Raw genomic sequence first — 57,671 nt, 5'->3', positions numbered from 1 at the left:
GTTCGCAGCGTGGGACGGCCCGCTCGTGCTGCAGCACCGAAGCCTTGAAGGCCAGTGGCGCGGCGGTGTCGACCTCGAACACCCCGGTGCCCTCGGGCCAGCCCATTCGGAAGGCCCGACTGTCCATGCCGGCGCCGAGCAGCACGACCTGCCGGACCCCGGACGCGGAGGCCTTCTGCAACAGGTCGTCGAGGAACTTCGTCCTGATGACGATGGAGAACGCCACGCCCAGTCGGCGTCGTCGTGCGGCCTCGTCACCAGGCGGCGGCGAGGAGGGCCACAGGCCGTCGGCGGTGGCGAAGGCCTGTGCGAGTGGGTCGCGGAACAGCGCGTTCTTCCGCTCGCTCTCCAGCGCCCGTACCCTGGCCACCCCTACAGCCGTGGCCCATACTCCCGACGGCTGCACCCGCTCCTGCTCATCAGTCACCGCGCCAGCCTAGGTGATCGCTGCGAATAGGTCCCAATGAGTGGAGCCAGGCTCATGCGCCGCCGGCCGACCATCCGCGAACGGACTGCCAACGACCACCACGACGGTGGATTGAGTGCCGGTAGTTCGTTTCCAGGGCGTGGGCGTGGGCGGGGGAGGTGGGTGACTGTGGGAGACCTTCCTGGGTGTGGTGCCTGAGCCTCGCGTTGCCTGGACTGTGATCATTTTTGCACCGACCCGTCCTGCCTGCCCGACCTGCGGACCTACGTGGACACCCTGCTGCGGAACCGGGAACGCCTGGCCGCAGCGAGCGAATTGGACGAAGAGGGCCCCACCGAGGCCACCCCGTCCGACATGCGCGAACAACACCACCGACCGGTTGATGGCCTTCGCCACACGGGTCGGGACCGTCGACGTCGATCGCGGTCATGCTCGGACCCGTCGCGGTGCGGCAGCCGGAGTAGCAGCGCAGGCCGATCCGAGAATCCCCGGGGGAGATCGTCGACGTCAACACACTCGGGCGCGAACGCGAACGCGGACGTGAACAACGCCCACGTCTAGATCCAGCCCCTCTTGGCCGCCTCGGCCCCCACCTGGAAGCGCGTGTCGAGACCGAGCCCGGACGCGATCGTCGCGATGCGGCGGGTCACCGTGCGTGCGCTCGTCCCCAACTGCCGTGCGATCGCGTGGTCCTTGTAACCCGCCTGCATCATCTTCAGCAGCAGGAGGTCCTGCGCGCTCGGCCCGTCGGGCGTCGCCGGAGCTGCCGCACCGAGGGACTGGCCGCGCTGCCAGTAGGAGTCGAACAACTCGAGGAGCGCGTCGAGCAGGCCCGATCGGTGGACGACGGCGATCCTGTCGTAGCGGCCGGGTACCAGCGCGACCAGCGCGACGCGTCGGTCCATGATGCGCAGTCTGAACGGCAGGGTCGGCAGGATGCGGGCCTGCTCGCCGATCTGGGCGAGGTGGGTGATCAGCTCGAAGCGCTCCGGCTGCGCCAGTGCCTCCGGGGTGTAGACCGACCGAATGTCGACGCCGCGGCCCAGTAGGTCCATCGTCAACTCCTCCTCCAACTCGGTGCTGTAGGACCCGAGATAGGGGGGTCGATCCAGCACCCAGAAGTGGGTGCGCACCGACTGCATCAGTTCGGCGACGCGCACGGTGATCTCCGCCTCACCGGTGATCACCTCCACCAGTCCGGTGGGATCCTCCTGCAGCCGACGTGCGCGGTATTCGTCCGCCAGGTCATCGACGGTGCCCCACACCGAGGTGAACGCCGCCTCGGTTTCGGCGCGGCGTCTGGCAAGGAGTGCCCTCAGCGCGGTGTGCGGGCTGACCGGCCGGTACTGGCCGTGGCCTTCCCTTCTCAGCATGCCCAGCTCCACCAACCGGGAGACCGTGCGCCTGACCCGGCTGGGCGTGGTGCCCAGGCTCTCGGCGATCTCGGCAGCCGTCCGGTCCGACTTGGTGAGATAGATGCGGTAGACCCGTTCGTCGAACTCGCTGATCCCCAGGGTGCTCAGCACCGGACGCCCTCCCAGCGATCACCGCCCGGCGAGCAGTCGGGGCGGTCGTGACGCGAATCGCCAACTGGCGATGTACGACACAAGTTTGATCTAGACATTCCTCGTTCACAAGCTTTCACTCTGAACATTCACGCCACCTGTGGACGGGTTCCGAGCATCCTCGATGCCGACGACCGGGCAGGCGGCGCCACTTGGACGGCAGAGGACGAGCGTGTTCTGCCGGACTGCAGAGCCGGGAGAGACCTTGTGAAAGCACACCACCGCAGACGCTGGAGTGTGCCGGTTGCCGCCGGTGCTCTGGTACTCGCGCTGGCCGCCCCCTACGACGCGATGGCCTCGGCGCCCTCAGCAGCCCGCTCCGGCGCCGCCGACTCCCCGACCGCCGCATCCGCGTCCGACCGAGTGCCCGCCGGCGACCACTCCGTCACACTGATCACCGGTGACGTGGTCACCACCCGACAGACCACCGGCACCGACGGCAGGACCGGAGGCACCGTCAGCGTCCGCGGTGCCGACGGGCGCCCGGTACAGACCCACATCCTGACGTCGGGCGACGACCTCTACGTGTTCCCCGAGTCCGTGCTGCCCTTCGTGGTCAAGGGCACCCTGGACCGGCAGCTGTTCAACATCACGGCCATGATCGCCGACGGGTACGACGACGCGCACCGCGACCGGCTGCCCCTCATCGTCTCCTACACGCACTCCGCCGACTCGCGCCGCAAGGCCGCCGCACTGCCCGACGGGGCGACCCGGGTCCGTACCCTCGACGGCATCAACGGCGCCGCCCTCACCGCGGACCGTTCGCACGCCGCGGACTTCTGGAAGTCAGTGGCCGAGCCGGCCACGACCGACGGAGCCCGCAAGCAGGCCGCCGCACCGGCCTTCGCCGGCGGGATCGAGCACATCTGGCTGGACGGCCTCGTCCACGCCGACCTCGCCGACAGCACCACGCAGATCGGCGCCCCCCAGGTCTGGGCGGACGGCAACACCGGACAGGGCGTGGACGTGGCCGTCCTCGACACCGGCGTCGACGCGGGACACCCCGACCTCGCGAGCCGCGTCGCGGACCGGCAGAGCTTCGTACCGGACGAGAACACGGACGACCACGTCGGTCACGGCACGCATGTCGCGTCCATCATCGCCGGTACCGGCGCGGCCTCCGACGGCAAGGAGAAGGGCGTCGCCCCCGGCGCCCGCCTCGACATCGGAAAGGTGCTGGACAACACCGGGTCCGGACAGACCTCCTGGGTCCTGGCCGGCATGGAATGGGCTGCGGTCGACCAGCACGCCAAGGTCATCAACATGAGCCTCGGCGACGGTCAGGCTTCCGACGGGACCGACCCTCTCAGTCAGGCCGTCGACAGGCTCAGCGCCGAGACGGGCGCGCTGTTCGTCGTCGCCGCCGGCAACGCGGGCGCTCCCGACACCATCAGCGCACCGGGCGCGGCGAGCGGCGCCTTGACCGTGGGCGCCGTCGACTCCCACGACTCCGTCGCCGAATTCTCCAGCCAGGGCCCCCGCGTGGACGGCGCCCTGAAGCCGGAGATCACCGCGCCCGGCGTCGGCATCCTCGCGGCCAACTCCCAGTTCGACGGCAACGGCGAGGGCGCCTACCAGACGATGAGCGGCACCTCCATGGCCACACCCCACGTGGCGGGCGCCGCCGCGCTGATGGCCGCCGCTCACCCGGACCTCACCGGAAGCCAGCTGAAGGATCTGCTGGCCAGCAGTTCCCGGCAGACCCCGCAGTACGACGCCTTCCAGGCGGGCAGCGGCCGTCTCGACGTCGCCGCTGCCTCGCATGCCGGAGTCTTCGCCACGGCGACCGCGTACGCCGCGCAGGTTTCGCAGAAGCCCACCGACGGCGTACGGCGCCCGGTGACCTACACCAACACCACGGACACACCTGTCACCCTGGCGCTGACCGTCGAGGCGGCGCACGCCCCGGCCGGCGTGTTCCGGCTCTCCGCCCCCAAGGTGGTCGTGCCCGCACACGGTACCGCCGGGGTCACCGTGACGATCGACGGCTCGGGCGTCACCACCGACGGACGGTACACCGGCCAAGTCGTCGCGAAGACCGCGGCCGGGAAGGTCGCGGCCCATACCGCCGTCTCGCTCGGGGACGTCGAGCACAAGCTGACCATGGCGTTCAAGGACGCCCAGGGGCGGCCCATGTCCGGCGTGGTCGAACTGCTCAGGTCCGGTGACGACTCCCCGATGTTCGTCGAGATCGACGCCTCCGGCACGGCGCAGATGTACCTGCCCAACGACGTGTACTCGGTGCTGTCCTTCAAGACGGTGCAGGGCGTCCACGGTCCCCACTCCTGGGGCATGGCGCTGCTGGGCGACCCCGACGTCCGCCTGGACCGCGACACCACCGTCACGCTCGACGCGTCCAAGATCCACCGTATCGACATGACGGCCCCTCAGCCGACCGAGACGACCTACCAGCGACTGGACTACACCCGCCTGATGGGCGGCCAGATCTGGCGGGACTACATGGAGACCCAGACCAACTACGACAGCCTCTGGGCCCAGCCGACCACCCACAAGGTCACCCACGGCGACTTCTACCTGGCGGCCCGCTGGCGCAAGGAGCAGCCCGCGCTGTCCGTCGCCACCAAGACCACCGACTTCACCGACGTGCTGCGCCAGGACGGCGTCACCCCCCTGCGCAAGGGCAGTGTGAAACTCCCCCTGGTCTTCGCCGGTCAGGGCGCGAGCACCGACTACGCGCACCTCGACGTGCGCGGCAAGGCCGTTGTGGTACGCCGCAACGACGACGTGTCCGACATGGACCAGGCGGCTGCCGCGATCGCCGCCGGCGCCAAGCTCATGCTGGTCGTCAACAACGTGGACGGGCGCGGATTCCGCCGCTACAACGCGCCGTTCGGTTCGACGCCCGTCCGGCTCGACGTGGGCCTGCTCAGCACCGACGAGGGCGAGAAGCTCGTCCGGCAGGCCCAGGCCCGGGGCGCTTCGGTCACGGTCGGCTCCGCGCCCGTGAGTCCGTACGTCTACGACCTCGACCAGACCTGGCACAACGAGATCCCCGGCCGCATGGTGGTGCAGGGCAGTGCCAAGAACCTGGCCCGGGTCGACGAGACCTTCGACAGCCCGGCCCCGGGAAACACCGGCGGCGAGTTCCGGTACGACTGGCCCGCCTACAACGACTGGGCCATCGGAGGGATGATGCCGGAGCCGGTGCGGGGGAAGCGCACCGACTGGGTCTCCACCGGGGGCTTCAACAGCTGGAGCCAGAGTGCGTACGCGGACGGCTTGGTCTTCGAAGCCGGAGCCAAGACCTCATACCGGGCGGGCAGTACACAGTCCGAGGAGTGGTTCAAGCCGATCGAACGGCCCTACTTGAACGACGTCTACAGCATGCCCACGCGCAAGGGTGACCACCTGTACATCGATGCCCCGGCCTGGGGCAGCCGCGACCACGTCGGCATGAACCAGTTGGACGGCCAAGCGGAGCAGCGGCAGACCCTCTACCAGGGCACCACCGAGCTGGGCACAGGAACCTTCACCAACGTCTCGGGCGACGCACCCGGCGCCGGCAAGCTGCCGTACCGGCTGGTCGTCACCAGCAAGCGGGACGCGTCCTTCACTCCCTACTCCTCCAGCACGCGCACCGAGTGGGACTTCACCTCGAAGGCGACGGCGGACGGCTCCGACGCGGTGCTGCCGCTGGTGCAGATCGACTACGAGGTCGGCACCGACTCGGCCGGGCGGGCCGGGCGGCACGACACCCTGTCCGCCACCGCCGCTCAGCTGCCGGGGGTCGTCGGTGCGGGCAGGGTCGGCGTGGTCACCCTGGACATGTCCTACGACGGCGGCACGACGTGGCACCGGGCCACGCGTGATCACGACGGGCGGTACCGCCTGGACGCGCCGAAGAAGGCGACCTATGTGTCGCTCAGGGCGAGCGCCGAGGACTCGGCGGGCAACGCGGTGCACCAGACGGTGATCCGGGCGTTCGGCCTGCGCTGACGCACAGCCGCGGACCGCGCGCGCCTGAAGAACGGTCCGTCCGGGGTCACATGCCCCGGACGGACCGCTGCCGCGCTCCACGGACCGAGGAGTTCGCGGGACCAAACAGCGTCGTGATCCCGGCCTCAACGGCCGCACCGGCGTGGCCAGGGCGATCGCCCACCATCAACGCCTCGGCAGGGTGCACACCGAGCCGTTCAAGGGCAGTGCGAATGACCTCCGGGTCGGGTTTGCACGCACCGCGCTCGGAGGGCAGCGCAAGGTCGTCACCGACAGCGTCTGGGCGGCCCGAGGATGCGATTTCCCTGTCCCGGGAGGGGATGCGGCTGCTGGGGCAGGCGCAGGACGCGATCAGTGACTCGGACGGTCATCTGGGTCACATTGAACTGCGCTCGCCGAAGCGCATCTCGACGCGTGTGCGGCAGCGCGTCCCGAATCCGACGAGACAGCACGGTGGCTCGTCGGCCACCTGCTGAGTGACCTGGGCGACCTCAGGGTCCTACGGCCTGTTTTCCTGGCACAGCGACCACCCGGACGACGTGGTCGGTCGCCTCGCAGCGCCAACGATCCGTCTGGCCCTCGCCGCGTGCATCCGGTGCTGGGCGTCCGGCCACCGGCCGGCCGTCGAGGACAGGCGCACCGAGACGTCCCCGCTGTTCAGCACGGAGTCCGGAGGGCCTGGTCACCGGCGGCATCAGGAACGGTTGTCGCACCCTGAACCTCCTCGCCCTCGCCTGTACCGGCGTGGAGGTGCCCGACCACCGCGTTCACCACGGCGATCAGCGGAACGGCGACCACGGCGCCGCCGATCCCCGCGACCAGGCCACCGGTGGCAACGCCCAGGACCACGGCCAGCGGGTGGACCCGCACGGCCTGCCCGAGGATGAACGGCTGCAGGACGTGTCCCTCGATCTGCTGTACCAGGAGCACCACCAACAGGACCATGAACGCGGTGAACACGCCCTGTGTGACCAGGGCGACCACGACCGCGATCGCGCCGGAGGCCACCGCACCGACGAGCGGCACGAACGAGCTGAGGAAGATCACCACACCGATGGGAACGGCGAGCGGAACGCCGAGGAAGTAGATGCCCAGCCCGATGAAGAGAGCGTCGATGAACGCGACGAGCATCGTCCCGCGCGCGTACGCGGTGAGCGTCCGCCAGGCCCGCGGGCCGGCCGCGGCCACCCCCGGCCGGGCCGCGGTCGGAACCAGCTTGAGAGCCCATTCCCAGATGCGCCTGCCGTCGTACAGCAGGAACAGCGTGGAGAACATCGTCAGCAGCATGCCGGTGAGGACCTCGACCAGCACGGTGACCCCCTGGATGCCGGCCGAGGTGATCTGACTCGTACTGGTGCCGATCGCATCGCTCAGGTTCTTGGCGACATCGTTGATCTGCTGCTCGGTCACGTGGAACGGGCTTTGGAGCAGCCACTGTTTGAGCTGTTCGACTCCGTCCTGGAGACGGCCGGACAGGGTGTCGACGTTGGCGAGCACCTGCCATACGACGAACCAGGCGACCAGCCCCAGCACGAGGAACCCGCAGAGCGCGGTGAGCGCGGTGGCCAGCCCCCGGGACAGTCCGCCGCGGTGCAGCCGGGCGACGGTCGGTTCGAGCAGTGCGGTGATCAGCAACGCGACGACGAAGGCGAGGACCACCAGTCGTACGGAGCCGATCACCCGCATCAGCACCCACACCGCGGCGGCCAGGACCAGGAACCGCCAGCCGGCCTCGGCCGCCACCCGTACACCCCAGGGCACCGCGACGGCAGGGTCCGGGGTGCGCGGGCCTGCCCGGTGGACCTCCGTGGGCCGCGCCGGGTCCTGCCTCACCTCGCGATCCGTGGCGGCAGGACCCACCTGGGCCCGCTCACGGCGTTCACCGAACCTGGCCGCACCGTTCTTCACGCGATCACGCCAACCGTGGAACCGGGGCATCCGGAACCTCCCTCCGCATCCCCGGCCTAGTGCCCCCGTTACGATCGATCAGCCGTCCCGCGGGACTTCCGTCCGGGCGACGCCAGTCCGGAGACCGTGCTCGCGCGTCGCGGCCGGTCGCGGACGACGGCGCCCTCGACGAGTCCGGCTCGGACGCCCTTTCAGCCGGCGTGATTCTGCGGCCTTCCGAGGTGACGCCTGCCGCGCTTGTCGAACGGTTGGTCCCGGAAGGTCTGTCGGAGTCGCCCGGTCATTCTTCGTGAGTGGTCTCCTGGACGAAGATCGCGTGGAAGCGACGAGATTCGTCCACCTCACGACTGGTGCCGGTGAGGGTGACGGTTGTCGTCAAGCGAGTGGCAGTGCTCGATGACCCCAGACGGAGATCCAATTCGCCTGGTTCAACGATGCGGCAGCCGTCACGACCGGTGAATGAGGCAACGTCGGCCGGAACGGTGACGTGGAGGCGGCGGGCCTCGCCCGGAGCCAGCAGGACCCGGCTGTAGCCGACGAGGCGCTGTACCGGTTGAACGACGGAGGCCACCGGGTCGTGGAGATAGAGCTGGACGACTTCGGTACCGGACCGCTCGCCGGTGTTGCGGATGGTGAAGGCGAGGGTGAACTCACTCTCTGTCGAAGCCTGTTGCGTCTCCACCGTGAGGTCGCTCCAGGCGAAGGTGGTGTAGCTCAGGCCGTGGCCGAAGCTGAACGCCGGTGTCGGATCGATATTGGAGACGTCGCTGGCCTGAGCCAGGCGGGCACCGAGGTAGGTGGTCGGCTGGGCGCCGGGACGCCTGGGCACGCTGACGGGCAGGCGTCCGGAGGGATGGGTGCGACCGCTGAGTATCCCGGCGATCGCGTGGGTGCCTTCGGCTCCGGGGAAGAAGGACTGCACGATCGCCGCGGATTCGTCCACGGCCCGGCCGAGAGCGTATGGCCGACCCGCGAGCAGGACGGTGACAACAGGTCGGCCGGAGCCGAGCAGCGCGTCGAGAAGGTTCTGCTGGGCGCCGGGGAGCGTGAGTGACTCCGCGTCGCAGCCCTCACCGCTGGTGCCACGGCCGAAGAGGCCTGCGCGGTCGCCGAGGACAGCGATGACGATGTCCGCGGTCCGGGCCGCCTCCACCGCTTCGTCGATTCCGGAGAGGTCTCCGTCGTCGATGCCCGTGCCGCGGTGGACGGTGATGGCCGCGTGAGGAAACTCGGCCGCGAGGGTGTCGTGAAGGGTGGGCAGGTCGATGCCGACGGGTGTGTCCGGGTGTTGGACGCCGACGTGCATGGGGAAGGAGTAGCAGCCGAGCACAGCCGTGGCCTCGGCCGCGTTGGGACCGATCAGCGCAATACGGCGGGGTTCGACGAGGGGCAGTACGCCGTCGTTGCTGAGGAGGACGACCGCCTTCTCGGCGATCTCGCGGGCCAGTTGGCGGTTGGCAGGGGGGTCCAGGTCGACCTTGCCGCGCAGCGCCTCCGGGTCGTCGAGGTCGATGCCGCGCAGAGCGGCCGGCATCGGATCCCAATCAGGGTCCAGCATTCCGAGTTGGGCCTTTTGGAGGAGAACTCGGCGCAGGGCGACGTCGATCAGTGCTTCGGGGATTCTGCCGTCCTTGACTGCCTGGACGAGAGGTTCACCGAAGGTCTTGACGTTGGGCAGTTCCACGTCGACGCCGGCCGTCAGGGCGGTGCGCGCGGCTTCGGCCCAGTCGGCCGCGACGCCGTGCAGCGTCTTGAGGAAGGCGATGCCGAAGTAGTCCGCCACGACGGTGCCCTCGAAACCCCATGTGTCACGGAGCAGTTCTGTCAGCAGCCGTCTGTCCGCGGCGGCGGGCACTCCGTCGGTGTCGTTGTAGGCGTGCATCACCGAGCGGGCGCCGCCTTCGCGTATGGCCATTTCGAACGGGGGCAGCAGGACGTCGGCCCGTTCGCGCATTCCGACCCCGGCGGGGGCGAGGTTGCGTCCCGCGCGGGAGGCGGAATAGCCGACGAAGTGCTTGAGGGTGGCGATGACTCCTGCCGATTGCAGACCCTGCACGTATGCCGTGCCGATGCTTCCGACCAGATAAGGGTCCTCACCGATCGTCTCCTCGACACGGCCCCAGCGGGCGTCGCGCACCACGTCGAGGACCGGCGCGAGTCCCTGGTGGATACCGACCGACCGCATGTCTCGGCCGATGGCCGCGGCCATGCGGCGCACTGTGTCAGGGTCGAACGTGGCGCCCCAGGACAGGGGGACCGGGTAGGCGGTGGCTCCCCAGGCGGCGAAGCCGGCGAGACACTCCTCGTGCGCCAGAGCCGGGATACCGAAACGGTTGGCCGAGGCGATGCGAGCCTGGGTGCGGTGCAGGGAAAGAGCCCCGAGCGCGGGGTCGACGGGTACGGTGCCGAAGGGCCTGGTCAGCTGGCCAAGTCCGGTGGGCATCAACGCATCGAGGTCGACCGCCTCCTCCATGTCGTGCTGATGAGGGGCCACTTCACCTCCCTGGTCGGAGGCGCCGACCCACACGCCATGAAGTTGGGCGGTCTTCTCCTCCAGGGTCATCGCCTCCATCAGAGCGGCGACTCTGACTGTGAGGGGTCGGCTCGGATCGTTCCAGAGAGGGGTTGAGGGGGTGGTCTCTACGGCCACGTGGCGATCACTTTCCTCCGACGCCCATCAGACCCTGGACCAGGGCGCGACGGGCGAACAGGTACACGAGCAGAACGGGGATCATGGACAGCATGACGGCGCCCAGCAGGCCGGGAATGTCGATGCCGTGTTCGGTCTGGAAGTTGTACAGACCCAGCGTGATCACCTTGGTGGAGTCGGACTGGGTCAGTACGAGCGGGAACAGAAAGCCGTTCCATGCCTGGAGCGCGGAGAAGACGGTGATCGTGGACAAGCCCCCGCGCGAGAGTGGTACGACCAATTGGAAGAACATGCGGCGTGGAGTGGCGCCGTCCACGGCCATGGCCTCGAACAGTTCGGGGGAGATGTCACGCATGGCACCACTGAGAATCAGCGCCGACATCGGCAGGCAGAACGCGGCTGTCGGAAGAATGACGCCGAGCAGGTTGTCATAGAGTCCTGCTTCGCTGATCAGGTAGAACATCGGCACGATCACCGCCTGCGCCGGAATCGCGAGGCCGAGCAGAAACAGGCGGAAGACCAGTGAGGTCACCTTGCTGCGACTGCGCACGATGGCGAAGGAGAGCGGCGGGACCAGTACCAGGACCAGAGCGACCACGGCTACCGTGACGGCGATCGTATTGAGGAAGTACTGACCGAAGTTGGCGTCGAAGGCGCCGAAGTAGTTGTCGAGGGTGAAGGCGTCCGGCACCGACACCGGACCGTTCTCGGCGTAGTCACTGCGGGTCCGCAAGGTCGCAGCGAGCATCACGTACAGAGGCAGGCCCACCACGAACAGCCAGACGGTGGAGCCGACGCCGGCCAGGTAGTTGGGACGGCGCCTCATGCCACACCCTCCATGGAGCTGCGCATCTTGTCGTAGCCGGACACGCGGACGACGATGAGCGAGATGACCGTGGAGGCGACAACCAGGGTGAGCGCGATAGCGGAGCCGGTACCGAAATCGAAGCCCTTGAATGCCTTTTCGTACATGTAGTAGGCGCTGATGGTGGTGTCGGTTCCCGGCCCTCCCTGCGTGAGGATGAGGACCGTTTCGAAGGTGGTCAGCCCACCTACGGTCATCAGGATCATCGAGGTGATCATCGAGTTGCGCAGTTGAGGCAGCGTGATGTGGAAGAACTGTCGGTAGCGGCCCGCTCCGTCGATCTCCGCGGCCTGGTAGAGCACCTGAGGGATGGCCCGGGCTGCACCTTGGTAGATGAGGGTGTGGAAGGGAGTGAACTGCCAGGTGCTCACGAACGCCAGCACGCCGATGGCCGTGGCCTGCTTGCCGAACAGGTTGCCGTCACCGAACAGCCAGTGGGCGTCGGCGGGGATGCCGAAGTTGGGGTCGAGCAGAGCCCGCCACAGTACGGAGACCGCGGTGGCCGACAGCAGCAGCGGAACGAAGTAGACGGCCGACAGCACGGCGCGATTGCGCTGGTGGCCGGCGGCCCATGCACCCAGGACGATGCTGAGGGGCGTCTGTATGAGGATGCCGAGCGCTGTGAGGAGCAGCGTTGTCCAGATGCTCTTGAGCATCACGGGGTCGTCCACGAGACGTGACCAGTTGTCCATGCCCACGAACTGGGGGGAGCCGAGCCCGTTCCAGCTCATGAAGGACAGCACCGCGACCATGACCAGCGGAACGATGGCGAACAGAGTGAAGAAGAGGGCGGCGGGCAGGGCCCAGCCGAAGCTGGGCCTTCCCACGTCGGCGGCGTGCGAGCCGGCCGGCCACCGCGAGGCCTCCTTGCGGAACCTGGCGGTGGGCGGAGTGCTCGTGATCTGTGTGGTCATGAGCCGTTCATTCGGTCGGGAGAGCCTGCATGGCCTCGATGAATCCGTCCGCGTCGATCTGGCCGTTGAAGAACTGCTGCACGGCCTGCTGGATGGGCGTGCCCGCCGCGGGCGGGTACGCCTGGTCCCAGGACAGTTGGAACGTGGGGGCCTTCGCGACCAGGTCGTACTGGAAGCGTGAGTAGTCGGGGTCGGCCGAGGAGTCGAGGAACTTCGGGGTGTTCGTGGTGGTCGGCAGGTTGCCGATGGCCAGCTGCGCCTTCACGAACTCGTCCGAGTACATGAGCTTCAGGAACTCGGCGACGGCTTCCGGGTGCTTGGTCTTCTTCAGCACCGAGTAGAAGTTGTTGGTGTTTCCGACGACGTCCGCAGCGTCGCCCTTGCCCTCAGGAATGGTCGGGAACGTCGTGTAGCCGAGGTCCTTCTCGGCGAACGCCTTGGCATCCGACTGCTGTTGGGCGTAGTACCAGGAGCCCATCAACTCGAACCCCGCCTTGCCCGACGCCAGCAGCGCCGGCGAGGCGCCATTGGTGTACTTCACGGAGTCGTAGTTCTTCCCGAAGGCGCCCGCGTCGACGAGTTCCTTGATCATGCTCAGGGCCTTCTTGCTGTCGGCGCTCTCCCACGCCTGCTTGTCACCCTCATGGGCCTTCTGGAACAGGCTCGGGCCGGCGATGCGGTCGTAGAGGTACTCGAACCACATGAGTGTGGGCCATCTGTCACCGCCGCCGAGGGCGATGGGGGTGACACCATTCGCCTTGAGCTTCTTGACCGCGCCGAGCAGCTCGTCCCACGTCTGCGGGGGCTTCACACCCGCTGCGTCGAGGACCTTCTTGTTGTGGAACAGCAGGACGGGCTGGGTGCCGCGCATCGGCACGCCGTACGGCGTCCCGTCGACGACCGCGCTTTTGACGACCGACGGCAGGAAGCTCTTGTCCAGCTTCGGGTCCTTCTTGATGAAGCTGTCCAGTGGCATCAGCAGGCCGGCCTTGACGAACGGCTGGATGCTGCCGCCGCCCCAGTTGAAGAAGATGTCCGGCGCCTGAGGTGTGTTGATGATCGTCTGGAGCTTCTGCTGGTAGTCGGCACCGGGGATGGTGTCGAGGACGGCCTTGACGTCAGATGTCTTGTTGAACGTGTCGACGATCTGCTTCTCGACCTTGTTGCTGGCGTCCCCGTAGACCAGGACGTGGATCTTGCCGTCGCTCGACGACGCCTTGCCGTTGCCGTTGCCGCAGGCAGAGAGGCTCAGCGCCAGGGCGAGCGTCGCACCGCAGGCCACCAGTCTGGGCAAGCGCGCACGTGTCTTCATTCTTCGCCTTCCGAAAGTTTCGAACGCATTACCGAAAGTATTGGCGCTGGGGACACTAGGTCAGGCCTGAGACACGGTCAATGGTCATGCAGGCACTCGCTCGGACCTTTGCCAGCGCTGGTGCCTATATCCTGCAGACATGAACGAAGATGACGAGGCGAACGGCAGGGTGACCCTGGCCGAGGTGGCGAGAGTGGCCGGCGTTTCGTTGCCGACAGTTTCGAAGGTGCTCAACGGCCGCGCGGACGTGTCTCGCGTGACCCGGGCCAAGGTGGAGCGACTGCTGGAAGAGCACGGTTACCGCCGACGCAGCCGGACGTCGTCACAGCCCGCCCTTCTTGAACTGGTGTTCCATGAGCTGGACAGCATCTGGGCGATGGAACTGATCAAGGGCGTGGAGCAGGTGGCACGGGAGAACCGTGCGACAGTCGTCCTCACCGTCAGCGGCACACGCCATACCCCCGGGCCGGAGTGGCTCGGCGGCGTCCTGCAGAGAAAGCCGCTGGGCGTCGTCCTGGTCTTCTCCACCCTTCCGCAGGACGTCAAACGGCAACTCAGGGCGGCGGCCATTCCCTTCGTCGTCGTCGATCCCGCCGGCGACCCCGACCCCGACGTGCCGTCGGTCGGGTCGGCGAACTGGGCCGGCGGTCTTGCTGCCACCCGGCACCTCACGGCACAGGACCACGAACGGGTCGCGATCATCACCGGCCCCGAGGACATGCTGTGCTCCCTCGCCCGCCTCGACGGCTATCGCTCGGCCATGGCCATGGCCGGCCTGGAGGTGGACCCTCGCCTCATTCGTTTCGGCGACTTCCATGTGCAGGGCGGTTTCGAGCATGCGATGAGCCTGCTGGACGGCCCGGACCGGCCGACCGCGATCTTCGCGGGAAGCGACCTCCAGGCGCTCGGCGTGCTGGAGGCGGCCCGCGTCAAGGGACTGCACGTACCGCGGGATCTGTCGGTGGTCGGCTACGACGACGTACCGCTCGCGCAGTGGTCGAGCCCGCCGCTCACCACGGTGCACCAACCGCTTCGGCACATGGCCGAGGAGGCGTCACGCATGCTCTTCCACCGGGACGAATCCGGAAAGGCCGCCCAGCGCATCGAGCTTGCCACGCATCTGGTGGTGCGACAGAGTACGGCCCCACCCGGCCAGGTGTGAGGGTCGGCCCGTACAGGTCCGCGATTTGATCGGTGCCGAGTCTGCTGATTGGCTGGTCGGCATGACTGAGCTCGGACCAGTTGGCCGGCCACCCGCCCCGATCAGGACCGAGCGGCTCGTGCTCCGTGAGTCCGAGGCCCGGGATCGTGCGGCGTTCGTGGAGTTGCTGGCGTCGCCAGAGGTGCACACCTACCTCGGTGGTCCCCGGCCGCGTGACGAGCTTGAGTGTGAGACGTCCGAGGTGCCCGAGCGGTGGCCCGGGAGTTTCGTCGTTGATCTCGACGGGGCAATGATCGGCCAGATCCTGCTCAGGAGAGCAACGCGGCACCGTCGACCGACTGCCGCGGGAAAGGTCGATCTCGGCTACCTGTTTCTTCCGCGAGCGTGGGGATCCGGGTACGCCGCCGAAGCGTGCGTGGCAGCACTTGACTGGTTCGACGGCGTCCTTCCCGGCGAGCCGGTGGTGCTCACCACCCAGACGGCGAACGCCAGCTCGATGCGCCTCGCGGCAAAGCTGGGGTTCGCCGAAGTGGAGCGGTTCCAGGCCTGGGATGCCGAGCAGTGGCTGGGCCTGCGGTCCCCGGTCACGCCTGAATGACATACAAATTCATCACCTCGCCACCCCCGAGGCGGTGGACGATGTCCTGTCCACGGATGCCCTGTTGACCTTGGACGGACGCTGATTCGCCCCCGCGGGCCCGAACGGCGACGCCATGTCGGCAGACCCGCTGGACGGGACATCTCGGGCTGTCAGGATGGCCGCATGGGGAAGAACACGGCGGTCCGGCGACTCGGCCTGGGGTATTTCATCCGGCCGGCTTCAGAGGCAGGCGGCCTGCTCCTGCAGTGCACGGCGTTGAGGTCGGCAGTGCGCCTCGGTCTCGGAGTCACCGCTGCCCATGCCGGTGTCGAAGAGGATCAGTCCCTGATCGTGTTGCACCGGATAGGCGAGCACGGGTTCAACTCGCGGTTGGCACGGCCGGGGATCCGTACGTCGTGTCAGCGGTCGTGATCCTCGAACCGGTCCCGTCCGGCCGGCGGCGGCTTCATCAGCGGCCGCGAGGAAGTCCCCTGAACCACGCCGACCCCAAAGCGGTCGAGGAACGCTCGCGGAGCACCACCGCTGCGGCACCGGGGGCAGGAACTCCCGCCCGAACAAGCCTTGTTGGGGACTCGACCCTTCGGTGACCCCACTGCGGCTAGGCTCTGCGTGTGTTCGAGGCAACGGTGTCACCCCTCGTGGAGAAAGCGCGGGCCGGTGTAGCGCGCTGGAGTGCGCAGAGCGTGTTGAAGCGGGACATGACGCTCACGTTGCTGCTCACACCAGTGGTGTTCGCACCCGTGACAGCTCGGATCGGCGCGGAGTTCGGTGATCTGCCCCAGCGTTCCTACGACGTGGCCGGAATCCTGCTGACAGTGACCCTGTGGCTGCCGCTGATGCTGCGGCGCCGGCGGCCCGGAATCTGCCTGGCACTGGTGGCGAGTGCGTTCGCCGCGCACGAACTGCTCGGATACCCACAGACGTTGGCGAGTTGGGGATTGTACTTTGCTCTCTACAGCTTCGGTTCTCACGAGATGCGTGCGGACGGCGGACGCCTCGGTCTGGCGGCGGCAGCGGCGACCGGACTCTACGTGCTGTTCGCGCTCGGGCTGTATGACAGAGGCTCCCCGCAGCGCACGGCCGACTTCGTCCTCATCTACCTGGTACTGAACGGCTGTTGGGGCATTGGCCGGGCGGTGCGGGCACGGCGGACGGTCGAGGCGGAGCACAGGCGCCTCGGAACGGAGGCGGCGAGGGCGGAAGAACGGAGTCGCATCGCACGGGAGTTGCACGACGTGGTGACTCATCACGTCACCGCGATGGTGGTGCAGGCGGACGCGGCCCAGTATCTCCTCGCCGGCGCACCGGACCGGGTGGCCGTGAGTCTCGAAGCGATCAGCGACTCCGGGCGGCACGCCCTGACGGATCTCCAGCATCTGCTCGGAGTACTCAAGGCGTCCGGCGGTATGCCCGTCGAGGGCGGAGCCACGAACGATGGCACCGCGGGGGACCGGACTCTGGGCCCCGGAAGGTTGAGTGACCTGGTGGAACAGACCCGAGCGGCGGGACAACCCGTGGAGCTGACCGAGTCGGGGGAGCGGCGCCCGATGGCCACGGCCGTGGAACTGGCCGCCTACCGTGTGGTGCAGGAGACTTTGACCAACGCGCTCAAGCACGCGCCCGGTCACTGCACGAAGGTCCAAGTCCGCTATGGGCAGGCGGAGATAGAGGTCGAGGTGACTACCGAGGGAGCGCCCGCCAGGGCCGCCTTACCCCGGTCCAGGCCGTTGGGTCGAGGCGGCGGGCATGGGTTGCTCGGGCTGCGCGAAAGGGTCGGGGTGTTCGGCGGTGAGCTGGTGTCGGGCAGCCGTCCTGACGGCGGCTTCAGAGTCCACGCCCGGATTCCCTCGAAAGAGCCCGCATGACCTTCGCGGACAGTCTGATACGCGTCTTGGTCTGCGAGGACCAGGAACTGGTGCGCACCGGCTACGTCACCATCTTCGGTGCACAGCCGGACCTGGAGGTCGTGGGGGAGGCCGCGGACGGCCGGACGGCGGTGGAGTCCGCGCGGCGGCTGCGTCCGGACGTGGTGGTGATGGACATACGGATGCCGGTCCTTGACGGCATCGAGGCGACCCGGCTGTTGGCGGGGCCTCACGCCGTCGATCCAGTGAAGGTCCTGGTGGTCACCACCTTCCATCTCGACGAGTATGTGTACGAGGCGCTGCGGGCCGGAGCCAGCGGCTTCCTGCTCAAGGACGCGCCGCCGCGCGAGCTGGTGCACGGGATCCGGACGATCGCCGCCGGCGAGTCGCTGCTGGCGCCCGCCGTCACCAGACAGCTTGTCGGCAGGTTCGCCGATCGCATACGCGACCCTCGCAGGACGGCTGCGGCCGAGGCGTTGTCGGTTCTCGCGCCCCGGGAGACAGAGGTGCTGCGGTTCGTCGCCGAGGGACTGTCGAACGCCGAGATCGCCGAGCGGATGGTCATCAGCCGCGAGACCGTCAAGACGTACGTGTCGCGCATCCTGACCAAACTCGACCTCCGCGACCGCGTTCAGGCGGTTGTCCTCGCCCACCGGGTGGGCCTGGTGACCGCCCACGACTGACTTCACGTGCCCCGCAGGCGTGACTGTCCCCCGAGCGAGCTACACGCGACTGCCCACCTGGGGGTGACGTTCGTCGCGGGCGCTCGCTCGTAGCGTTTCTGTCGTCAGTACAGCGGCAGTCGGGCCGCGGTGTCGTAGGTGAGGAAACGCAATGACGCACAGTTGGCTCAGGTCGCGCACTCCGTTCAAAAATGTGCGGCTGCCGAGGTCCACGGGCGGGCGGCTGGCTCTGATGCTGCTGCTGTTCCTGGCCGCGACGGCGTTGGCCGCCGCGGTGCGGGCCGTCGCGGGGACCAACCCGTTCCTGTCGGTGATCGCCGGCGCCGTCGTGGCGTGGGGCGCGCTGAAGCTCTACGCGGTGGCCGTACGGGCGGTGGAGGAGCGCGCTCTGCCCGAACTGGACGTGGCGAGCGCCGTCTCCGGACTGCGGACCGGCACCCTGGTCGGACTCGCCCTGTTCACCGCGACGATCGCGCTGATCGCCTTGTTCGGCGGTTACGGCACCAAGGGCGGGGTCTCGGTCAGCGGGGCTGTCGCGGTGCTCGGGACGATGGCTGGGGTCGCGGTCGTCGAAGAGCTGCTCTTTCGCGGGATCATCTTCCGTCTGGTCGAACAACTCGTCGGAACCCGAGGTGTGTTGGCCATCTCTGGTCTGCTCTTCGGCGGCCTGCACCTGGTCAACTCCGGGGCCACGGTCTGGGGCGGGTTGGCCATCGCGGTGGAGGCCGGTCTGATGCTCGGCGCCGCTTACGCCGCCACCCGTACCCTGTGGCTGCCGATCGGCCTGCACTTCGGCTGGAACTTCGCCGAGAGCGGCATCTTCGGCACCACGGTCTCCGGCAACGACGGAACTCCGGCGGGCCTCCTTCACGGCGTACTCTCCGGTCCGGCGGCCGTCACAGGGGGAACCTTCGGTCCCGAGGCGAGCATCTTCGCCATCGTCATCTGCACCATCCCCACGGTCCTGTTCTTGCGCACGGCGAAGCAACGGGGCCACCTGTACACCCGCTCGGAACTGAAGACGGCTACAGGCACGGGGGCTGCGGCCAATACGGCGCACGGAACAGAGGGCACGATCGCTGACCCGCAGTGAGTTCAGAGGTCGCCGCCCTGGGAGCCCGCCGTGGGTCAGGCGGCTGAGCTCCTGGTCGCGAGCAACTGGCGGCGGTCGGCGCGGTGACGGGTTCAGCTGAACGCGTCACCACGGGCGGCAGGAACGGTGCGCCGTCGATCAGGCGTCCGGGCGGCGGCGCCGGGCGGGCCGTTGAGGAAGTCGGTCGCCTTGTGGTCTTCGTCCGTCAATGAGTCGCCGGGGAACCGTTCGGACGCTGCGGAGGCGGAGAGGCAGCGAGGAGCACGGCGCCTACCCGGGGGACGGCGCAGCGCGTCGTAGGGGAGGAGCGGTCAGGGCCATCAGGAGTTGCTCCACCCGGTTGTGCTGGAATACGAGTCCAGCAGGTCCACCACGAAGACCAGGGTCGAACCCGCCGGGATCAGCGGCGAGGGCGACTGATTGCCGTAGCCGAGGCGCGGGGGGACGATGATCTCGCGGCGACCGCCGACCTTCATCCCTCTCACTCCCCGGTCCCAGCCTTTGATGACCTTGCCGCTGCCCAGGCTGAACTTGTACGGCTGGTCCCGGTCCCAGGAGGTATCGAACTCCTTTCCGGACTCGAAGGTCACACCGACGTAGTGGACCCTGACCACCATGCCCGGCTTCACCTCGGCCCCGTCTCCGACGACCAGGTCCCGGATGGTCAGCTCGGTAGGAGCGTCACCCTCAGGAACGTCGACCTCGGGCTTCGTCGGTCCACTCATTGCAGCCTCATTACTCTCCGTCGGAGGCGGTCGCACGGACCAGCCGAGCACATGGACATTCCATGCAGCAGAAGGTCACGCTACCGAGAAGGCCGGTCCCCGGAGCACACCAGATCCAGCGGCCACACGTGATGATCCTTCGCACAGCCGATGAACGCGACCGGCACGCACAGGTCACGCAGTCATCGCCGGCACGACTCTCGCTGCTTCCCCGGCCGGCCTGGACGTGCGGTCGCCTCTTCTCCTCAGCATCACCGGGACTACGGCTTCCGTCCTGACAACGACGATCGAGCATCGAGGCGGGAGGGCTCGCGAACCCGCAGTGACCGTGAGCGGTGTGACTCGAACGACGAGGGTCGTTCCTCCCGGGGCACTCCCCAGGGGCTCGGATACTCCCCGAATCCTCCCCACGGAGGGCCGCCGCCACTGACGGCAGCCCGGCGAGGCCCGAAGTGCTGCGGCCGGTTGTTCCGGCAGAGACGAACGCCGGTCCGTGCCAGGAACTGGTCGTCACGGGGCAGCCGATGTGCTGCGTGACGAGGGGGGCAGCACGCAAACAAGCTGCGCGAGGTCCATACCGACGTCACCTCCGTCCGCGTGGCCGACATGCTGCACAGCTTCCTCCTCCCGACCCCGGTGGGTGACCTGATGACGGCCGGATGGGAGGGCCTATCGGCTGCTGCGGACGATCCGGCCTGGTCCCTGGTCCCTGGCCCGGCGCCGGGTCGTCCGCCGCCGTACCTGGTGCGTTGCCGTGGCCGCCGTCACCGGGTTCGCCGTGGCTGCTGCCGGCGCCGACTTGATCGCGGACCACAATCAGAACGGACAGCGCGGCAACACACGGTCTGGGGCTGGGTTCAACGGTTGCCGCGCGAAATCCCGGAGTTGCTCCTGCCGGTGCGCTCGGCGTTCCGGGCGGAATGCACTCCGGCCCGGCACGCGGTGGCTTTCGCCGCAGGCTCGGGCGGGCGGTCTGCGGCGCTTCCCATGTGGCAGCAAGGGCTGCGGTTGCAGTCTTCGGCCGGGTGGAGTTGACGGGAAACCGGCGACCAGAGTACCGGAGGCGGTGAAACCGCAGCCCTGTCGGCCGTGTTGGGGGGTGCGGTCCGCCTCGGGTGTGGTCGCGGTCTTGGAACGGCCTACAGCTCGGGCACTTCGTGCCATGCGGCTCTGGGGACTTCTGCCGCCCGGCCCACCGCAGGGGCACGTGCGCCTCGCCGGGTCGATGGGGCGTAGGAGGCAGCGTGGTCGCCCCGTTGTGACGGGCGTCACCTAATTGTTATGGCGGATGACAAATAGCGCCTCCCGCGCTCTGGGCACGGGGTCCGGAGGGTCGTAAGTTGCCGCTCACAACATTCGATCCAGGCCGCCCGCCACCCGGAAATTCCCCGAGAGCGCGCTTCTCGGCTTCCTGACCGCCCGCGTACGTCCGGTCGTCCGGCCGTAACACCAGAAAGGACCCTGCCCATGCGCAAGGGACTCCTCCTCACCGCCGCCTCGGTGGCACTGGTCAGTTCGCTCGCCGCCTGCGACGACTCCTCGTCCGGCGGCACTGACTCCGGCTCCCACACCAAGCCGAAGGTCGGCGTGATCCTCCCGGACAGCAAGTCCTCCGCCCGCTGGGAGACCGCGGACCGCAAGTACCTCTCCGAGGCGTTCAAGGCGGCGGGCGTCGAGTTCGACATCCAGAACGCCCAGAACGACAAGCAGCAGTTCCAGACCATCGCGGACCAGATGATCACCAGCGGTGTGAACGTCCTGGTGATCGTGAACCTGGACAGCGGCACCGGCAAGGCTGTTCTCGACAAGGCCAAGGCGCAGGGCGTCGCCACGATCGACTACGACCGGCTCACCCTCGGCGGCTCCGCCCAGTACTACGTGAGCTTCGACAACACCGCCGTCGGCAAGCTTCAGGGCGAGGGCCTCAGCAAGTGCCTGAGCGACATGAAGGCCAAGAAGCCCATCGTCGCCACACTCAACGGCTCACCGACGGACAACAACGCCACTCTCCTCGCCGACGGCTACAACGGCGTGCTCGAACCGAAGTACAAGGCGGGCGACTACGTCAAAGGCCCGGACCAGTCCGTCCCGGACTGGGACAGCGCCGAGGCCAGCACCATCTTCGAGCAGATGCTCACCAGCGAGCCCGAGATCGGCGGCGTGCTCGCCGCCAACGACACTCTCGGCAACGCGGCCATCGCCATCCTGCGCAAGCAGCACCGCAACGGCAAGGTCCCGGTCACCGGCCAGGACGCCACCGTGCAGGCACTGCAGAACATCCTCGCGGGCGACCAGTGCATGACTGTCTACAAGGCGGTCAAGAAAGAGGCCGACGCCACGGTCAAGCTCGCCGTCTCCCTGGCCAAGGCCGAGAAGGGCGAGACGAACGCGACCGTCGAGGACCCCGAGGGCAAGCGCAAGGTCCCGTCCGTGCTGGAGACACCCGTGGCCATCTACAAGGACAACGTCAAGGACGTCGTGGACGACGGCTACGTGACCAAGGAACAACTCTGCAAGGGCAAGTACGCCGCCCTGTGCGCCAAGGTCGGCATCAAGTAGCCCTGCCCGGCTGCTCGGACCGCCACCCCTGGTCCGGCCGACCCGACCGCGGGTCCCGGGGCTCCCACCTTGCCGGGACCCGGGACCCGCGACCTCACGACCATAAGGAGCCGTCTTCCATGACAGCGACCCCGATCCTTCAACTGCGCGGGATCGACAAGAGCTTCGGCGCCGTGCAGGTACTGCACGACGTGTCCTTGGACGTCCATCCGGGGGAGGTGACCGCTCTCGTCGGAGACAACGGCGCAGGCAAGTCGACGCTGGTCAAGTGCATCGGCGGGATCCACGCGATCGACGGCGGCGAGTACTGGTTCGAAGGTGAGCAGGTCGAGGTGCACGGCCCGCGTGAGGCGGCGGCCCTTGGCGTCGAGATCGTGTACCAGGACCTCGCGCTCTGCGACAATCTCGACATCGTGCAGAACATGTTCCTCGGCCGCGAGAAGCGCCGAGGGCTCGTCCTGGACAACACGACGATGGAGGAGCTGGCCACCCGGACCCTCGAAGGGCTGTCGGTCCGCACCGTCAAGTCCATCCGCCAACAGGTCTCCAGTCTCTCCGGCGGCCAGCGGCAGACCGTCGCCATCGCCAAGGCCGTGCTGTGGAACAGCAAGGTCGTCGTCCTGGACGAGCCGACCGCCGCACTCGGTGTCGCCCAGACAGCACAGGTCCTCGAACTGGTCCGGCGGCTCGCCGACAACGGTCTCGCCGTGGTCCTGATCTCGCACAACATGAATGACGTCTTCGCGGTGTCCGACCGGATCGCCGCCCTCTACCTGGGCCGGATGGCCGCCCAGGTCAGCACGTCGGACGTGACGCACTCCCAGGTCGTCGAACTCATCACCTCGGGCCGCAGCGGAGACCTCGGCCTCGCCCACAGCAACGGAGTCACCGCATGACTGCCGCAGTCGCCCCCGAGCGGCCGGAACTGCCGCGCGGTCCCGGTAATCCGAGGAAGAACGGAGCGGTCAGAGCCGCGAGTCTGCGCTCGGTCGCCCGGAATTACGTCGATCGGGTGCGAGGGGGCGAGCTCGGCGCCATCCCCGCCGTACTCGGTCTGATCGTCCTGTGCGTGTTCTTCGCCGTCCTGCGTCCGGTCTTCCTGTCCGAGCTGAACTTCGCCAACCTGCTGACCCAGGGCGCGGGCAGCATCGCCATCGCCATGGGCCTGGTCTTCGTCCTCCTCCTCGGCGAGATCGACCTGTCCGCGGGGTATGCCAGCGGGGTCTGCGCCGCCGTCCTCGCCGTCCTGCTCACCGACCACGGATGGCCCTGGTACGGCGCGGCCGGCGCGGCGATCCTCACCGGCACGGTCATCGGCCTGGTGCTCGGCCTGCTGGTGGCGAAGGTCGGCATCCCCTCATTCGTGGTCACGCTGGCGGCCTTCCTGGGGTTCCAGGGCATCGTGCTGATGCTGCTGAAGGAAGGCACCAACGTCTCGATCCGTGACGCGACGATCCTGGCCGTCGCGAACAACAACCTCTCCCCGGTGCTGGGCTGGGTGCTGCTCGCCGTGAGTGTCGGGGTGTACGCGGCGATCCAGCTCCGGCAGAGCCGGAACCGTCGGCGGCGCGGGCTCGCCCCCGATCCACTCACCCTTCTCGCGGTCAGGATCGGCGGCCTGGCGGTGCTCGGTGCGATCGCCGTCCACCTGCTCAACCAGGAGCGCAGCCGCAACATCATCGTCGACTCGCTCAAGGGCGTGCCGATCGTGGTGCCTGTCATCGCCGTCCTGCTCATCGCCGGTACGTTCCTGCTCCAGCGCACCTCCTTCGGCCTGCACGTCTACGCGGTGGGCGGTAACGCGGAGGCGGCCCGCCGGGCCGGCATCAACGTGGCAGCCATCCGGATCTCCGCGTTCGTCATCTGCTCCTCCCTGGCCGCGGTCGGCGGCATCATCGCCGCGTCCCGGGGCAACTCGGTCGACCCCAACACCGGTGGCAGCAACGTGCTGCTGCTGGCGGTCGGCGCCGCCGTGATCGGCGGGACGAGCCTGTTCGGCGGGCGCGGCAGAGTCAGGGACGCCGTGCTCGGCGGCATGGTGGTCGCGGTCATCCAGAACGGCATGGGCCTGATGGGGTACAGCTCAGGCGTCAAGTACGCTGTCACGGGTTCGGTTCTGCTGGTGGCCGCAGGCGTGGATGCGCTGTCCCGTCGCCGGGCCGTACAACGATGACGTCTGGGGTTCCATGAGAGCCGGTCCCTCCCTGGAGGAGATTCGCCGGCACAACCTCGGCACCCTTCTCCGCCATGTGCACATCGGTGGATCCATGTCGCGGGCCGTTCTGGCGGAGCGCATGGGACTCAACCGCAGCACCATCCTGGGTCTGGTGAGCGAGCTGGGCTCGGCCGGTCTGGTCCGTGAGGAACTGCCCCGTGAGACCGGCAGGGCCGGCCGGCCGTCCCTGGTCGTACGGCCGGAGTCCGACCGCGTGTACGTCCTCGCGTTCGACGTGGGCGTCGACCGGCTGGCCGCCGCCCGCATCGGCCTGGGCGGGATCTTCCTCGACCGCAGGGAGATCTCCATGCCACCAGGCCCTCGCAACGCCGACAAGGTGGCCGAGGCCCTCGCCGGCTCCGCGCTGGACATGCTGAGCACAGCACAGCACGGCACCCACTGCGTCGGCGTGGCCGCCGCCGTCCGCGGGATGGTGCGCCGACCCGACGGCCTCGTCCGCGCCGTCCCCTACCTGGGCTGGAAGGACGAGGAGTTCGGCAAGGACCTCACGCGTCGGATGGGCCTCGGCCTTCCCGTCTCGGTGGGCAACGAGGCCAGTCTCGGTGCGCTCGCGGAGCATCTGCGCGGTGCCGGAACAGGCTGCCAGGACCTCGTATACCTCCATGGCGACATCGGTATCGGCGGCGGTGTCATCACCGGTGGCCAACTGCTGCACGGCGACGCCGGATACGGCGGCGAGATCGGACACATGGTCGTCAACCCGCGCAGTGGCAGGCCCTGCGGCTGCGGGGGGCGCGGTTGCCTCGAAGCCGAAGCGGGAGAGCGCGCCCTGTTGGAGGCCGCGCAGCGCGACCCGTCGGCCACCGGCCGGGAAGCCGTACGCGCCGTCGTCGAAGCGGCCGACCGGGGCGACATCACCGCCCGCGCCGCCCTGCACGACGTCGGCGACTGGCTCGGCATCGGCGTCGCCAACCTGATCAATGTGCTCAACCCGCGCACGGTCATCTTCGGCGGGACGCTCCGCGAGGTGTTTCTCGGCTCGGCCGCCCAAATCCGCAGCCGTATCAACCGCATTGCCCTCACGCCCTCCCGCGAGAACCTCCGGCTGCGGATGGGAGAACTCGGCGACGACGCGGTGCTCGTCGGAGCCGCCGAACTCGCCTTCTCCGAGATCCTGGTCGGCCCTCTGGAGACGCTGGCTCGTGCCGGTGCATAGCCAGGACGGCCACGCGACCGGCACACGGTCGGACCGCGGCGATCACCCGGCTCGCGTCCCTGATCCTCACCACCGCCGGCGGGGCTGGGGGCGGACTGTTGACATGGGTGTCGCGGACGCTTCCGGCTGGGTGGGGGGAATCGACGGTTCAGGGGGTGCGCGTGGGTCTGGTGTGGGGTCATGCCATCCCCCCCAGTGCTCTCGTGCCCGCCCGTCCCTGGAAATGACGGTCCCTCGACGTTCAGGCTTCCGCCCTCGTCATCGAGCGGGACACTCACCACCCGCGGCGCTGTCCCCCACCTCAGGTGCATCGCCGATCTGCCGTCATTTCGCCGGGCGGGGCAGTACGGCGAGGGCGGTGCCGGCGATGCCCGTCAGCGTCTCCTCGTCAGCTCCGGCCTTGCCCAGTGCTTCGATGCCGCGCAGTACGGCGAGCACCAGGGCGGCCAGCTGTCCGGGATCCGCGTTCGCGTCGAGGTCGCCGTTGCGCTGGCAGGCGGCGATGTCGTCCCTGAGCAGTGTGCGCAGTGCTTCGATGGCCGTGTGTGCCCGCTTGGCCACGGTCTTGTCGTTCTCGGCCAGCTCGGCGGTGCCCTTGGCCAGCAGGCATCCGCGCTGGGCGGTGTCCGCGGCGGTGGCCGCGGCCACGGCGCGGATGTGGGCGGACAGCCGTGCGTACGCGTTCTTGTCGTCGCCGCGCAGCTGCTGGGCGGTGGCGTCGACGACCGCGCTGCAGTAGTCGTCGAACACGCGGTGGAAGAGGTCCTGCTTGCCGCCGAACGCGCCGTACAGGCTGCCCTTGCCGAGGCCTGTCGCCGCGGCGATGTCGTCCATGCGCGTGGCGGCGTACCCACTCGCCCAGAACTGCTCCCGGGCGGTGTCCAGTACCTGCTGCTCATCGAACTTCCGAGGTCGTGCCATGGGGTGAGCATACGCTTTCTTGACCAGTTCGTCCACAACGGTTAACGTTATGGACGAACTGGTTAATAATCATCGAGGAGCGGCACGTCATGACGGAAGTACTCGCAGGCAAGGTGGCAGTGGTCACCGGGGCGAACAGTGGCATCGGACTGGCCACGGCACAGCGCTTCGCCGCTGAAGGCGCCCACGTGATCATCACCGGCCGACGCCAGGACGCGCTGGACGCGGCGGCGGCCGAGATCGGCTCAAACGTCACCGCTGTCCGCGGGGACATCGCGAATCCGGCCGACCTCGACCGGCTCTTCGCGGTCGTCGCCGAGCAGGGCCGCCGCATCGACGTGCTTTTCGCGAACGCGGGCGGCGGGGAATTCGCGACCCTGGAGGACGTGACGGAGCAGCACTTCGACGACACGTTCAACATCAACGTCCGGGGAACCCTCTTCACCGTACAAAAGGCGTTGCCGCTCCTCAACGACGGTGCTTCGGTGATCCTGACCGGTTCCACCGCCGCGACCACCGGTGGGGAGGCGTTCGGTGTGTACGCCGCGTCGAAGGCCGCGATCCGCTCCTTCTCCCGCACCTGGGCCAACGAGCTGCGCGGCCGTGGCATCCGCGTCAACACGCTGGTGCCCGGACCGATCAAGACCCCGGGTAACGCCGGCCTGGCGCCCGACGAGGAGGGGGCCAAGGCGCTCCACGACCTCTTCGCGCGGCAGGTGCCCCTCGGCCGGATGGGCGAGCCCGCCGAGGCGGCTGCGGCAGCACTCTTCCTCGCGTCCGACCAGAGCAGCTTCGTCACCGGGACCGAGCTCTACGTCGACGGCGGCCTGAACCAGATCTGAGTGATCCACCGTTCCGCAGCGGTGCGCCGGCAAAGTCGCAGCGGTGCCCAGTTCCGTCCGCTCCCGCGGCCGGGGCCGTAACCAGGGAATTCACGGCGCGCCGACGTTGTGCTTCTCGGGTAGCGTGGGTGAGTCGACGTGCACCATCCGGTCGTATTCCGTCGCGGGAAAAGCCGCCGAAGAGAGGCCGTCCTCCGCGGGTTCGACCGGATTTCCTGGTGACGATGGGAAGGAAACGCGCCGTGCCCTTCATCACGACGAAAGACGGAACCGAGATCTTCTACAAGGACTGGGGATCGGGTCAGCCGATCGTGTTCAGTCACGGCTGGCCGCTGACCGCCGACGCGTGGGACCCCCAGCTGAATTTCGTGGCGGACAACGGATTCCGCGGTATCGCCCACGACCGGCGCGGGGGTGGGCGCTCCGGGCAGAGCTGGGAGGGGAACAACCTCGACACGTACGCCGACGACCTGGCGTCGCTGATCGAGGCGCTGGACCTGCGGGACGTCATCCTGGTCGGTCATTCGACCGGCGGTGGTGAGGTGGCCCGCTACATCGGCCGTCACGGCACCGGACGGGTCGCGAAGGCCGTCCTGCTCTCGGCGATCCCGCCGCTGATGCTCAAGACCGAGGCGAATCCCGAGGGCCTGCCCATCGAGGTCTTCGACGAGATCCGGGCCGGTGTCGCGACGGACCGCTCCCAGTTCTACCAAGACCTCAGTGAGACCTTCTACGGTGCCAACCGGGAGGGTTCGACGGTCTCCGAGGGAACGCGTGACGCGTTCTGGCTGTGGTCGATGCAGGTGGGCATCAAGAGCGCGTACGACTGCGTCAAGGCGTTCTCCGAGACCGATCTGACCGAGGACCTCAAGCGGTTCGACATCCCGACACTGATCGTCCACGGCGACGACGACCAGATCGTGCCGATCGTGGCCGCGGGCGAGAAGTCCTCGAAGATCGTGAAGGACTCCACGTTCAAGGTCTACCCGGGCGCCCCGCACGGCCTGGCGATGGTCCCCGTGTTCGCCGACCGGTTCAACGCCGACCTGCTGGAGTTCGCCCGCGGCTGAGCCGTGCGGCGCCTCGTGTCCGGGCCGGGTGACGGAACACGCAGAGACCCGAGCGGGAATCTGCGCCCCCGCACATGGCCGAGCTTCTCTGAGACGGAACACCCGGACCGACAGCCGGCGGATCCGAAAGAAACCGCCTGGTGGCACGCAAGGCGACGGAAGCGGACACACGCTCGTGCAGGACTCGAAAAATCCCGAGGAGGGTGAATGTCTGCTCATAGCTACGAGCCGGGGCGGGTCGGCCTGCTCCTCATCGACACAATGAACGACGTCTTCTCCGAAGACGGGAAGGCCTACCCCACCTACAAGGAGGAGTTCGAGCGGATCGGAACGTTCGAGAACCTCAAGCGTCTGTTGGCAGGCGCGCGCGAGCAGGGTTTTCCCGTCTTCTTCGCACCCATGTCCTACACCGAAGCGGACTACACCTCGTGGAAGCACATCTCCGGAGTCCACCACGAGATGTTTGACAACCGCCTCTTCGTAGAGGGGAGTTGGGGGGCTGAATTCCACCCCGAACTGTCGCCCCAAGACGGCGAGATCGTCATCACTCCGCACAAGAACATCGACGTCCTGGCCAACACCGACCTGGAGGTCCAGCTTCGCCAACACAACACGGAGTACATCGCCGTCGCCGGCATGGTGGGGACGATGTGTGTGGAGTCGACCGCCCGCAGCTGCATGGAACACGGCTTCCACGTGACCACGTTCACCGATGCGACCGCAGCCGTTGGCGGCCGGGACGCCTACGACGCGATGATTCTGCGGTATCCGTTCATCTCACATGCGACGCTCACGGTCGACGAATTCCTCACCGCCACGCGTGCACCGGCGACCTGAGGGTCCTTACCGGACGGAAGCACGCGGTGAGAAACACCGATCGCGCCCACCTGACCGGCTGACCTCGTTCATCGCCAGGACCGCCGAGGCGGCCTCACGCCTGCATGTCATGTCGATCGACGCGGAGGACGAACATGGGCTCCGACGAAGGAGTGCTGATCGTGGGGGCAGGCCCCGCGGGGCTGATGCTCGCGGGCGATCTGGCCGAGGCAGGGATCGCCTGCACCGTGGTGGAGCGACGCGAAGGGGAGTCGAAGCTCACCCGGGCGTTCGCCGTGCACGCCCGGACGATGGAGCAACTCGACGCCCGCGGGATCGCCGACGACCTGCTCAAGACCGGGCTGCGAAATCCGGTCCTGCAGTTCTTGCGGATCGACCTGTCGCGGCTGCCGACCCGCTACCCGCACGTCCTGGTGACACCGCAGTACAACACCGAGCGGCTGCTCCGCTCCCGCGCCCTCACCCATGGAGTGGACATCAAGAGCGGCTGCGAGGCGACCGGCCTCCGGCAGGACTCCACGGGCGTCGACGTCGAGGTACGCGCCGCGGACGGCACGGTGCAAACCCTGCGTGCCGCCTACGTGGTGGGCGCCGACGGCCGAAACAGCAAGGTGCGTGAGTCCCTCGGCCTGCCCTTTCCCGGCCGGTCCGCGGTTCGCTCGATGATGCTTGCCGACGTACGCCTGGCCGAGCCACCGAGAAAACCTCCCACCGTCGGGGCGGTGGGGGACGCCTTCGCCATTGTCGTGCCCTTCGGCGACGGCTGGTTCCGCGTCATGGCCTGGAACCGTCGCCACGACATGCCTGACAACACGGCCGTCGATCTGGACGAGATCCGCGCAGTCGCCCAGCGGGCGCTCGGGAGCGACTTCGGCATGCGGGACGCACGCTGGCTCTCCCGGTTCCACAGCGATGAACGCCAGTGCCCCCGCTACCGCGTAGATCGGGTATTTCTCGTCGGCGACGCCGCGCACGTGCACTCACCTGCCGGCGGGATGGGCCTCAACACCAGCATCCAGGACTCAGCCAACCTCAGCTGGAAACTGGCGGCCGTCCTGCGCGGCCGGGCTCCGGACGCTCTGCTCGACACCTATCAGGCCGAGCGGCATCCCGTGGGCCGCCGGGTACTTCGGATGAGCGGCGCATTGCTGCGCGGGGTGCTGACGACACCGAAGGCGATGTGCGGATTCCGCGACCTCTTCGCCCGCACGGTGCTGCGCGTTCCGCCCGTGGCCCAGAGAGCGGCTCGGGCGATTTCCGGTGTTGACATCGCCTACGCCGCTCCGAGCGGCGCGCACCCACTTGTCGGCAAGCGTGTTCCCGATCTGCCGCTGACCGACGGAAGGCGGCTGTATGAGGCTCTGCGCACCCGGCGCTTCGTGCTCGTCACCGCCGCAGACGCGCCGCTGCCCGCCGCGGTGACTGAAGGCTGGGACGGCGAGATCGAGTTCGTGTCCGCGGCCGGCCTGACAAAGAAGTCCGTACTGGTGAGACCGGACGCATACATCGCGTGGGCCACCTCCGAGGACCACCCGGAACGGAGGGCCGAGGACGCCCGACGGGCACTCACGCACTGGTGTGGTGCAGGCTCTGCCGCCCACCAGGACATCCCCACCTTCGGGTAGACCAGCCTCTGACATGTCGCGACGCCGCCACCGGCCCCGCGACCACTGTCCGGTGCCCACAGTCGCGACGAAACAGCCCCTCGCCGCCATGACCACCGCCCGGCCCGGGCGGTGGTCATGGCATGTGCTGGTCCGGACACCCCGCCACCGCCTGGACGACTGCCCGACTACGGCCGGGGCGTCTGATGCGACCCCGTGGAGAGGTCCTTCCCTCAAGACGTGCTCGCGCGCTCCGGCGGCGGCAATGGAATACGCGTCAACAGGTGGCATGTGCGGAGCGCCGGATCATCAACAGATCGGCCAGCAGACGCAAGCTGAAATCTGTTCATGCCAAACAGGAGTGTGCCATCAGCCCACTCTGACAAGTCGAACAAGCCATTGCGGCTGGGCGCGCACCTACCGTGAACGACACGCCGTTCGAATTCCCATAGCGCGACAGATCCGGAGCCCACCCATGACTTCTGTCCATTCCTTCTGGCTCGCAGGACGCCCGGCCGAAGGCGACAGTACCTTCGACGTGACCTCTCCATGGGACGGCCGCCCGGTCGGAACGGTTTCTGTGCCGACCGACGCCCAGGTCGAAGAGGCTGTCGCCGCCGCCTACGCGATGCGGGAGGAGTTCGCCGCCACTCCGGCGCATCTGCGTGCCGCCGCCCTGGACCACGTGGCCAAGCGCCTGGCCGAGCGGACCGAGGAGATGGCGCAGCTGATTTCCGCCGAGAACGGCAAGCCGATCAAGTGGGCACGCAGCGAGGTCGGCCGGGCCGTCTCCGTCTTCCGTTTCGCCTCCGAGGAGGCCCGCCGCTTCAACAGCGGCGATGCCCAGCGCCTGGACACCGATGCAGGCGGCCGAGGGCGCCTCGCCCTGACCCGCCGCTTTCCCAAGGGCGTGGTCCTCGGCATCACCCCGTTCAACTTCCCGCTGAACCAGGGCGCGCACAAGGTGGCCCCCGCCATCGCCGCAGGCGTGCCGATCATCCTCAAACCCGCTCCGAACACTCCTCTTTCCGGCCTGGTCCTCGGTGAGGTGCTGGCCGAGACCGACCTGCCGCGCGGCTCGTGGTCGATCCTGCCGGTCGACAACGACCGCATGCCCGCGCTGGTCCAGGACGAGCGCCTTCCGGTGATCTCCTTCACCGGCTCGGAAAGGGTCGGTTACGCGATCATGGACTCGGTGCCGCGCAAACACTGCACCCTGGAGCTCGGCGGCAACGGCGCAGCGGTCGTCCTGGGCGACTACGCCTCCGACGAAGAGCTGGACTGGGCCGCGACCCGCATCGCGACCTTCTCCAACTATCAGGGTGGCCAGTCGTGCATCTCCGTGCAACGCGTCATCGCGGACGCCGCCATCTACGACCGTCTGCTGCCGCGGATCGTCGCGGCTGTCGAAGCCCAGGTCACCGGTGACCCGTCGGACGCCGCCACGGACGTCGGCCCGCTCGTCAGCGAAGGAGCTGCCGTGCGTGTCGCGTCGTGGGTCGACGAGGCGGTGGCGTCAGGCGCCACACTCCATACCGGTGGCACGCGCGAAGGCGCGTCCTACGCACCCACCGTGCTCACCAGCGTCCCGACGGACACCACACTCGCCTGCGAGGAAGTGTTCGGTCCGGTCCTGACCGTGACGAAGGTGGACGGCGAGGCGGAGGCGTTCGCCGCGGTCAACGATTCCAAATACGGCCTCCACGCGGGCGTGTTCACCCGAAACCTGCAGGTCGCTTTCCGTGCGCACCGCGCGCTCGAGGTCGGCGGCGTGATCATCGGTGACGTCCCGTCCTACCGCGCCGACCAGATGCCGTACGGCGGCGCCAAGCAGTCGGGCGTAGGCCGCGAGGGCTTGAAGTCCGCGATGGAGGACTACACCTACGAGCGAGTCCTGGTTCTGACCGACCTGGAACTCTGACGGTTTGGTGCGTGGCAGCGGGGATCCCCCGGCTTCATCTGGCCTGTCCGGACAGAGGACTTGGCCGTGCCACGGCACGGCCAGGTCGAAGGCGGCCGTCATGTCGCGCCGGGCGGAGTGGGGAAGCAGGCCGTGGAGGCCGTCGCCCGCCGTCAACTTGCCTTCGTCGAGACCGACTTGCGGCCCCGCTCGTTCATCTGGGGCACGACCTCACGCACGCAGCGGGGTGTCCTCGCTGTGCCGTTCGGTGTCGCCCGCTCCACCATCACCCGCGCAATCGGGAAGTGCCCACCCCTATGCGCCTCCTCACTGCCGTCCCAGAAGTCGGAGAGCTTCCCGATCCGGGCTGGACGTCTCCAGGACTCTAGTGTGTATGACCAGCCTCCGACCGGCATCCCACAGCGCGTGGGCCTCGGGCTTTCACAAGTGCCGTGTGCTGCACCGCGCTGCGCGGGCGGTGCAGCACGTACCGATGCAGACTCGATAGAACCACCGGATTCGGGGACGGGATTCCGCGGCGGCGCACGCTTCGTGGGAGCCGCCCCCGCCTGGCCGGGTCCCGCACGAGGGGACGCCAGCGAAGCCTGACATGACCCTTGGAACCAGAGGTTTTGGATATGGCCGTGCCGCGCATACCTCTTCCCTTCTTCGGAATATCTCTGGGCCTCGCGGGCCTGGCCGGCACCTGGCTCACGGCAGCCCGTGAAGGCTCCGTGCCGATTGACGTGGGCCGTGCCCTGGTCGCGCTCGCCGCGGTCGTCTGGTGCGTGACGCTGTTGCTGTATCTGCGCTACGCGGTATCGGTCCGGGGAGCCTTCGTGGCCGACATGATGGACAGCGTCGGGAGCCCGTTCGGTTCACTGGCGGTCATCACGCCGATGCTCCTCGCAGCGCAGGGCATAGCCCCGTACGCCCCCGACGCCGGCCGGACAGTCGTCGACGTCCTCATCGTCCTGACGCTGCTCGCGGCCGGCTGGTACACCGGACAATGGATATACGGCCCGCTCGATCTGGACCAGCTCCACCCGGGTTACTTTCTGCCCGCCACCGGTGGTGGTCTCGTCGCCGCCTTCAGTGCCGTGCAAGTCGGGCAGGAACGCGTGGCCGAACTCATGTTCGGGTTGGGTATCATCTCGTGGGTCGTCCTGGGCTCGATGATCCTGGCCCGGCTCTTCTTCCGGCCTCCGATGCCGCCCGGCCTCACGCCGACGCTCGCCATCGAGGTAGTACCCGCCTCCATGGCGAGCGTCGCCTGCTTCGCCCTCAACCATGACCGTATCGACCGGCTCTCGGCTGTGCTGGTCGGCTACTGCCTGCTGATGGTCCTCGCCCAGATACGACTACTCCCCGTGTTCCTGCGCCTGAAGTTCGCGCCGGGCTTCTGGGCTTTCACCTTCTCCTGGTCGACGGTGGCAACCACCGGATTGCACTGGACCAGCACCGGTCACCCTCCTGGCGAACGTGTTCTGTCCTACCTCCTCCTGGCCGCCCCGACCGTACTCGTGGGAGCCATCGCGGTACGGACGCTGGTGGCCATGGCGCGACACCAGTTCCTCCCCCCAGCGGCGCCGCGGCCTTCCTCCGCGTAGGAGCGGCCTGCTGGATCATCGGAGGAGAGTCTGGGGCCGTGGCTTCTTCCTGGCCGGTAGGCGACGGGGCCGCACGTCGCGGGTCGACGCCGCACCCCGCATGCCGGCATGTCCGTAGGACTCCCACCAGCAGCGCCGGCCAGTTCTTGACCCGATCGTCCATATGTGTTTTGCTGATCCTGAGACCGAGGCGCTTATGCCCCGGTATGTGATCCCTGTGTCGCTGGATCCGGCAAGCGCCGGCCGGGCTGTAGGTAGTCCCACCCGAATGGTCTCGTGTTCATGACCACACATGCGGTCGTCGCGGACATGCCCACGCCCTACCAGGACCGACTCAGCGCCCCACGGAAATCGGGCAGTGGCCGCCTGGCGCCACCGCTCCGCTGTCCGCCCACGAGCAACCCCTGTCGTCACCCTCCAAGGAAGCCACCTTGCGCGCCGCCATCGACATACGCCGTTCCCCCTCCCGCCATCTCGCGCGCACCGAGTGGCTGCGATCACTCAACTCCTTCTCCTTCGGCGCTCACTCCGACAGCGACAACACCCACTTCGGGCTGCTGCTCGTGTCGAACGAGGACACCATCGAGCCGGGCACCGGTTTCGACACCCATCCCCACCGGGACATGGAGATCGTGACCTGGGTCCTGGAGGGAGCCCTCGTCCACAAGGACTCGACCGGCCACAACGGAATCATCTATCCCGGGCTGGCCCAACGCATGACGGCCGGCTCCGGCATTCTGCACAGCGAGAAGAATGACTCGTGGACACTGACCGGTGACCAGGAGCACGCGAATCCAGTGCACTTCATCCAGATGTGGGTTCTCCCGGACACGGCCCATGTGACTCCCGGGTACGAGCAGCTGGACATCAACGCGCCGCTCGGTCAGGGCGGATGGGTGACCCTGGCCTCGGGCATGTCCAAGCACTCCGGCACCCGCGCCATCTCCATCCGGCAGAAGCACGCGGCTCTGCATGTCGCCCGGTTGCGCCCGGCCGAGACGGCGCAGGCGGCGACAGCACCGTTCGTACACCTCTTCGTGGCTCGAGGCAGCATCTCCCTCGAAGGCTCCGGCGCCCTCGCCCAAGGGGATGCGGCGCGCATCACAGACTCCGAAGGCCGACGGATCAGTGCAGGCGCTCACGGCGCGGAGGTACTGATGTGGGAAATGGACACCACCCTCGCTGTCCGGTGACCTCATCTCCATGACGCCGGTTACGTGTTGCCGGCCCGGAGACGACAGACCCGCTTTCCCGGTGCGCGAGTCGCCCCGGACCTGCTCAGCGTCGAGCGACGACAGAAGTGCCGCGCCTCTCACGGATTCAAGGTTTTCACCGTCAGGTGAATCAGAAACTCCGCCGCACGCCAAAAGTGCACCGGCGGTACAGCCAGCCAGATCTGTAACCCAAAAAAAGGAAGTAACGCCATGAGCAGCAACATCCACGCAATGGTCGCGAACGTTGAGGTGGACAACCTTGAGGACGCGATCCCTCTCTACCAGGAATTGACCGGAGAGACGGAAGTCCGCCGATTCCCGTACCGTGATCTCGAGCTGGCACTCGTAGGACCCTTCCTGCTCTACTCCGGGCCGCTTGAGAACTACGTCTCGCAGAACGGGACCGTCATCGTCGGCTCCCTGGCCCCCGTTCTCGAGGCCCTCGGGAAGGCGGGCGCCGAGATCCTCGAAGCGCCCAACGAGGTTCCCAACGGCACCAGGATCGTCGCCCGCCACCCCGACGGCTCCGTCTTCGAGTACATGCAGCTTCGCGCCTGAGCCCTGTGCGCCCGGCACTCCTGCGGTGCTCTGAGGCCGGCATCGCTCCGGCCCCGGAGCACCGCCACGACCAGGCTTGTCCTCAACGCGGGCGAGCAGTCCGAGGGGGATGGCCGGCGGAACAACGATGCCGGCCAGGGAACATCCTCGATGCGTGGTCGGCTCCTCACCCCTCGACGAACGACACCTCGGGCTGGAAACGCCGGTCGAAGCCCACCTCGCGGCGCGGGCCGGTGAGGCGGACGGGAAGGGTCGTGCGGATGTCGGTGCTGGACGCGCCCACCCAGAGTTCGACGTCCCCGGGGTCGACGATGCGCCGGCCGGCCAGTCCGGTGTACGACGTCTGGTCGGCGTGCAGGTCGACGAGAACCGTGCGGGTCGCACCCGGGGCGAGGTCCACCCGGGGTGCGGCGACGAGGAGTTGGACGGGGCGCGCCACCTCGGCGACGAGGTCGTGGAGGTAGATCTGGACGACCTCGCTGGTGGCGGTGGTACCGGTGTTCCGCAGCGTCACCGCGACGCGGCAGGTGCCGTCGGTCGGCCAGGTTCCGGATCCCGTCGACTCCACCCGTGCCCAGACCGCCGGGTTGTACGACAGCCCGTGTCCGAAGGGGAACAGCGCGGTCTGGTCCACCATCGGGCTGAGGACGTTCTGCCGGCCGAGCGCGGCGGCGAGGTAGGTCGAGGGCTGGTTCGCCCCCTCGGCGGGGAATCCCACGGGCAGGCGCCCCGCCGGCTCCGTACGGCCGGCGAGGACGTCCGCGATCGCGCCGCCGCCCTCCTCGCCGGGGAAGAAGGCGCAGACGATGCCGGCCAGTCGGTCGGCGTACCGGGACAGTTCGTAGGGGCGGCCGACGAGGAGCACGACGACCACCGGCGTTCCCGTCGCGATGAGAGCGTCGAGCAGGTCGCCCTGCCGGCCGGGCAGACGCAGATCGGTGACGTCGCAGCCCTCGCCGGAGGTGCCGGTGCCGAACAGGCCGGCGGTGTCGCCGAGCACAGCCACGCACACGTCCGCCTCGCGGGCTGCCGCGGCGGCCTCTGCGACGGTCTCCGCGTCGCCGCCGGTGACCGTGCAGCCCTCCGCGAAGGTCACCGCGTACCCGGCAGAGTCCTGGCGAAGCGCGTCGAGAACGGTTTCCACCTCGATGCCGAGTGGCACGTCCGGGTGGCGGAGCCCGACGTGCCGTGGGAACGAGTAGCAGCCGAACATCGCGTCCGCGACGTTCGCGCGCGGACCCACGACGGCCAGGCGCGCCCCGGCCGCCAGGGGCAGGGCTGCCGCTTCGTTGCGCAGGAGGACGATCGAGCGGCGGGCCAGTGCCGCCGCGAGCGCGCGGGTGGACGCGTCGTCGAGCGGCGATCCGGCCGTTCTCCCCGCCTGTGCATCGGCCTTGGTCACGGCTTCGGACTCACCCAGGATGGGGGGCTGCGGCGACCAGTTGGCGTCGAGCAGGCCGAGCTGACACTTCTGGGTCAGCACGCGCTCCACCGCGCGGTCGATGAGTGCCAGGTCCACCAGGCCCGACTCGACCGCCTCCAGCAAGGGAGCTCCGTAGCAGTCGGCGTTGGGCAGTTCGACGTCGATGCCCGCGGCCAGGGCCTGGGCCGCGGCCTCGGAGCTGGAGCCCGCCGTCTTGTGCCAGGTCTCCAGGAAGGGAATGGCGAAGTAGTCGGACACCACGGTGCCGGTGAAGCCGTAGGTGCCGCGGAGCCGCTCGGTCAGGAGTGAGGCGTCGGCTGCGGAGGGGACGCCGTCGAGGTCGGTGTAGGAGTTCATCACCGATCGCACGCCGGCCCGCAGCGCGGCCTCGAACGGCGGAAGGATGACGTCGGCCAGTTCTCGTGGGCCGATGGACACCGGGGCGAGGTTGCGTCCGGCGCGGGAGGTGCTGTAGCCGGCGAAGTGTTTGACGGTGGCGACGACGCCTGTGGATTCCAGCCCGGACACGTACGCGGCGCCGATCGTGGAGACGAGGTAGGGGTCCTCGGCGATGGTCTCTTCGGTGCGGCCCCAGCGCAGGTCCCGGGTGACGTCGAGGACGGGGGCCAGTCCCTGGTGGATGCCCAGGCGGCGCATGGTCGAGCCGATCTGGACGGCCATGCGGCGGACGAGGTCCGGGTCGAAGCTCGCGCCCCAGGACAGGGGTGCGGGGTAGATCGGGGCTTGCCAGGCGGCGAGGCCGGTCAGGCACTCCTCGTGGACGATCGCGGGGATGCCGGGACCGGTCGCGGTGATCTGGCGCTGGGTGGCGGCGACGACTTGCGCCTCGGCCACCGGGTCCACCGGTGCGGTGCCGTACAGGCGGGTCATCTGGCCCACACCGTGGCGGATCAGGTCGGGCCAGGGCGCCGGTTTCGGCGCCGACTCGTGCTGCGGGGCCACCTGGCCGTCGGTCGGGTCGGCCCCGACCCATATCCCCGAGAGCTGTGCGACCTTCTCCCGCAGCGACATCCGGGACATCAGGTCCCGTACGCGGTCGTCTGCCGGGGCGGAGGCATCACGCCAGAGCTTCGTCCCGGCGGCGCCTTCAGTGCTTTTCGCAACAGTGGTCATGTGCGGCTGTCCTTAATCGGGAAGGTGACCTCCCCGGTCTCACGAGGGACCGGCTGTCCGGGAGCCAGGCGGCCGGGTTGCTGTGATCCGTGCTCCGGGCGGGCCCCGTGAGCGTCGGGGCCGGTGGCGCCAGACGGTACGGCCCGGGCCCGGGCCGGGGACGAAGCGGGCGGTGCGGACCGCAAGCTGACCGGCGCGACCCCGACCGCCTTCCGTGACCCGGACCGGACCGGACCGGACCGGACCGGACCGGACCGGACGGCGTGGGCAGGGGGACCTGGTCGGCGGCAGGCCGTCGCCGGTGTCCGCGGCGGACACCGCGGGCTCTCGGCGCAGGGACTGTCAGATGCGGTTCAGCAGCGCGATCGCCCACGGCCGCAGTCGCGCGTCGACTTCGAGCACACCGTCGCCGGAGACGGTGAGGCGGGTCACCGCGCCGCGCTCGGCGCTCGCGCGGATCGCGGCGACGTCCGCCACGGACGGGTTGGTGCCGCGACCGCGCCGCGTCCACTCCGCCATCGCCCAGCCGTTCTCGGCGTCGACCACTTCCAGCTCGTAGCGTTCGCCGGGCACGAGCCCGGCGATGCGGAGCCGCAGGGCTCGCGGTCGCCCCGTCGCCAGGGTGCGGTCGGCGACGTCACGCGTGTCGAACGACGCGGGGACGGTCAGTGCGACCTCGTCCGGATAGTGAACGGCCAGCGCCGCCACGCCGGTTCCGCGGCGGGTGACCACCAAGCCGTCCTGGCGGTGGACGAGCCGGTCGCCCAACCCGTTCAGCATCCGGTAGGCGTGCATCGTCGGCTTGGCGACACCGTGCTGGCTGAGCATGCCGAACCCGCCGTGGAACGGATCGCGGCCGGCGCCCTCCTCCTCGAAGACATCGGTGAAGGTCCAGTAGGCGAGGCTGTCGACCAGGCCGATCGAGGCGAGCACCGAGCGGACCACGAACGCGGCGGCCTGCGGATAGTCGTGGGTGAAGTCCCGCGAGCTGGAACTCGAACTCCACTCGGTCAGGTGGATCTCGGCCCGCGGGTACGGGCCGGCGTCGACGATCTCGCGCACCAGGCGCAGATCGGTCGGGGTGGCGTCGACACCGCGGGTGAGTTTGCGGCCGTTGCCGTGCCCGTCCAGTGCCCAGTCGGTCGGATACGGATGGCATGAGATGAAGTCGACCGGGAGCCGGTTGGCGGCGCAGAATCGCAGGAACTCCTCCAGCCACACCGGCTGCCAGTCGAGAGAGTCGAGGTCGGGGGCGGTGAGTACGGTCTCGTGCTGTGTGGTGTCCTCGGTCTCGCCGTCGAAGCGAGAGTCCGGTACGAAGTTGCTGGTGGCCGGGCCACCGACGCGTAGGGTCGGGTCGACCGACTTCACCGCCTCGGCCGACACCCGGTACAGCTCGAAGTACTCGCTGCGGGTGCCGCGGAAGAACGGGCCGAGGTTCGGCTCGTTCCACACCTCGAAGTACCACGTGCGTACCTCGTCGATCCCGTAGCGCCCGACCCAGTGTTCGACGGTGGCGCGTACGAGCTCGGCCCACTTCGCGTAGTCGGTCGGCGGCGCCCCGTTGGCGCCCCACCAGAAGACGGTCGCGGTCTCGCGGGCGAGCTCCGGCGGGCAGAAGCCGAACTCGACGAACGGCCGCACGCCGGCGGCGAGGATCGCGTCGAACAGCAGGTCGACGTAGTGGAAGGAGGGCGCCACCGCGCCGTCGATCTCGCGGTAGACGAACATGTCGCCGTGGAACAGGCCGTGGAAGCGGACGTAGCCGAAGCCGCCGAGCCGGTGCGCCTGCGCCAACTGGCCCTGCCAGTCGGCGCGCAGTCCCTCGTTCGCTCGGCCGGCGCCGACGACACGGCTCCAGAAGTGGTCCAACGGCGCATCGGGTGCGCCGGCGAAGTCGAGTGTGAGGTCGAGATCCGGTTCCATGGCTCAGCTCCCGGTCCGCGGATGAAGTGCGCCCGTGCCGTCGCCGACGGGGATGCCGTGGCCGGGAGCGTCGGTCCCGTACGCGACGTCCCTCGGGCCGGCCTCCCGGTCTCCGGGGATCCCGGGCTCGCCGATGTGCATGAGTCTCATCGTTCTCCTGGTCGGTTTCAGGGACGGCGAAGTCGTCGAGGTCATCACGTCGTCGCGGTCAGGCGGGAATGAGCCCGAGGGCGACGAGTTCGCTCCACAGTCCGTCCAGCGGGCACGGGTCCTGGGCCATGCGTACGTTGGCGAGGACCTGCTCGGCGGTGTCGGCGCCGACCACGACCGACGCCACCAGCGGGTCGCGTGCCGCGTAGGCGAGGGCGGCCCGCGGAAGCGTCGTACCGGCTGCGGCGGCGAGATCGGCCAGCCGTCGCGCCCGTTCCAGCAACTGCCGGGGGGCCGCGCCGTATTCGTAGTGGGAGTCCGCGGCGGGGCGGTCCTGCGCGAGCATCCCGCTGTTGAAGACACCCGCGTTGAGCACGGAGATCCCCGCCGCGCGGGCGGCCGGGACGACCTGCGCGAGCGCGGGCTGCTCCAGGAGGGTGTAGCGTCCGGCGATCATGATGGTGTCGAGTTCGCCGCGTGTCGCGAAGGCGGCGAGGGCCGCCATGTCGCCGGTGCCGACGCCGATCGCGCCGACCACGCCCTCGTCGCGCAGCCGCGTCAGCGCCGGAAGGCCGGTGCCGAGCGCGTCCGCGAGCCGCTCCTGTGGGTCGTGCAACAGTGCGACGTCGAGCCGGTCCAGTCCCAGGCGTTCGAGCGATTCCTCGACGCTGCGGCGGACACCGGCCTCGGTGAAGTCCCAGTGCCGGGCCGGTTCGCCGTCGCTGCCGGGCCTGATCAGCCGGCCGACCTTGGAGCTGAGCACGTACTGCGCCCGCGGCCGCGAGCGCAGTGCGTGTCCGAGCCGCCTCTCGGCCAGGCCGAGTCCGTAGTGCGGCGCGGTGTCGAAGTAGCGGATGCCGGCGTCCCAGGCGGCATCCACGATCGCTGTGGCGCGGTCCTGGGTGACGGCCTCGTAGAGGTCGCCGAGCTGTGCCGTTCCCAGGCCGAGCGTCGTCACCCGGACCCCGGACGAGCCGAGTTCACCGGTCCTCATGCGATCAGCCTGTAGCTGTCGGCGGCCGTGCCGGCGAGCACCTGTTCGCGTTCGGTGTCCGAGAGCCGGCCGAGGAGCGCGACCAGGGCCCCGAGCTCGGCGCGGAGCGGGGCCCGCAGGGTCGACACCGGCCAGTCGGACCCGATCATGAGACGGCCCGGCCCGACGGCGTCGAGCGCGACGTCCAGCGCGGCCGGCCGGGCGTCGTCCCCGGAGAGTTTCATGCGCACGTTCGGATACGGAGCGAGGGCGCGCACCCGGTCCTGCCACGGCGCCTCGGCGCCGCCCGGGTCGCCGAGGTGGTCGACGACGATCACCAGCGACGGGTGGTCGGCGGCGCAGGCCAGCACGTCGCCGAGATCGCGGGCGGCGACCAGCAGTTCGAGTGCGAGGCCCGAGCGGGCGTAGCGGGCGATGCCCGCGCGCACCCGTGGCCGCCGCAGCCAGCCGCTCTCCTCGGAGACCACGGAGTGGCGGATGCCTGCGAGCCCGGTGAGGTCCGCGGCGCCGACGTCGCCCGCGAGGTCCGCCCATCCGACCACCGCGCGGACGAGCGGATCCCGCGAGCACGCCGCGACGAGCCGGGCCGTCTCGGCGGCCGACTGCTCCGCCGTCACGACGACGGCTCCGTCGACGCCGCACGGCCCGGCCGCCGCCGCGTACTCGCCGAGGCCGACCGGCCGCCGGATCGACGCGGTGCGCTCGCCGGCCAGCCAGGGCGCAGCCGCGACCTCGGCGCCCCACAGGTGGATGTGGCTGTCGATCATTGGGCGGGCAGCTTCGGCCGGCTGTCGCGCCACAGTTCGTACTCGGCACGGCTGTTGGCGCTGAGCGGGTAGTAGTCGGACAGCCTGGCGCCCTGTTCCAGGCGCATCCGGCTGAAGGACTCCCAGTCCTCGTGGTCCTCGGCGTCCTGGATGAGTGCGGGGGCCTTGGCGGCCGGCACGATCACGGCGCCGTCGTCGTCGGCGACGACCACGTCGCCGGGCAGGCAGAGTACGCCGCCCGCCGCGACCGGCACGTCGTACGCCCAGGGGAAGAGGTCGGTCTGGGACGCGTAGTGCGGGGTGGTGCCGGTGCACCAGATCGGCACGCCGAGCCGGCGGACCCGGGCGGCGTCGCGGATGCGGCCGTCGACGACGATGCCGGCGCCGCCTCGGCGCTTGAAGTAGCGCACGAGCATGTCGCCGAAGCAGCCGGTGAAGGCACTGCCCCACGCCTGGACGACGAGCACGTCGCCCGGCTGGACCGTTTCGAGGACCGCCCACAGGGCCGTGTCGCGCTCGATGTACTCCTGGCCGTGGCCGCTGGCGATGTCCTCGCGCTGTGGCATGAACTGCAGGGTGAGGGCGGATCCGACGACGCGGCTGCCGGTCTCCAGGGCCGTCGGCCCCTGGACGGCGGTCCGGGTGATGCCCATGGTGTGCAGTTTGGCGCAGGCGGTCGCGGCGCTGATCGCGTCCATGCGGCGCAGGCTCTCGGCGTCGGCACGGTGGAAGGGCTCGCCTCGAACGGGCAGCGGCCATACCGTCGACAACGGGTTCTCGGTATCCATCACGAATCTTTCCGGGTTGCGGTGAGGGTGGGGGTGAAGCTGCTGTGGGCCGGCCTCTGGGCGCGCCGGGTGACCTCCAGCCGCATCGAGATGCGGTGCAGCGGGGGGAGCGCGACCACGAGCCGGGGTGACCCGATCACGGTGGTCACCGGCCGTGTCTCCGGATCGGGGATGAGGTAGCTGTGGGAGTCGCCGGGGTGGTCCTCGGCCGCCTGGTCGAAGGTCACCCGGTCGATGCGGTCCTCACCGAACGCGCCGGTCTGGACCACGACCTCCCGCCGGAAGACCGGGTCGAGGTTGACGAGTTCGAGGCGCACACCCTCGGCGTCGGCCTCGCGCACCAGGGCGGCCACGCCGTCAGGCAGGCCGGGCCGGCCGCGCAGGGCGTCGCCGAACGTCACCCGGGCCAGTGCGAGTCCGCCGTTGTAGAGCGCGGGCGGCGATCCGGTCACCAGTTGGGTGAGCACCTCGGTGACGACCGGGTTCAGCCGCTGCCACCAGTGGATGTCGTCGTCCGGGGGCCCGTACGGTGTCGCCCGCATCAGGGCGAGCCGCTTGGTCACCTGGCCCAGCGCGAGGGCGAGGGCGTCCTCGGGGTATCCGGGGTTGCGGCCGAGCAGGAACGACACCCACGGTGCCTCATGCCCCTGCTCCTCCTTGTCCTGGAACCATTTCGTCTCGCGCCAGTCGAAGCCGGCGTCCTTCTCCAGTGCCTCCAGTCGTCCCAGATCGCCCGTGGCCGACGTCAGCCACCACAGCCAGACCGGATAGATGAGCGGGACCGGATGCAGGTCGAACCAGCCGTTCGCGCCGTGCCGGTAGGGCACGAGCTGGACCGGTACACCCGGTGCGACGGCCATCTTCTGCGTCCAGCCCCAGCCCATGCTTCCCGCGGTGCCGGCGTCGGTGCGCACCACGCTGCGCGCGATGACGGTGTCCAGGGGTACCCGCGCGAGGTCGAGGGCGGTGGTGTCGCCGGTCACGAGGGTCTCGTTGACGGCGGCGATCATGGCCGCCGCCTCGACCGAGTGCAGTCCGTGCGGCCAGGCCCAGCCGTAGTGGCCGCCGTACCAGTGACCGTCGTGGAGCTCGCCGACGATCCCCGAGGGGCCGACGTTGTCCGGGATCAGGCCGCCGTTCGCCGCGGCGCGTTCACGCCACGCGCCGACGTAGGACACGACCCAGTCCGCGAACTCCGCGTCGTGGTCGTAGAGCCACGCGTTCGTCACCAGTGAGGTGGCGGCGAGGTTGATGGCGGTGTCGCCCCGGCCGAGCCGCTCCTGCATGGCGTCGCCCATGCGCCGCGCGTTGCGCGGCGGGAGCAGGTCGTCCCAGTCGGTGATGCCGGGCAGGTCGTCGAGCGGCAGACCGTACGGCTTCATGACGGCCTGGTCCGCGCTGTACTCGATCCACTCGGTTCCCAGGCCCGGCCGCGGTCCGCCCGATCCGGTGTGCGGCGCGACGATGATCCGCGCGACGGGGTCGTAGTTGCCGCGGGCCGGGTCGGAGTACAGACGCGCGAACCGCAGGGCCCGCTCCCGGAAGGCGGCGTCGTCCGGGTCGGCGGCGCACAGTGCGTAGAAGAAGTTCAGCGACTCGCCCTGGTGGAACCAGTCGTAGCCGACCTCGTACTCGTCGCGGACGAAGCCGCACTCGGTCATCTGCGCGGTCACCCCGGCCCAGTGCTTCTTGGCCGACGCGAGGAGGTCGTCCGCGCCGCCGAGCCGGTAGAGGACCGGCCAGTTGAAGAAGGGCTCGTAGAAGTCGTCGACGCCGTCCCGGTGGTGCATGCGCCCGTCGTAGGCCAGGCGCCCGTCGGGACCGCAGTAGGTCGCCTCGAACTCGCGCCACGCCTGGTCGAGAACGGAGAACAGGCGTCGTTCCAGGACCGCCCAGAGGGGGGTCTCGCGGACCGGGACCGTCGCGTCGATGCGCGGCGGGTCACCCTGTGTGTCGTTCATCGCGCTCATCCCTTGATCGCGCCCGCGGTCAGGCCGCCGATGATGCGTTTCTGCATGAACACGTAGAACACGATGACGGGCGCCGTGGCGAGCAGCATGTTGGGATACACGACCGTGTAGTCGGTGGAGAGGCGGCTGATGGCCGCGTACACACCTGTCGTCACCGTGTAGACCCCGGACTGGGGGCCGAGGATGAACTGCGGATTGACGAAGTCCGTCCACACCCCGATCGAGTTGAGGACCATCGCGGTCGCGACGACGGGGCGCATGAGCGGGAAGATCACCCGCCAGAAGGTGCCGTAGCGGCTCGCGCCGTCGATCCGCGCGGCCTCGTCGAGTTCCCGGGGCACCGTCTGCACGAACGCGACGAACAGGAACACCGTGGTGGGAACGGTCAGGGTGGTCTCGAACAACAGGAAGCCCGGAACGGTTCCGATCAGCCCGAGTGCCTTGAGCACGTAGATGACCGGGATGACGAGGGTCTGGCCCGGGATGAACAGGCCGGCCAGCAGTACGAGCATGATGGCCCGGTGGTACCGGCGGCCGCCGCGCGCGATGGCGTACGACGCGGGTCCCACGACCAGCAGGTTCAGCGCGTTGACCGCCACGACGAACAGCAGCGTCACACCGTAGGCGGCGACGACGTTGAAGTCCGGCGAGGTCAGCGCGTCGGTGAGGTACTTCAGCGAGAACCCGCCGCTGGGCCAGCCGAAGGGCACCGCCAGGATGTCGTGCTGGGACTTGAACGCGTTGGTCAGCATCAGGTACAGCGGGCCGACCATGACGAGGACGAGGAGAGCGACGGCCAGGACGCGGCCCACGCGGCGGGCGGTCATGCGGCCACCGCCTGCTCGCTGCGCCGGCGGGCCGCGGTGATGGCCACGGTCACCGTGACGATGACGACCATCAGTACGACCGACTGGGCTGCCCCGTAGCCGAGTTGGGTGTTGTCGAACGACGACGTGAGGATGTTGTACACGAAACTCCGCGTCTCTCCTGCGGGGCCTCCCGCGGTCAGGGCGAGGATCAGCTCGTAGACGCGCAGGAGGCCGATGACGACGAGGACCACGTTCACGGTCACGGTCGGTGCGAGCATCGGGAGCTTGACGCGCCAGAAGGTCTGCCACGGGGTGGCGCCGTCGATCTTCGCGGCTTCGATGACGCTGTCGGGCACCGTCTGCAGGCCGGCCAGGTACAGCACCACGTTGACCCCGAAGCTGGACCACACGATCACGCAGATCACCGTCACGACGGCCCACGTCGGATCCGAGAGGAAGGGCAGCGAATGCTTGGCTCCGACCGCCGCGTTGACCGCGCCGCTGGTGCCCAGGATGGACGACCAGAGGAAGCCCAGGATGACCGCGCCCACCACGTAGGGGTAGAAGACGAGCACACGCAGGAACGCGTTGATCCGGTTGTTGCGGTTGAGCAGCAGCGCGACCCCCAGTCCCAGGACGTTGCAGGCGACCGTGCCGACGGCGGTGATGAGGAGCGTCAGGAACGCCGCGTGCCGCACGGCGGAGTCCTCGGTGAGGCGGACGTAGTTGCGGAAACCGATCAGATGCGGCGGCGAGGTGAAGCCGTTCCAGTCGGTGAAGCTGAGGTAGACCGCGATCGCGATCGGCACGATGATGAGTCCGGCGACCAGAACCAGCGGCGGCGCCATCATCGCGATGTCGGCCGTGGTCGCACGGCGCCGCGCGCGGGCCCGGGCCGAACGCCCGGCCGCCCCGGAGGCGGCCGGGCGGGCGGTGGACTCCTTACTGGCCCGCATTGGCGTTCCACCAGGAGTCGAGCTTCGCGACCGCCTTGTCGGCGGACTCGCCCGTGTAGAGGGACTGCACGACGGTGTTGAGCTCGTTGCCGAAGCCGGCGTTCACTCCGGGCCCGGCGGTGCCGTTGACCGTTCCGGGGGCGGTGTCGACGATCTTCCCGACGGCCGCGTCGAGTTCGGTTCCCGGGTAGCTGTATCCCGCCCGGAAGTTGCCTTCCGACTTGAGCGACGCCGTGACCGCGCTCTTGTCCGTCACCAGGTACTTGACCAGGTCGAGGGCGAGGCCCTGGTGCTTCGAGGACTTGAGGATCGAATAGGGCTGAGCCTGGCCGCTCATCTGCTTCGGTGTGGATCCGTCGGCCGTCGGCGTCGGGAACACGCCCACCTTGAAGGACAGGTTCTTCGCCGAGTTGACGCTCGCGTTCAGCCAGCTGCCCATCACGAACATGCCCGACTTGCCGGCGAGGAAGGTGTCGATCGAGGTCTGGTACTTCTCGCCCAGCGAGTTCTTGGGGACCGCCCCGGTCTTGATCCACCCCTCGTAGGCCTTCAGGTACGTGTTGTAGGCGCTCTGCTCGAAGGTGACCTTCTTCTTGTTGCGTTCGGCGTACCAGCCGGGGTCGTCGCCGAGCAGGCCCGGGTTCGCCATCATCGAGAACTGCGCGCCCGTGACCCACTCGCCCGCCGTCTGCAGCCCGACGTATCCGGCGCCCTTCAGTTTGGCGAGGTCCGCCGTGAACTCGGCCAGCGACTTCGGCGGCGTGGTGATGCCGGCCTTCTGGAACGCCGTCTGGTTGTAGTAGACGAGCGACTGGTTCTGCTGCCCGGTGGCGACCTGCCAGATCTTGCCGTCCACCTTGTTGGAGTCCGAGAGCGGGGTCGAGGTCACCCACGAGGAGTCCGGGAAGGCGATCATCTGCTGGGCGACGACCGGGTCGAGGGTGCTCGCGACGATGTCCGGTGCCGATCCCGAAACGAGTTCCTGCTGGAGCGTGGACTGCACGTTCGTGCCGGAGGGCGACTCGATGGTGACCGTGACGCCCGGGTGGCTCTTGACGAACGGAGCGACCAGGCCCTGGTAGTACGCCTTAGTCAGCACGGGGGTGATATTGGCCAGGACGCGGATGTTGCCTGTCCGTGCGCCGCCGCCCCCGGCCGCCGGCCCGGACGAGGACGAACACCCTGCCAGTGCGCAGACGGACAGGGCGAGCCCGGCGGCGAGGGAGGCCTTCGCCGTACGTGAGCTCACGCGTCCTCCGCGACCGGCGGAGGGCGCCCCCACGGCGATGCTGATGGGTCTGCTGCGTCTCATGGTGACCTCTACTCGATTCTCGGCTATCGATAGAACATAGGATGATGTTCGTTACCCGGATGTCAAGGGTCCGTCACAAAATCCTGGCGACTATCGATAAGATGCGAAGTGGTCTAAGCCAAGGAGGCTTCATGCAAGACGGCATCGGACAACCGCTCACCCGGGTCCTGCTGTCCGACCAGGTGTACACGCGCGTGCGAAGCCTGATCATCGAGGGAGCGCTCGAACCTGGCGCCCGGTTGGTCGAGTCCGAGATCGCCCGCCAGCTCGGAGTGAGCCAGGCGCCGGTGCGTGAGGCGGTCCGGCGCCTGGTGCACGAGGGCCTGGCGGACCATGTCCCGCGCCGGGGCAGTTTCGTGGCGGTCGTGTCGCAGGAGGACGCCCACCACGCGCGCGCCGTGCGCGTGGTGATCGAGGAGCTGGCCGCCCGCACCGTGGCGGCGCAGGCCGCGAGCACGGCATTCGAGGCGCTGGACGCCCAGGTGCGGGCCATGCGGCAGGCCGCGCTCCAGAGTGATGTCGGGCGCTTCCGCGATGCCGACATCACCTTCCACCGCTTGGTCTGCGAAGCCAGCGGAAACCCCTTCCTCCCCAAGCTGTGGGGGGTGATGGAAGCGAATCTGCGCGCCCTGCGGGTCGTGTCCGATCCGCTGTTCACCGGCGACTGGACTGCCATGGCCGAGGATCACGCCGCCCTGCTGTCCGCTCTGAAGTCCGCGGATCCCGACCGGGCGGGGGCCGAGTTCGCCGCCCACGCACGGGGAGACGACGGAATGATCCCAGGTCACTGACCGTATCGAAGCACGTCAGCGCCCGTCGGCCGGAGCCGGCGGGCGCTGACGTGTCTGCGGCAGGTTCTCCCGCGACCGCCGGGCCACGGACCGAAGCGACTCCCTTCCTCCATTCGAGAAAATCTAATCGATTAGATGACAAGTGGTTGACCGCGAGGAACCCGCCGCCTACCCTCGCGTGCCCGCGCGGCCCAGGGCGCGGGAAAGGGCTCCGACCTGCGTCGACCAGTGCCGAACAGCGGTCGACAGGTCATCCGCGCGAAACGATTGACGGGACGTCACTCAGAAACTAGCTTCTCGACAATCGATAACCGATGGGAGTTCGATGTCGAACCGGTCCAGGTCCCGCCGAGCCGTTCTCGCGGCCGCTGCGGTCTTCCTCTCTCTCGGCTCGGGCGGCCTCGCCGCGAGCGCGCATGCCTCAGAAGGTCCACACACGTACTACGTCTCACCCGGAGGGTCGGACCGGCATCCGGGTACCGCGCGGTCGCCGTTCGAGACCGTCAGCAGGTGTTCGGCCGTCATGTCGGCGGGTGACCGCTGCGTCATCGGATCGGGCACGTATCACGAGACGATCACCCCCGCCCGGAGCGGGTCCGCTGCCGCGCCGATCACCTACGCGGCAGCGCCCGGTGCCCGGGTCGTCATCGACGGCGCCGACCCCGTGACCGGATGGAAAGCGGTCTCCAGCGCCGACCTGACCGCCGCCGAAGGCGACGACCCCTTCCTCGCCGGCTCCGATTTCGCGACCGCGGTCGCGACCGGCCAGGTCTACCGGGCGCACGTCACGATCAACCCGCACCTCACCGGCAACCAGGTGTTCTGGGACGGCGCTCCGCAGATCGAGGCGCAGTGGCCCTATCCCGGCGACGACGTGAGTGTGCCGAAACTGGCCTCCGCGCAGTCGGGCACCACCGACAGCCTCTCCGACACCGCCCTGACACAGCCGGCCGGCTTCTGGAACGGCGCGTTGCTGACCGCGCACAACTGGTTCGTCAGCGAAACGGGCACCGTCACCGACTCACAGGTCGGCACCATCACCGCGGCGGGCCTGCCCGCCTGCGTCGGGCTGAGCCCGAACCAGAGCACCAACTACTCCCTCAAGGGAAAGCTCGCGCTCCTCGGGAAGCCCGGCGAGTGGTTCTACCGGAGCTCGGACCACACGCTGTACCTGTACTCGCCCGACGGTTCCAAGCCCTCGGCCCGTTCCGCGGAGGCCAAGCAGCGCGCCCTCGCCATCGACCTCAGCGGCCGCTCGCACATCTCCGTCCTGGGCCTGGGCATCCGCGGCGCCACCGTCCGGACCTCCTCGACCTCGACCGGTGACGTCCTGGACGGCATCGTGGCGCGGGACATCTCCGCAGACGCGGAGCTGAAGCCCGACCCGAACATGGTGACCGTGCCCGATGGCTGCGCCGTGCTGACCGCCGGCGAGACCACGTCCGGCATCCTCCTCAAGGGCCACGGCAACGTGATCCGCAACAGCCTGATCGACGGCAGCACCGGCAACGGTGTAGCCATGTTCGACAGCGGCAACACCGTCACGAACACCACGATCCTGCATGTGGACACCCTGGGCAGCTACGCGGCGGGCATCAACGTCCTCGGCTCGAACCAGCGCATCACCCACAACACCATCGAGAGCTCCGGCCGCAGCGACATCAACATCGACAACAAGGTCGCGGGGACCACGGCGGGCGGTCACGACATCTCCTACAACGACCTGTCCGACTACGACAACCTGGTCGTCGACGGCGGCGCCGTCTACGTCTGCTGCTCGGTGAACCTGGCGACCACCATGATTCACCACAACCAGTTCCACGACCCGTCCCCGTTCGCGCACACCGCGCCGGCACCGGGCGTCTACCTGGACAACAGCACCTTCAACGCGACGGTGTACGACAACGTCGCCTGGAACCGTACGACCTACGGGGCCGTCCTGATCAACCCCAACGGGCAGAGCACATCGGGCAACCGGATCTACAACAACACCTCCGGCACCGACACAAACGTCGCCAGCACCTTCGGCGGCACCTTCTCCGACACCGAGATCGTCAACAACATCGGCGTCACCGGAACCGGCCCGGGAATCACCAACTCGAACAACCTCACTCCGGTGAGCGCCGCGCAGTTCACCAACCCGGCCGCGAACGACTTCACGCTCACCGCGAGTTCGCCGGCCCGCAACGCCGGAGTGGTCCATCCCCCGGCAACGGACGGCTACCGCGACCCGCAGCCGAGCCTGGGCGCCTATCAGTACGGCGAGCCGAAGTGGGTCGCCGGCGCCACCCGGGTCGGGCAGCGGATCGCAGCCGAGTCCTACACCTCCAGCAACGGGGTCAGTCCGCATGCCGCCGGCACGGGCACGGTCGTCGGCAGCTTCGACGGCGGTGACTGGGTCGGCTACGACGACGTCGACTTCGGCAGGGACGCGAACCTGTTCACCGCGTTCATCGGAGTGGACGACCCGTATGCCAACAAGGGCATAGAGATCCACCTCGACTCCGTCACGGGGCCGCGGATCGGTGTGCTCTCCGTCGCGGGCACCGGCGGTTTCGACACCCTCTCCGTCCAGTCGACGTCGATCACCCCCACCAGCGGACACCACCGCGTCTTCCTCGTGGCGCCAGGCGGACAGCCCGGATTCGGCAACATCGACTACTTCTCGTTCAACCACGCGGGCCGGTAGTCCGCGCGACATCGCAGGTCGTAGTAGCAATGCCGCCTTTCAGCAGTCGCGCCCGCCGGGTCACCGACCCGGTAGGCGCGGCCGTCGTCCGAGTGCGGCGCGGCGGGCCTCCGCGTCCAGGAGCCCGATCGGGATTCAGCGGAAACGGATCCCTCCAGCTCATCCACGACCACCTCGCGGTGAACCGGCTCCCCGGCCATCGCGCCGCGGAAGCGCCCGGAGTGGGAGGCCCCCTGGAGGTCGGGTCGCACGCCTCCGAAGAGGCACGGGCAGCGGAAGTTCGACGACACACCCTGTGAGAGAGAGTTCCATGAGACTGGCACGGCACGGCACGACAGGATCCGAGGCACCCCTGGTATCCGGACCGGACGGCGCATGGCGGGATCTGCGTCCCGTCTGCGACGACCTGAATCCCGACACCCTGCCCTCGCTCCTGGACGGCCTCGAACTCGACGCACTGCCCGTGGTCGAACGACCAGGCCGATTCGGGCCCCCGCTGAGCGGCATCGGCAAGATCGTGTGCGTCGGGCTGAACTACCGGCAGCACGCCACGGAGACGGGCGCCGCGGTCCCGGACGAGCCGATCATCTTCCTCAAGTCCCCCGACACCGTGGTCGGACCCGACGATCGCGTGCTGATCCCACGCGGTTCGGTCAAGACCGACTACGAGGTCGAACTCGCCGTCGTCATCGGCAGGGAGGCCCGTTACCTCCCCGACGAAGCCGCCGCGGCCGCCTGCGTGGCCGCCTACGCCATCAGCAACGACGTATCCGAACGCGAATTCCAGCTCGAACGCGGCGGCCAGTGGGACAAGGGCAAGAACTGCGAGACCTTCAACCCGCTGGGACCCTGGCTTCTCACGGCCGATGAGGTGCCCGACCCACAGGCGCTGAGCCTGCGACTCTCGGTCAATGGAGACGTCCGCCAGAACGGCAGCACGTCGGACATGATCTTCGGCGTCTTCGAACTGGTCCGCTATCTCAGCCAGTTCATGGTGCTGTACCCCGGTGACGTGATCAACACCGGCACACCGGCCGGGGTTGCTCTCGGACTGGCGGGCACCCCGTACCTGCGGGCGGGAGATGTCGTGGACGTCGAGATCGACGGGCTCGGCCGCCAGCACCAGACGTTCGAGCAGGCCTGAGATGGGTGCGCTCGACGGGCTTCGCGCCCTGGTCACCGGCGGAGCCTCAGGCATCGGCCTGGCCACGGCCCGCCTGCTCACCTCCGAGGGGGCACACGTCGCCGTCCTCGACCTGGCGCAGGAGGCACCCAGCGGGTACCTCGTGAGCCTGCGTGCCGACGTCAGCGACGACAGCTCCGTCAGGGCTGCCGTGAGCGGCGCGGTCGACGCCCTGGGCGGCTTGGACATCCTGGTCAACAACGCCGGGATCGGTGCCCAGGGCGGCATCGCGGACAACTCCGACGAGGAGTGGCACCGGGTCTGGGACATCAACGTGGTCGGGATGGTGCGGGTCACCCGCGCCGCGCTGCCCGCTCTGCGAACCTCCGCTCACGCGGCGGTCGTCAACATCGCCTCCATCGCCGCGACGGCCGGACTGCCGCAGCGGGCGCTGTACTCGGCCAGCAAGGGAGCGGTGCTGTCGCTGACCCGGGCCATGGCGGCCGATCTGCTGGCGGACGGCATCAGGGTCAACGCCGTCAGCCCCGGCACCGCGGACACCCCGTGGGTGAACCGACTCCTGGACCGGGCGCCGGACCCGGCTGCCGAGTACGCAGCGCTGGCAGCCCGGCAGCCTCATGGCCGACTCGTCTCCGCCGACGAAGTCGCCACAGCCGTGGCCTACCTGGTTTCTCCTGCGGCCGGATCCACCACCGGAACGAATCTGGCCGTGGACGGAGGCATGGACGGACTGCGACAGCGGCATGAGGAGTGAGGACGGGGCGCCACACTGCAGAGTGCCGCTGACCTGCGGCGCCCTGGGTACCCGCACCACCGGCGTCGTCGGTGACCGGGTCCTGGACGGGCTCCTCCCGCACCGGCGCCCCCGCGTCAGTACGCGAAAGGCCAGGTCATCGGTCTCCCGGTACGCCGAACGCCAGGACGACGGCCGCCCCGACACAAGCCGTCTGGTCACCGACCTCGACGTCACCATCCTCGGTCCCGATCCCGACCCGCCCACCGTCTCGCACGACGATCGGCACACACCGGCCGCCGACCGGCGTGGACAGCGCGTCCTCGACCTCCTCCACGCGGATCCCGACGGGCCCTGACCAGGCCCTGACCCCAGATCTTGGACACCGGAGAGACTTGCTCGGTGCAGGTCAAGGGCGCTTTCCGCGTTTTCTGACCAACTCCTGGACAGCTCACCTCGTGAAAGCCCGGGGCGAATGTCCGGCTTCGGGGTCCGGGCCGAAGGGGTGGGCCGGTCCGTGAGGGCCGGCCCACCCGTGGTCCGCAGGTCGTGCCGAGTGTGCGCCGACGGCGCGGTTCCATCGCCGTCGACGCACACTCTTCCCACCGCTGCCTGTGCTACCTGCGCTTCAGGGTGAAGTTGCTGGTGACTGTCGCTCCCTTCTGGATCTTCACCGTCGTCACGGTCGGCTGGTAGCCGTCCTTGGCGACGATGACGGTCAGCGGGTTGTTGCGGGCGTCGAGCCACAGGGCGTACGTGCCGTCGGCCGCGGTGGTGAGGGTGTACGTCGAGGCCCAGCTGTCGATCTGGACGGTCGCCCCGGCCAGCGGCGCGGTGCCGCCGGACGACGTGACACCCAGGACGGTTCCGGTGATCTTGCCCCAGGTCTTGGGCGGGTTGACGTGCAGGCTGACCGGCACGCGCGGCACGGAGTACGGCGTGTCGGTGCCCACGGTGAGGGCGGCGGTCAGGTCACCGGGCTGGGTCACCTCGGGGACCGAGGCGTCCAGGGAGACGGTGACGGTCGCCTTCGCGCCGGGCTCCAGGGTGAGCTGCTGGGTGCTTTCACCCAGCCAGGTGATGTCGCCCGATCCGGTCTGGTCGTGGCCGGGCAGGAGTTCGGCCTTCGACGTCGGGGTGCTGGGTGCGGTTCCGCCGCCGATCTTGTAGAAGCCGGGGGCGCCGCCGCCCCGGTAGGTGGGGACGGTGGGGTTGGGAAGCGTGCTCCAGGTCCCGGCCTTCGGGTCGAAGGCCTGGCTGCGGTTGGAGAGCGCGTTGTTGCCGACACCGCCGGCCAGCAGCAACTGCCCGCCCGCCGCCGTGTAGGCCGAACCCCACTGCGCGGCGGGGATGTCGGCGAGCTGGGACCAGGTGTCGGCATCCGGGTCGTAGACGTAGGTGTGGGTCACGTCGTTGTTGTCGGAGCCGAGACCGCCCGCGCAGTAGAGCAGGTCGTCGATGGTTCCGCAGGCCTGCCACGAGATCGGCTCGGGGTAGGCGGCGATCTTGGACCAGGTATCGGCCTTGGGATCGTAGACACTGGCGTCGGTGGTGCCGCAGAAGTCGGCGCCGCAGCCACCGATCATGTAGAGCTTGCCGTCGAGGACGGCGCTGCCGGAGCCGGCGTACGGCTTGGGCGCGGACGCGCCGGTGGTCCAGCTGTCCGAACTCGGGTCGTAGATCTCCAGCTTCGGGTCGGGGTTGCCGGTCGAGGCCCAGCCGCCGACGGCGTAGAACTTGCCGTCGATGAAGCCGTGCGCGGGGTCCTCGCGGGTGTCGGACGCGCTCGCCAGCTTCGTCCAGCTGCCGGCGACCGGGTCGAGGGCGTACATGTCCTTGCTGTCGGCCGATCCCGTGTACCCGAAGGCCGAGTAGACCTTGCCGTCATGGGCGTCGACAGCGTTGTCCATGATGGCGGCCGGGAAGTCCGGGACCGCCTGCCACGAGCCGTCGGCCGGGAAGGCGGCAGGCTTGGCCGTGCCGCTCTTGGCGTGAGCCTTGCTGGACAGCGGGGTGAAGTCACCCTTGACGGTCCGCAGCGCGGCGCCCTCGCCCTGCTGGGTGAAGGCTCCGGACTGCTCGCCGAGCTTGACCGTCGCGGGCGCGCCGCCGGTGTTCTTCACCGTCAGGTTCTGCGTCTTGGACCCACCCCAGGCGACGGTGGCCGCGACGGAGGCGGGGGTGACGGTGATGTTCCCGGCCTTGAGTCTGAAGTCGGCGGTGACCGCGCTGTCGGCGCCGACCTTCACCGTCTTGGCCAGTGAGGTGTACTTGGACTTGGCGGCTGTGAAGGCGTGGCTGCCGAAGGTGGTCGAGAACAGCGAGTAGAACCCGTCGGAGAGGTTCGGGTCGTCGGGCGTGGCGACCGTGGTGGCCTGCTCGGCGGGCTTGTCCTGGCTGGTGACGGTGGAACCGACCACGCCGGTGGAGGTGTTGGCGTCGGTCACGGTGCCGACGACGAGGGCACCCGGGGTGGGTGTGACCTCGCGGTCCCCGACGAAAACGTTGTCAAGGGACCACCACCAGCCGAAGTGCGAGGTGAAGTGGAAGCGCAACCGCACCGCGGACTTGCCCGCGAAGTCGGTGAGCGGGACGGTGATCCGCTGGCCGGGGAGGATCGACGAGCCCGCGGTCCAGACCTTGGTCCAGGTCTTGCCGCCGTCCTCGGTCGCCTCGACCTCGGCGGTCTGGTTGGTGAACTGCTGGTACTGGGTGTTGAAGGCCAGTTCCGGGTTGTCCTTGCCGGTGAAGTCGTAGACCGGGGTCACCAGCGAGGTGTCCTGGGAGGCCGCGCCGCCGAAGTGGTCGCTGTCGGCGACGGCGAACGCCCCGTCACCACCGGTGCCGTTGCCGCGGTTGCCCGGGTCGTCGAACTGCCACCCCCCCTCTGTCCCGTCCGCGTTGACCACGCTCCAGCCGGTCGGCGGGGCGTCGGTGGCGTCGAAGGGCTCGGTGCTGCCGCTGTCGTGGACTTGGTATCCGGGCGTGCTGGTGGCCCACGAGTCGACGGGGACCGAGAAGCCGACGGTCTGGTCGGAGCCGCCCACGTCGACCTTCTTGGTGACGGCGCGGTAGCCGGTGGAAGCCGTGGCGACGTGCAGGGTGTAGGTGTGTCCCTCGGGCAGGTCGAGGCTGTAGGAGCCGGTGGCGGGGTCGGTCCACACGGAGCCGGGCACGCCGTCCGTGGTGATCTTGGCGTAGAGCGGCCATCCGTGGCCGGAGCCGTCGACGACCTTGCCTGCGACGGTCCGGCTGGGTACCGGGGTGAGGGAGAAGCTCTTGGTGAGTGTGGCGCCGTCGTCGACCACGACGTGGCCGGCCGAGCCGTCGGCGTAGCCGAACGCCTGGACGGTGACGTCGTAGGTGCCGGTCGGAACCGTCAGGGAGTAGGCGCCGGAGGCGTCGGTGTGGGCGACATTGGTGCCCGCGCTGACGGTGGCGCCGCTGACGGGCTTGCCGGTCGCGCTGTCGGTCACGCTCCCGGAGATCACGCCGTGCGGGCCGCTGCGGAAGGCGGTCAGGCCGGCGGGGGTGCCCAGGCCGGTCGGACCGTCGTAGCCGTCGGTGCCGTTGCAGAGGTACGACGGGGAGCAGGTGCCGTTGCTGCCGGTGGTGATGTCGTTGATGCCGGTATTCGTCGCGTACGGGTAGGAGTTCGGGTAGGTGCCGGCAACGGGCGTTCCGGCGGCGGCGTACACGGACGCGATGATGGGAGCGGAGACGCTGGTGCCGCCGTACACGGCCCAGCCGCCGTTGCCGTAGGTCTGGTAGACGGCCACGTTCTCCGCGACTGCGGAGACGTCGGCGAGCGCCCGGTTGTCACAGCCGGTGTCGTGCTGGAACGCGGGCTT

45 protein-coding genes (2 of these 45 cut by a window edge) are annotated in these 57,671 nt (G+C 68.9%); 23 read left to right on the top strand and 22 right to left on the bottom strand.

Going from position 1 to position 57,671, the window contains the following annotated elements:
• Nucleotides 1-427: the 5' portion of a class I SAM-dependent methyltransferase gene (locus GFH48_RS01765; protein ID WP_153286525.1), read on the bottom strand. Its footprint begins 422 nt before the window's first position; the window shows 427 of its 849 coding nt (coding positions 1-427); it begins with the start codon at nt 425-427; its stop codon lies beyond the left edge, outside the window.
• 557 nt (nt 428-984) lie between these two features.
• Complete coding sequence (locus tag GFH48_RS01760; protein WP_153286524.1) at nt 985-1,953, bottom strand: helix-turn-helix domain-containing protein; 969 nt, start codon at nt 1,951-1,953, stop codon at nt 985-987.
• A gap of 276 nt (nt 1,954-2,229) precedes the next feature.
• Here GFH48_RS01760 and GFH48_RS01755 point away from each other — a divergent pair, with 276 nt between their 5' ends.
• Nucleotides 2,230-5,949: a S8 family serine peptidase gene (locus tag GFH48_RS01755; RefSeq protein ID WP_228120267.1), complete on the top strand. Its 3,720-nt coding sequence runs from the start codon at nt 2,230-2,232 to the stop codon at nt 5,947-5,949.
• A gap of 46 nt (nt 5,950-5,995) precedes the next feature.
• Here the strand turns inward: GFH48_RS01755 and GFH48_RS01750 are convergent, their stop codons facing one another.
• The 6 genes from GFH48_RS01750 to GFH48_RS01725 form a co-directional block, all read right to left on the bottom strand.
• Nucleotides 5,996-6,250 carry an HAD-IA family hydrolase gene (locus GFH48_RS01750; protein WP_407698695.1) on the bottom strand — a complete coding sequence of 85 codons (255 nt, stop codon included), beginning with the start codon at nt 6,248-6,250 and terminating at the stop codon, nt 5,996-5,998.
• Between the two features lie 356 nt (nt 6,251-6,606).
• Nucleotides 6,607-7,887: an AI-2E family transporter gene (locus tag GFH48_RS01745; RefSeq protein ID WP_153286523.1), complete on the bottom strand. Its 1,281-nt coding sequence runs from the start codon at nt 7,885-7,887 to the stop codon at nt 6,607-6,609.
• Nucleotides 7,888-8,137: 250 nt separating this feature from the next.
• Nucleotides 8,138-10,507, bottom strand: a complete 2,370-nt coding sequence (locus GFH48_RS01740; protein WP_153286522.1) for a beta-xylosidase/alpha-l-arabinosidase — start codon at nt 10,505-10,507, stop codon at nt 8,138-8,140.
• Between the two features lie 7 nt (nt 10,508-10,514).
• Complete coding sequence (locus GFH48_RS01735; RefSeq protein WP_153286521.1) at nt 10,515-11,333, bottom strand: carbohydrate ABC transporter permease; 819 nt, start codon at nt 11,331-11,333, stop codon at nt 10,515-10,517.
• Nucleotides 11,330-12,286, bottom strand: coding sequence for a carbohydrate ABC transporter permease (locus tag GFH48_RS01730; protein WP_153286520.1), 957 nt, complete (start codon nt 12,284-12,286; stop codon nt 11,330-11,332). The genes GFH48_RS01735 and GFH48_RS01730 overlap by 4 nt, the downstream gene beginning before the upstream one ends.
• 7 nt (nt 12,287-12,293) lie before the next feature.
• Nucleotides 12,294-13,598, bottom strand: coding sequence for an ABC transporter substrate-binding protein (locus tag GFH48_RS01725; protein WP_153286519.1), 1,305 nt, complete (start codon nt 13,596-13,598; stop codon nt 12,294-12,296).
• Nucleotides 13,599-13,737: 139 nt separating this feature from the next.
• Here GFH48_RS01725 and GFH48_RS01720 point away from each other — a divergent pair, with 139 nt between their 5' ends.
• Together GFH48_RS01720 and GFH48_RS01715 are read left to right on the top strand one after the other, a co-directional pair.
• Nucleotides 13,738-14,760 (top strand): LacI family DNA-binding transcriptional regulator, encoded by a 1,023-nt coding sequence (locus GFH48_RS01720; protein ID WP_194280457.1) that lies wholly within the window; start codon nt 13,738-13,740, stop codon nt 14,758-14,760.
• Nucleotides 14,761-14,821: 61 nt separating this feature from the next.
• Nucleotides 14,822-15,358 carry a GNAT family N-acetyltransferase gene (locus GFH48_RS01715; RefSeq protein WP_153286518.1) on the top strand — a complete coding sequence of 179 codons (537 nt, stop codon included), beginning with the start codon at nt 14,822-14,824 and terminating at the stop codon, nt 15,356-15,358.
• A gap of 222 nt (nt 15,359-15,580) precedes the next feature.
• Here GFH48_RS01715 and GFH48_RS01710 read toward each other — a convergent pair whose 3' ends face one another.
• Nucleotides 15,581-15,715, bottom strand: a complete 135-nt coding sequence (locus tag GFH48_RS01710; protein ID WP_407698605.1) for a hypothetical protein — start codon at nt 15,713-15,715, stop codon at nt 15,581-15,583.
• Between the two features lie 257 nt (nt 15,716-15,972).
• Here GFH48_RS01710 and GFH48_RS01705 point away from each other — a divergent pair, with 257 nt between their 5' ends.
• From GFH48_RS01705 to GFH48_RS01695, 3 genes are all read left to right on the top strand, one after another.
• Entirely contained in the window at nt 15,973-17,226 is a 1,254-nt protein-coding gene (locus GFH48_RS01705) for a sensor histidine kinase (protein WP_228120266.1), read from the top strand.
• Nucleotides 17,223-17,909, top strand: a complete 687-nt coding sequence (locus tag GFH48_RS01700) for a response regulator transcription factor (protein WP_153286517.1) — start codon at nt 17,223-17,225, stop codon at nt 17,907-17,909. Before GFH48_RS01705 ends, GFH48_RS01700 begins: the two co-directional genes overlap by 4 nt.
• A 151-nt stretch (nt 17,910-18,060) precedes the next feature.
• Complete coding sequence (locus tag GFH48_RS01695; RefSeq protein WP_228120264.1) at nt 18,061-19,002, top strand: CPBP family intramembrane glutamic endopeptidase; 942 nt, start codon at nt 18,061-18,063, stop codon at nt 19,000-19,002.
• 320 nt (nt 19,003-19,322) lie between these two features.
• Here GFH48_RS01695 and GFH48_RS01690 read toward each other — a convergent pair whose 3' ends face one another.
• A complete protein-coding gene (locus GFH48_RS01690; RefSeq protein ID WP_153286516.1) occupies nt 19,323-19,727 on the bottom strand; it encodes an FKBP-type peptidyl-prolyl cis-trans isomerase in 405 nt (134 codons plus the stop codon).
• Between the two features lie 1,467 nt (nt 19,728-21,194).
• On the opposite strand from GFH48_RS01690, the gene GFH48_RS01680 reads away from it, so the two are divergent.
• The 4 genes from GFH48_RS01680 (at nt 21,195) to GFH48_RS01665 (ending at nt 25,678) form a co-directional block, all read left to right on the top strand.
• The gene (locus tag GFH48_RS01680) at nt 21,195-22,286 is read left to right on the top strand and encodes a sugar ABC transporter substrate-binding protein (RefSeq protein WP_153286515.1); all 1,092 of its coding nucleotides are present in this window, start codon (nt 21,195-21,197) and stop codon (nt 22,284-22,286) included.
• A gap of 119 nt (nt 22,287-22,405) precedes the next feature.
• Nucleotides 22,406-23,182, top strand: a complete 777-nt coding sequence (locus GFH48_RS01675; protein ID WP_153286514.1) for an ATP-binding cassette domain-containing protein — start codon at nt 22,406-22,408, stop codon at nt 23,180-23,182.
• The gene (locus GFH48_RS01670) at nt 23,179-24,459 is read left to right on the top strand and encodes a sugar ABC transporter permease (RefSeq protein ID WP_153286513.1); all 1,281 of its coding nucleotides are present in this window, start codon (nt 23,179-23,181) and stop codon (nt 24,457-24,459) included. The genes GFH48_RS01675 and GFH48_RS01670 overlap by 4 nt, the downstream gene beginning before the upstream one ends.
• Before the next feature lie 13 nt (nt 24,460-24,472).
• Nucleotides 24,473-25,678 carry an ROK family protein gene (locus tag GFH48_RS01665; protein WP_153286512.1) on the top strand — a complete coding sequence of 402 codons (1,206 nt, stop codon included), beginning with the start codon at nt 24,473-24,475 and terminating at the stop codon, nt 25,676-25,678.
• A 324-nt stretch (nt 25,679-26,002) separates the two neighbouring features.
• Here GFH48_RS01665 and GFH48_RS01660 read toward each other — a convergent pair whose 3' ends face one another.
• Entirely contained in the window at nt 26,003-26,599 is a 597-nt protein-coding gene (locus GFH48_RS01660; protein WP_153286511.1) for a TetR/AcrR family transcriptional regulator, read from the bottom strand.
• Nucleotides 26,600-26,688: 89 nt separating this feature from the next.
• Between GFH48_RS01660 and GFH48_RS01655 the strand changes: the two genes are divergently transcribed.
• From GFH48_RS01655 to GFH48_RS01620, 8 genes are all read left to right on the top strand, one after another.
• Nucleotides 26,689-27,441, top strand: a complete 753-nt coding sequence (locus tag GFH48_RS01655) for an SDR family oxidoreductase (RefSeq protein WP_153286510.1) — start codon at nt 26,689-26,691, stop codon at nt 27,439-27,441.
• Between the two features lie 242 nt (nt 27,442-27,683).
• Nucleotides 27,684-28,511: an alpha/beta fold hydrolase gene (locus GFH48_RS01650; RefSeq protein WP_153286509.1), complete on the top strand. Its 828-nt coding sequence runs from the start codon at nt 27,684-27,686 to the stop codon at nt 28,509-28,511.
• 207 nt (nt 28,512-28,718) lie between these two features.
• Nucleotides 28,719-29,348 carry a cysteine hydrolase family protein gene (locus GFH48_RS01645; RefSeq protein ID WP_153286508.1) on the top strand — a complete coding sequence of 210 codons (630 nt, stop codon included), beginning with the start codon at nt 28,719-28,721 and terminating at the stop codon, nt 29,346-29,348.
• A gap of 134 nt (nt 29,349-29,482) precedes the next feature.
• Nucleotides 29,483-30,973 carry an FAD-dependent monooxygenase gene (locus GFH48_RS01640; protein WP_153286507.1) on the top strand — a complete coding sequence of 497 codons (1,491 nt, stop codon included), beginning with the start codon at nt 29,483-29,485 and terminating at the stop codon, nt 30,971-30,973.
• Nucleotides 30,974-31,427: 454 nt separating this feature from the next.
• Complete coding sequence (locus GFH48_RS01635) at nt 31,428-32,873, top strand: aldehyde dehydrogenase family protein (RefSeq protein ID WP_153286506.1); 1,446 nt, start codon at nt 31,428-31,430, stop codon at nt 32,871-32,873.
• Between the two features lie 617 nt (nt 32,874-33,490).
• Nucleotides 33,491-34,462 (top strand): SLAC1 family transporter, encoded by a 972-nt coding sequence (locus GFH48_RS01630; RefSeq protein ID WP_153286505.1) that lies wholly within the window; start codon nt 33,491-33,493, stop codon nt 34,460-34,462.
• A 431-nt stretch (nt 34,463-34,893) separates the two neighbouring features.
• Nucleotides 34,894-35,655 carry a pirin family protein gene (locus tag GFH48_RS01625; protein ID WP_153286504.1) on the top strand — a complete coding sequence of 254 codons (762 nt, stop codon included), beginning with the start codon at nt 34,894-34,896 and terminating at the stop codon, nt 35,653-35,655.
• Between the two features lie 231 nt (nt 35,656-35,886).
• Nucleotides 35,887-36,234, top strand: a complete 348-nt coding sequence (locus GFH48_RS01620) for a VOC family protein (RefSeq protein WP_153286503.1) — start codon at nt 35,887-35,889, stop codon at nt 36,232-36,234.
• Nucleotides 36,235-36,400: 166 nt separating this feature from the next.
• On the opposite strand, the gene GFH48_RS01615 is transcribed toward GFH48_RS01620, so the two are convergent.
• The 10 genes from GFH48_RS01615 to GFH48_RS01570 form a co-directional block, all read right to left on the bottom strand.
• On the bottom strand, nt 36,401-38,791 hold the full coding sequence (locus GFH48_RS01615) for a beta-glucosidase family protein (protein ID WP_153286502.1): 2,391 nt from the start codon (nt 38,789-38,791) through the stop codon (nt 36,401-36,403).
• A 342-nt stretch (nt 38,792-39,133) separates the two neighbouring features.
• Nucleotides 39,134-40,717: a GH39 family glycosyl hydrolase gene (locus GFH48_RS01610; protein WP_153286501.1), complete on the bottom strand. Its 1,584-nt coding sequence runs from the start codon at nt 40,715-40,717 to the stop codon at nt 39,134-39,136.
• Between the two features lie 3 nt (nt 40,718-40,720).
• Complete coding sequence (locus tag GFH48_RS01605; RefSeq protein ID WP_153286500.1) at nt 40,721-40,867, bottom strand: hypothetical protein; 147 nt, start codon at nt 40,865-40,867, stop codon at nt 40,721-40,723.
• Nucleotides 40,868-40,925: 58 nt separating this feature from the next.
• Nucleotides 40,926-41,861, bottom strand: coding sequence for an aldo/keto reductase (locus GFH48_RS01600; RefSeq protein WP_153286499.1), 936 nt, complete (start codon nt 41,859-41,861; stop codon nt 40,926-40,928).
• Nucleotides 41,858-42,628 (bottom strand): amidohydrolase family protein, encoded by a 771-nt coding sequence (locus GFH48_RS01595; RefSeq protein ID WP_153286498.1) that lies wholly within the window; start codon nt 42,626-42,628, stop codon nt 41,858-41,860. Before GFH48_RS01595 ends, GFH48_RS01600 begins: the two co-directional genes overlap by 4 nt.
• Nucleotides 42,625-43,416, bottom strand: a complete 792-nt coding sequence (locus tag GFH48_RS01590) for an RraA family protein (protein ID WP_153286497.1) — start codon at nt 43,414-43,416, stop codon at nt 42,625-42,627. Before GFH48_RS01590 ends, GFH48_RS01595 begins: the two co-directional genes overlap by 4 nt.
• The gene (locus GFH48_RS01585; RefSeq protein ID WP_153286496.1) at nt 43,416-45,377 is read right to left on the bottom strand and encodes a hypothetical protein; all 1,962 of its coding nucleotides are present in this window, start codon (nt 45,375-45,377) and stop codon (nt 43,416-43,418) included. Before GFH48_RS01585 ends, GFH48_RS01590 begins: the two co-directional genes overlap by 1 nt.
• A gap of 5 nt (nt 45,378-45,382) precedes the next feature.
• A complete protein-coding gene (locus GFH48_RS01580) occupies nt 45,383-46,213 on the bottom strand; it encodes a carbohydrate ABC transporter permease (RefSeq protein ID WP_153286495.1) in 831 nt (276 codons plus the stop codon).
• Nucleotides 46,210-47,151, bottom strand: a complete 942-nt coding sequence (locus GFH48_RS01575; RefSeq protein ID WP_228120262.1) for a carbohydrate ABC transporter permease — start codon at nt 47,149-47,151, stop codon at nt 46,210-46,212. Before GFH48_RS01575 ends, GFH48_RS01580 begins: the two co-directional genes overlap by 4 nt.
• Nucleotides 47,138-48,400, bottom strand: coding sequence for an ABC transporter substrate-binding protein (locus tag GFH48_RS01570; protein WP_194280456.1), 1,263 nt, complete (start codon nt 48,398-48,400; stop codon nt 47,138-47,140). Before GFH48_RS01570 ends, GFH48_RS01575 begins: the two co-directional genes overlap by 14 nt.
• A 194-nt stretch (nt 48,401-48,594) precedes the next feature.
• Between GFH48_RS01570 and GFH48_RS01565 the strand changes: the two genes are divergently transcribed.
• The 5 genes from GFH48_RS01565 (at nt 48,595) to GFH48_RS01545 (ending at nt 54,178) form a co-directional block, all read left to right on the top strand.
• On the top strand, nt 48,595-49,254 hold the full coding sequence (locus GFH48_RS01565) for a GntR family transcriptional regulator (protein WP_153286493.1): 660 nt from the start codon (nt 48,595-48,597) through the stop codon (nt 49,252-49,254).
• A gap of 523 nt (nt 49,255-49,777) precedes the next feature.
• Nucleotides 49,778-51,943 (top strand): carbohydrate-binding protein, encoded by a 2,166-nt coding sequence (locus tag GFH48_RS01560; protein ID WP_228120261.1) that lies wholly within the window; start codon nt 49,778-49,780, stop codon nt 51,941-51,943.
• A 310-nt stretch (nt 51,944-52,253) separates the two neighbouring features.
• Nucleotides 52,254-53,087, top strand: coding sequence for a fumarylacetoacetate hydrolase family protein (locus GFH48_RS01555; RefSeq protein WP_153286491.1), 834 nt, complete (start codon nt 52,254-52,256; stop codon nt 53,085-53,087).
• Between the two features lies 1 nt (nt 53,088).
• Nucleotides 53,089-53,841 carry an SDR family NAD(P)-dependent oxidoreductase gene (locus GFH48_RS01550; RefSeq protein ID WP_153286490.1) on the top strand — a complete coding sequence of 251 codons (753 nt, stop codon included), beginning with the start codon at nt 53,089-53,091 and terminating at the stop codon, nt 53,839-53,841.
• Nucleotides 53,842-53,863: 22 nt separating this feature from the next.
• Nucleotides 53,864-54,178 carry a hypothetical protein gene (locus GFH48_RS01545; protein WP_153286489.1) on the top strand — a complete coding sequence of 105 codons (315 nt, stop codon included), beginning with the start codon at nt 53,864-53,866 and terminating at the stop codon, nt 54,176-54,178.
• A gap of 259 nt (nt 54,179-54,437) precedes the next feature.
• Here the strand turns inward: GFH48_RS01545 and GFH48_RS01540 are convergent, their stop codons facing one another.
• On the bottom strand, nt 54,438-57,671 hold the 3' portion of the coding sequence (locus GFH48_RS01540; RefSeq protein ID WP_228120258.1) for a carboxypeptidase regulatory-like domain-containing protein. Its footprint extends 900 nt past the window's final position; 3,234 of the gene's 4,134 nt are visible here — the last part of the coding sequence; the start codon falls outside the window, past its right edge; it ends in the stop codon at nt 54,438-54,440.

The sequence above is a fragment of the Streptomyces fagopyri genome, from assembly GCF_009498275.1.
GTDB lineage: Bacteria > Actinomycetota > Actinomycetes > Streptomycetales > Streptomycetaceae > Streptomyces > Streptomyces fagopyri.
The sequence above is the reverse complement of the archived record's forward strand: the minus strand, read 5'-3'. Positions and strand labels throughout refer to the sequence as shown.

Excerpts from the sequence above, each read along its gene's own strand:
- GFH48_RS01745 (WP_153286523.1), bottom strand. The coding sequence starts at position 7,887 with ATGCCCCGGTTCCACGGTTGGCGTGATCGCGTGAAGAACGGTGCGGCC.
- GFH48_RS01735 (WP_153286521.1), bottom strand. The coding sequence starts at position 11,333 with ATGAGGCGCCGTCCCAACTACCTGGCCGGCGTCGGCTCCACCGTCTGG.
- GFH48_RS01730 (WP_153286520.1), bottom strand. The coding sequence starts at position 12,286 with ATGACCACACAGATCACGAGCACTCCGCCCACCGCCAGGTTCCGCAAG.
- GFH48_RS01725 (WP_153286519.1), bottom strand. The coding sequence starts at position 13,598 with ATGAAGACACGTGCGCGCTTGCCCAGACTGGTGGCCTGCGGTGCGACG.
- GFH48_RS01720 (WP_194280457.1), top strand. The coding sequence starts at position 13,738 with ATGAACGAAGATGACGAGGCGAACGGCAGGGTGACCCTGGCCGAGGTG.
- GFH48_RS01715 (WP_153286518.1), top strand. The coding sequence starts at position 14,822 with ATGACTGAGCTCGGACCAGTTGGCCGGCCACCCGCCCCGATCAGGACC.
- GFH48_RS01700 (WP_153286517.1), top strand. The coding sequence starts at position 17,223 with ATGACCTTCGCGGACAGTCTGATACGCGTCTTGGTCTGCGAGGACCAG.
- GFH48_RS01695 (WP_228120264.1), top strand. The coding sequence starts at position 18,061 with ATGACGCACAGTTGGCTCAGGTCGCGCACTCCGTTCAAAAATGTGCGG.
- GFH48_RS01690 (WP_153286516.1), bottom strand. The coding sequence starts at position 19,727 with ATGAGTGGACCGACGAAGCCCGAGGTCGACGTTCCTGAGGGTGACGCT.
- GFH48_RS01680 (WP_153286515.1), top strand. The coding sequence starts at position 21,195 with ATGCGCAAGGGACTCCTCCTCACCGCCGCCTCGGTGGCACTGGTCAGT.
- GFH48_RS01675 (WP_153286514.1), top strand. The coding sequence starts at position 22,406 with ATGACAGCGACCCCGATCCTTCAACTGCGCGGGATCGACAAGAGCTTC.
- GFH48_RS01670 (WP_153286513.1), top strand. The coding sequence starts at position 23,179 with ATGACTGCCGCAGTCGCCCCCGAGCGGCCGGAACTGCCGCGCGGTCCC.
- GFH48_RS01665 (WP_153286512.1), top strand. The coding sequence starts at position 24,473 with ATGAGAGCCGGTCCCTCCCTGGAGGAGATTCGCCGGCACAACCTCGGC.
- GFH48_RS01660 (WP_153286511.1), bottom strand. The coding sequence starts at position 26,599 with ATGGCACGACCTCGGAAGTTCGATGAGCAGCAGGTACTGGACACCGCC.
- GFH48_RS01655 (WP_153286510.1), top strand. The coding sequence starts at position 26,689 with ATGACGGAAGTACTCGCAGGCAAGGTGGCAGTGGTCACCGGGGCGAAC.
- GFH48_RS01645 (WP_153286508.1), top strand. The coding sequence starts at position 28,719 with ATGTCTGCTCATAGCTACGAGCCGGGGCGGGTCGGCCTGCTCCTCATC.
- GFH48_RS01640 (WP_153286507.1), top strand. The coding sequence starts at position 29,483 with ATGGGCTCCGACGAAGGAGTGCTGATCGTGGGGGCAGGCCCCGCGGGG.
- GFH48_RS01635 (WP_153286506.1), top strand. The coding sequence starts at position 31,428 with ATGACTTCTGTCCATTCCTTCTGGCTCGCAGGACGCCCGGCCGAAGGC.
- GFH48_RS01630 (WP_153286505.1), top strand. The coding sequence starts at position 33,491 with ATGGCCGTGCCGCGCATACCTCTTCCCTTCTTCGGAATATCTCTGGGC.
- GFH48_RS01620 (WP_153286503.1), top strand. The coding sequence starts at position 35,887 with ATGAGCAGCAACATCCACGCAATGGTCGCGAACGTTGAGGTGGACAAC.
- GFH48_RS01615 (WP_153286502.1), bottom strand. The coding sequence starts at position 38,791 with ATGACCACTGTTGCGAAAAGCACTGAAGGCGCCGCCGGGACGAAGCTC.
- GFH48_RS01610 (WP_153286501.1), bottom strand. The coding sequence starts at position 40,717 with ATGGAACCGGATCTCGACCTCACACTCGACTTCGCCGGCGCACCCGAT.
- GFH48_RS01605 (WP_153286500.1), bottom strand. The coding sequence starts at position 40,867 with ATGAGACTCATGCACATCGGCGAGCCCGGGATCCCCGGAGACCGGGAG.
- GFH48_RS01600 (WP_153286499.1), bottom strand. The coding sequence starts at position 41,861 with ATGAGGACCGGTGAACTCGGCTCGTCCGGGGTCCGGGTGACGACGCTC.
- GFH48_RS01595 (WP_153286498.1), bottom strand. The coding sequence starts at position 42,628 with ATGATCGACAGCCACATCCACCTGTGGGGCGCCGAGGTCGCGGCTGCG.
- GFH48_RS01590 (WP_153286497.1), bottom strand. The coding sequence starts at position 43,416 with ATGGATACCGAGAACCCGTTGTCGACGGTATGGCCGCTGCCCGTTCGA.
- GFH48_RS01585 (WP_153286496.1), bottom strand. The coding sequence starts at position 45,377 with ATGAACGACACACAGGGTGACCCGCCGCGCATCGACGCGACGGTCCCG.
- GFH48_RS01580 (WP_153286495.1), bottom strand. The coding sequence starts at position 46,213 with ATGACCGCCCGCCGCGTGGGCCGCGTCCTGGCCGTCGCTCTCCTCGTC.
- GFH48_RS01575 (WP_228120262.1), bottom strand. The coding sequence starts at position 47,151 with ATGCGGGCCAGTAAGGAGTCCACCGCCCGCCCGGCCGCCTCCGGGGCG.
- GFH48_RS01565 (WP_153286493.1), top strand. The coding sequence starts at position 48,595 with ATGCAAGACGGCATCGGACAACCGCTCACCCGGGTCCTGCTGTCCGAC.
- GFH48_RS01560 (WP_228120261.1), top strand. The coding sequence starts at position 49,778 with ATGTCGGCGGGTGACCGCTGCGTCATCGGATCGGGCACGTATCACGAG.
- GFH48_RS01555 (WP_153286491.1), top strand. The coding sequence starts at position 52,254 with ATGAGACTGGCACGGCACGGCACGACAGGATCCGAGGCACCCCTGGTA.
- GFH48_RS01550 (WP_153286490.1), top strand. The coding sequence starts at position 53,089 with ATGGGTGCGCTCGACGGGCTTCGCGCCCTGGTCACCGGCGGAGCCTCA.